The 57,671-nt window shown below is 42.3% G+C and carries 47 protein-coding genes and 1 pseudogene (1 of these 48 only partly in view); 12 read left to right on the top strand and 36 right to left on the bottom strand.

Features of this window, described 5'->3' with window-relative positions; translation table 11 throughout:
* Positions 1–49 precede the first annotated feature (49 nt).
* The 4 genes from MHI27_RS10680 to MHI27_RS10665 form a co-directional block, all read right to left on the bottom strand.
* Positions 50–6,712 carry an S-layer homology domain-containing protein gene (locus MHI27_RS10680; RefSeq protein ID WP_405176215.1) on the bottom strand — a complete coding sequence of 2,221 codons (6,663 nt, stop codon included), beginning with the start codon at positions 6,710–6,712 and terminating at the stop codon, positions 50–52.
* A 157-nt stretch (positions 6,713–6,869) separates the two neighbouring features.
* Complete coding sequence (locus MHI27_RS10675; RefSeq protein WP_405176214.1) at positions 6,870–7,709, bottom strand: carbohydrate ABC transporter permease; 840 nt, start codon at positions 7,707–7,709, stop codon at positions 6,870–6,872.
* Between the two features lie 15 nt (positions 7,710–7,724).
* Entirely contained in the window at positions 7,725–8,663 is a 939-nt protein-coding gene (locus MHI27_RS10670; RefSeq protein ID WP_076283100.1) for a carbohydrate ABC transporter permease, read from the bottom strand.
* A 72-nt stretch (positions 8,664–8,735) separates the two neighbouring features.
* Positions 8,736–10,079 carry an ABC transporter substrate-binding protein gene (locus MHI27_RS10665; RefSeq protein ID WP_405176213.1) on the bottom strand — a complete coding sequence of 448 codons (1,344 nt, stop codon included), beginning with the start codon at positions 10,077–10,079 and terminating at the stop codon, positions 8,736–8,738.
* A 352-nt stretch (positions 10,080–10,431) separates the two neighbouring features.
* On the opposite strand from MHI27_RS10665, the gene MHI27_RS10660 reads away from it, so the two are divergent.
* The gene (locus tag MHI27_RS10660; RefSeq protein WP_405176212.1) at positions 10,432–12,210 is read left to right on the top strand and encodes a sensor histidine kinase; all 1,779 of its coding nucleotides are present in this window, start codon (positions 10,432–10,434) and stop codon (positions 12,208–12,210) included.
* Positions 12,211–12,240: 30 nt separating this feature from the next.
* Positions 12,241–13,851, top strand: coding sequence for a response regulator (locus tag MHI27_RS10655; protein ID WP_405176211.1), 1,611 nt, complete (start codon positions 12,241–12,243; stop codon positions 13,849–13,851).
* A 132-nt stretch (positions 13,852–13,983) separates the two neighbouring features.
* Here MHI27_RS10655 and MHI27_RS10650 read toward each other — a convergent pair whose 3' ends face one another.
* The 5 genes from MHI27_RS10650 to MHI27_RS10630 form a co-directional block, all read right to left on the bottom strand.
* Positions 13,984–14,466, bottom strand: a complete 483-nt coding sequence (locus tag MHI27_RS10650; RefSeq protein WP_042186968.1) for a DinB family protein — start codon at positions 14,464–14,466, stop codon at positions 13,984–13,986.
* A gap of 195 nt (positions 14,467–14,661) precedes the next feature.
* Positions 14,662–15,309, bottom strand: a complete 648-nt coding sequence (locus MHI27_RS10645) for a sugar O-acetyltransferase (RefSeq protein ID WP_405176210.1) — start codon at positions 15,307–15,309, stop codon at positions 14,662–14,664.
* A 12-nt stretch (positions 15,310–15,321) separates the two neighbouring features.
* Positions 15,322–15,705: a VOC family protein gene (locus tag MHI27_RS10640; RefSeq protein WP_405176209.1), complete on the bottom strand. Its 384-nt coding sequence runs from the start codon at positions 15,703–15,705 to the stop codon at positions 15,322–15,324.
* A gap of 28 nt (positions 15,706–15,733) precedes the next feature.
* Positions 15,734–17,086, bottom strand: coding sequence for an MATE family efflux transporter (locus tag MHI27_RS10635; RefSeq protein ID WP_042186961.1), 1,353 nt, complete (start codon positions 17,084–17,086; stop codon positions 15,734–15,736).
* Positions 17,083–17,703 carry a DapH/DapD/GlmU-related protein gene (locus MHI27_RS10630; RefSeq protein ID WP_042186958.1) on the bottom strand — a complete coding sequence of 207 codons (621 nt, stop codon included), beginning with the start codon at positions 17,701–17,703 and terminating at the stop codon, positions 17,083–17,085. The genes MHI27_RS10635 and MHI27_RS10630 overlap by 4 nt, the downstream gene beginning before the upstream one ends.
* Before the next feature lie 141 nt (positions 17,704–17,844).
* Between MHI27_RS10630 and MHI27_RS10625 the strand changes: the two genes are divergently transcribed.
* The gene (locus MHI27_RS10625) at positions 17,845–18,741 is read left to right on the top strand and encodes a helix-turn-helix domain-containing protein (RefSeq protein ID WP_405176208.1); all 897 of its coding nucleotides are present in this window, start codon (positions 17,845–17,847) and stop codon (positions 18,739–18,741) included.
* A 162-nt stretch (positions 18,742–18,903) separates the two neighbouring features.
* Here MHI27_RS10625 and MHI27_RS10620 read toward each other — a convergent pair whose 3' ends face one another.
* Positions 18,904–19,728, bottom strand: coding sequence for an SDR family oxidoreductase (locus tag MHI27_RS10620; RefSeq protein WP_405176207.1), 825 nt, complete (start codon positions 19,726–19,728; stop codon positions 18,904–18,906).
* A 98-nt stretch (positions 19,729–19,826) separates the two neighbouring features.
* Here MHI27_RS10620 and MHI27_RS10615 point away from each other — a divergent pair, with 98 nt between their 5' ends.
* Positions 19,827–20,342, top strand: a complete 516-nt coding sequence (locus tag MHI27_RS10615) for a TetR/AcrR family transcriptional regulator (RefSeq protein WP_405176206.1) — start codon at positions 19,827–19,829, stop codon at positions 20,340–20,342.
* Positions 20,343–20,396: 54 nt separating this feature from the next.
* On the opposite strand, the gene MHI27_RS10610 is transcribed toward MHI27_RS10615, so the two are convergent.
* On the bottom strand, positions 20,397–21,308 hold the full coding sequence (locus MHI27_RS10610; protein ID WP_405176205.1) for a DsbA family protein: 912 nt from the start codon (positions 21,306–21,308) through the stop codon (positions 20,397–20,399).
* A gap of 152 nt (positions 21,309–21,460) precedes the next feature.
* Here MHI27_RS10610 and MHI27_RS10605 point away from each other — a divergent pair, with 152 nt between their 5' ends.
* Positions 21,461–21,799 (top strand): helix-turn-helix domain-containing protein, encoded by a 339-nt coding sequence (locus MHI27_RS10605; RefSeq protein WP_042126439.1) that lies wholly within the window; start codon positions 21,461–21,463, stop codon positions 21,797–21,799.
* A gap of 15 nt (positions 21,800–21,814) precedes the next feature.
* Here the strand turns inward: MHI27_RS10605 and MHI27_RS10600 are convergent, their stop codons facing one another.
* Positions 21,815–23,803, bottom strand: a complete 1,989-nt coding sequence (locus MHI27_RS10600; protein WP_405176204.1) for a GTP-binding protein — start codon at positions 23,801–23,803, stop codon at positions 21,815–21,817.
* 359 nt (positions 23,804–24,162) lie between these two features.
* Positions 24,163–25,122 carry a methylenetetrahydrofolate reductase gene (locus tag MHI27_RS10595; protein ID WP_405176203.1) on the bottom strand — a complete coding sequence of 320 codons (960 nt, stop codon included), beginning with the start codon at positions 25,120–25,122 and terminating at the stop codon, positions 24,163–24,165.
* Between the two features lie 267 nt (positions 25,123–25,389).
* Between MHI27_RS10595 and MHI27_RS10590 the strand changes: the two genes are divergently transcribed.
* Positions 25,390–25,788, top strand: coding sequence for a cytidine deaminase (locus MHI27_RS10590; protein WP_036689594.1), 399 nt, complete (start codon positions 25,390–25,392; stop codon positions 25,786–25,788).
* A gap of 322 nt (positions 25,789–26,110) precedes the next feature.
* Here MHI27_RS10590 and MHI27_RS10585 read toward each other — a convergent pair whose 3' ends face one another.
* A complete protein-coding gene (locus tag MHI27_RS10585; protein ID WP_405176202.1) occupies positions 26,111–26,464 on the bottom strand; it encodes a hypothetical protein in 354 nt (117 codons plus the stop codon).
* A complete protein-coding gene (locus tag MHI27_RS10580; RefSeq protein ID WP_405176201.1) occupies positions 26,461–26,922 on the bottom strand; it encodes a hypothetical protein in 462 nt (153 codons plus the stop codon). Before MHI27_RS10580 ends, MHI27_RS10585 begins: the two co-directional genes overlap by 4 nt.
* A 356-nt stretch (positions 26,923–27,278) precedes the next feature.
* On the opposite strand from MHI27_RS10580, the pseudogene MHI27_RS10575 reads away from it, so the two are divergent.
* Positions 27,279–28,094: pseudogene (locus MHI27_RS10575) on the top strand (YheC/YheD family protein).
* 576 nt (positions 28,095–28,670) lie between these two features.
* Here the strand turns inward: MHI27_RS10575 and MHI27_RS10570 are convergent.
* On the bottom strand, positions 28,671–31,307 hold the full coding sequence (locus MHI27_RS10570) for an adenosylcobalamin-dependent ribonucleoside-diphosphate reductase (protein WP_405176200.1): 2,637 nt from the start codon (positions 31,305–31,307) through the stop codon (positions 28,671–28,673).
* A gap of 415 nt (positions 31,308–31,722) precedes the next feature.
* On the opposite strand from MHI27_RS10570, the gene MHI27_RS10565 reads away from it, so the two are divergent.
* From MHI27_RS10565 to MHI27_RS10555, 3 genes are all read left to right on the top strand, one after another.
* Positions 31,723–33,468 carry a DEAD/DEAH box helicase gene (locus tag MHI27_RS10565; RefSeq protein WP_234541793.1) on the top strand — a complete coding sequence of 582 codons (1,746 nt, stop codon included), beginning with the start codon at positions 31,723–31,725 and terminating at the stop codon, positions 33,466–33,468.
* Positions 33,465–34,529, top strand: a complete 1,065-nt coding sequence (locus MHI27_RS10560; protein WP_339270329.1) for a YqhG family protein — start codon at positions 33,465–33,467, stop codon at positions 34,527–34,529. The genes MHI27_RS10565 and MHI27_RS10560 overlap by 4 nt, the downstream gene beginning before the upstream one ends.
* Before the next feature lie 155 nt (positions 34,530–34,684).
* Positions 34,685–35,716 (top strand): hypothetical protein, encoded by a 1,032-nt coding sequence (locus MHI27_RS10555; RefSeq protein WP_405176199.1) that lies wholly within the window; start codon positions 34,685–34,687, stop codon positions 35,714–35,716.
* Between the two features lie 171 nt (positions 35,717–35,887).
* On the opposite strand, the gene MHI27_RS10550 is transcribed toward MHI27_RS10555, so the two are convergent.
* Entirely contained in the window at positions 35,888–36,076 is a 189-nt protein-coding gene (locus tag MHI27_RS10550; protein ID WP_042186941.1) for a YqzE family protein, read from the bottom strand.
* 182 nt (positions 36,077–36,258) lie between these two features.
* Between MHI27_RS10550 and MHI27_RS10545 the strand changes: the two genes are divergently transcribed.
* Entirely contained in the window at positions 36,259–37,011 is a 753-nt protein-coding gene (locus MHI27_RS10545) for an N-acetylmuramoyl-L-alanine amidase (RefSeq protein WP_231573420.1), read from the top strand.
* On the opposite strand, the gene MHI27_RS10540 is transcribed toward MHI27_RS10545, so the two are convergent.
* The 10 genes from MHI27_RS10540 to MHI27_RS10495 all read right to left on the bottom strand — a co-directional run bounded on the left by MHI27_RS10540 (position 36,998) and on the right by MHI27_RS10495 (position 49,023).
* Positions 36,998–37,858, bottom strand: coding sequence for a divergent polysaccharide deacetylase family protein (locus MHI27_RS10540; protein WP_405176198.1), 861 nt, complete (start codon positions 37,856–37,858; stop codon positions 36,998–37,000). The genes MHI27_RS10545 and MHI27_RS10540 overlap by 14 nt on opposite strands.
* Before the next feature lie 105 nt (positions 37,859–37,963).
* A complete protein-coding gene (locus tag MHI27_RS10535) occupies positions 37,964–39,049 on the bottom strand; it encodes a glycerol dehydrogenase (protein WP_405176197.1) in 1,086 nt (361 codons plus the stop codon).
* A gap of 130 nt (positions 39,050–39,179) precedes the next feature.
* A complete protein-coding gene (locus tag MHI27_RS10530) occupies positions 39,180–40,418 on the bottom strand; it encodes an ABC transporter permease subunit (protein ID WP_149643997.1) in 1,239 nt (412 codons plus the stop codon).
* Positions 40,419–40,430: 12 nt separating this feature from the next.
* Positions 40,431–41,669 (bottom strand): ABC transporter permease, encoded by a 1,239-nt coding sequence (locus MHI27_RS10525; RefSeq protein WP_405176196.1) that lies wholly within the window; start codon positions 41,667–41,669, stop codon positions 40,431–40,433.
* Positions 41,670–41,681: 12 nt separating this feature from the next.
* Complete coding sequence (locus tag MHI27_RS10520) at positions 41,682–42,572, bottom strand: ABC transporter ATP-binding protein (protein ID WP_339247011.1); 891 nt, start codon at positions 42,570–42,572, stop codon at positions 41,682–41,684.
* 51 nt (positions 42,573–42,623) lie between these two features.
* Positions 42,624–43,409, bottom strand: coding sequence for a hypothetical protein (locus MHI27_RS10515; protein ID WP_341127709.1), 786 nt, complete (start codon positions 43,407–43,409; stop codon positions 42,624–42,626).
* Positions 43,345–43,941 (bottom strand): sigma-70 family RNA polymerase sigma factor, encoded by a 597-nt coding sequence (locus tag MHI27_RS10510; RefSeq protein ID WP_341127708.1) that lies wholly within the window; start codon positions 43,939–43,941, stop codon positions 43,345–43,347. The genes MHI27_RS10515 and MHI27_RS10510 overlap by 65 nt, the downstream gene beginning before the upstream one ends.
* A gap of 53 nt (positions 43,942–43,994) precedes the next feature.
* Positions 43,995–45,794, bottom strand: coding sequence for an ABC transporter ATP-binding protein (locus tag MHI27_RS10505; RefSeq protein WP_405176195.1), 1,800 nt, complete (start codon positions 45,792–45,794; stop codon positions 43,995–43,997).
* A gap of 51 nt (positions 45,795–45,845) precedes the next feature.
* Positions 45,846–47,093 carry an insulinase family protein gene (locus MHI27_RS10500; protein WP_405176194.1) on the bottom strand — a complete coding sequence of 416 codons (1,248 nt, stop codon included), beginning with the start codon at positions 47,091–47,093 and terminating at the stop codon, positions 45,846–45,848.
* A gap of 379 nt (positions 47,094–47,472) precedes the next feature.
* Complete coding sequence (locus tag MHI27_RS10495) at positions 47,473–49,023, bottom strand: radical SAM protein (RefSeq protein ID WP_405176193.1); 1,551 nt, start codon at positions 49,021–49,023, stop codon at positions 47,473–47,475.
* A gap of 487 nt (positions 49,024–49,510) precedes the next feature.
* Between MHI27_RS10495 and MHI27_RS10490 the strand changes: the two genes are divergently transcribed.
* On the top strand, positions 49,511–50,248 hold the full coding sequence (locus MHI27_RS10490) for a LytTR family DNA-binding domain-containing protein (protein WP_283911279.1): 738 nt from the start codon (positions 49,511–49,513) through the stop codon (positions 50,246–50,248).
* Between the two features lie 881 nt (positions 50,249–51,129).
* Here MHI27_RS10490 and MHI27_RS10485 read toward each other — a convergent pair.
* The 9 genes from MHI27_RS10485 to MHI27_RS10445 form a co-directional block, all read right to left on the bottom strand.
* A complete protein-coding gene (locus MHI27_RS10485) occupies positions 51,130–51,873 on the bottom strand; it encodes an SDR family oxidoreductase (RefSeq protein WP_405176717.1) in 744 nt (247 codons plus the stop codon).
* 189 nt (positions 51,874–52,062) lie between these two features.
* Entirely contained in the window at positions 52,063–52,653 is a 591-nt protein-coding gene (locus tag MHI27_RS10480) for a TetR family transcriptional regulator (protein ID WP_076283119.1), read from the bottom strand.
* Positions 52,654–52,896: 243 nt separating this feature from the next.
* On the bottom strand, positions 52,897–53,808 hold the full coding sequence (locus tag MHI27_RS10475) for an alpha/beta hydrolase (RefSeq protein ID WP_405176192.1): 912 nt from the start codon (positions 53,806–53,808) through the stop codon (positions 52,897–52,899).
* Positions 53,809–53,876: 68 nt separating this feature from the next.
* Positions 53,877–54,284 (bottom strand): MerR family transcriptional regulator, encoded by a 408-nt coding sequence (locus MHI27_RS10470; RefSeq protein ID WP_405176191.1) that lies wholly within the window; start codon positions 54,282–54,284, stop codon positions 53,877–53,879.
* Positions 54,285–54,430: 146 nt separating this feature from the next.
* Positions 54,431–54,871: a DinB family protein gene (locus tag MHI27_RS10465; RefSeq protein ID WP_405176190.1), complete on the bottom strand. Its 441-nt coding sequence runs from the start codon at positions 54,869–54,871 to the stop codon at positions 54,431–54,433.
* Between the two features lie 3 nt (positions 54,872–54,874).
* On the bottom strand, positions 54,875–55,402 hold the full coding sequence (locus tag MHI27_RS10460) for a HugZ family protein (RefSeq protein WP_042186927.1): 528 nt from the start codon (positions 55,400–55,402) through the stop codon (positions 54,875–54,877).
* A gap of 40 nt (positions 55,403–55,442) precedes the next feature.
* Positions 55,443–56,222 carry an ABC transporter ATP-binding protein gene (locus MHI27_RS10455; protein WP_379422107.1) on the bottom strand — a complete coding sequence of 260 codons (780 nt, stop codon included), beginning with the start codon at positions 56,220–56,222 and terminating at the stop codon, positions 55,443–55,445.
* 1 nt (position 56,223) lies between these two features.
* Positions 56,224–57,213, bottom strand: coding sequence for a FecCD family ABC transporter permease (locus MHI27_RS10450; RefSeq protein ID WP_405176189.1), 990 nt, complete (start codon positions 57,211–57,213; stop codon positions 56,224–56,226).
* A 16-nt stretch (positions 57,214–57,229) separates the two neighbouring features.
* A protein-coding gene (locus tag MHI27_RS10445; protein WP_081382743.1) for an ABC transporter substrate-binding protein crosses the window boundary here: on the bottom strand, positions 57,230–57,671 show its 3' portion. The gene runs 596 nt beyond the window's last position; only the last 442 of its 1,038 coding nucleotides appear in the window; the start codon falls outside the window, past its right edge — the gene reads right to left on this strand; it ends in the stop codon at positions 57,230–57,232.

Here is a 57,671-nt window from a genome sequence, read left to right as displayed (position 1 = left end):
AAAACCTGGCACCCGCTAAATGCAGCTGCCAGGTTCATGGAAGTGCGGCTTACAAATATCCCAGCAGATTGGCGATGACTTGCGCACTTTCGGCACGGGTCATCATCTCTTGCGGTGCGAATTGCATATTGCCGCGTCCTTTTATCAGCCCTGCCTGCTCAGCGAAACTTGCTGATTTCTGTGCCCAGTCATGAATCAGGGAATAATCACTGAACGAGCCTGCTGAAACTTCATTTACCTTGCTGCCTTGTAAATATTCATAAGCCCTAACGATCATTACGGCCATTTCCTCGCGGGTAATGCTGCGGTCCGGTGCGAATGAATCCGAACTACGTCCGAGCACTATGCCCGCTTCGCTTACGGCTGCAACGTACTCTGCATACCAAGCTTTGGAGTCCACATCAATAAACGTTGAATGACTTCCTGCCTCTAAGCCTAGCGCTCTTGCAATCATGGTCGCGAATTGTGCTCTTGTCACTTTCCCTTCCGGATTAAACTCAGTATCGGAAATACCTTGGATAATATGTTTAGCCGCCATTGTCTTAATAACATCCCTCGCCCAGCTATCCGTACTGACATCCAAGAATGTCTTGTCATATTCTAGGACTGCAAACTGGCTGAAATGCTGTATTTCCGTACTCCATTTTCCATCAGCTAGCGTTCCGCCCATAAATTCAAGAGCTCCGTTCCCGGCTATATTGTAGATGCCCAGCAAATTAGGATTGGAATCTGAATCTAATATGAAGGTAAGCGTCAGTGGCTTATCAAAACGGGTTACCGGTACGGCAGTGCCATTCGTACTAATAACTTCCAAACTGAAGTTAATTACATCACTTGCAGCAGATAACTGAACCGAGCCGTTGACAGCTGGGTTATTCATAAGCTGTTCCACGGCAACTCTGGATGCCTTCACGGCCGAGAGTTTGATTCGTGCTCCATCCACTTGACCTCCTGCAGCTTTCTCCTGGATACTCTTTAGCGCTTCTGGGGTCAGTTGGATAGCAAATGTATTCCATACGAGACGCAGCGTGTTCACTCCGATAATATTTGACACTCCCACAGGAAGCAGTACGGAATCAGTAGCATCTGTGAGCTGAACTGTTATTCCCCCTCCAACCGGAGCCGTGAAATCGTCACTGTTAAGAATACGCGTGGTCTGCGGTAGCGGTGTTGGTGTTGGCGATACCGTCGGTGTTGTGGTCGACACCGGCCCTGAGGTTACTTCAGGTACAGGTGTTGGTGTAGGATTTGCTGTGGGTTCAACTGTCGGTGTTGGTTCTACCGTTGGTGTTGAAGTCGGCGGTTGCTGTGCTTCTCCCACTGTAACTATTCTTATAACTTCAACAGCCGTATTGCCCGCGGAATCGCTCACATTATAATGATAAATGTAAGTGCCTGCTGATGAGGTATCTAGCGTCTCCGTATGATTTCCATCCTTCGTAATCGTCGCCACAATACGTTCTGTAATATCGCCATCGCGGTTATCCATTGCGGTGGCTCCGGCATCTGTATAGCTTGCACCATTGTCCAGTTGAACAGATGGTTCACCAAGCAGTGTAATGACCGGCTTCAGTACATCTGGATCTTCCGATACGATTACTTTTCGGGTGACTTCCGCAGCCGCGTTGCCTGCGGCATCGCTGACATTGTAATGGAAGGTGTAGATATCCGCTTGCGTTGTATCTAACTCAGTCAGACCATACACTTCACTGCTGACCGTTGTATTGATGCGGTCTGTGATATCACCGTCTTGGTCGTCAAACGCAGTGGCTCCGGCATCCGTATATTCAGAACCGATCTGCAGATTGACTATGGCTTCACCTATCAAGGTAATCTCCGGCTGCTTCATATCTGGCTCCGATAGCTTAATCGTTCCGCTGGCCGCAGCTTCTGCCTTCGCCTCGCCCTTGTTCAGTAATACTGTGAAGCTGAAGCTGCCTGCTGTGTCATCAGTAGCTTCCTGGAACGAAGATAGGGTGATATCACCCATCGTAACCCCCGTATCACTGAACCCGATTAAACCGTTCATCGTTTGGAGCAGCCAGGTCCGGACTCCATCTTCGCTGTTAGCTGTTTCCTTCTGCACGCTATATGCAGCACCTTCTATAATACTTTTAGCCTCGTTTACAGCCTGCTCATTGACAATGCTGACCCTGTCCTTCGCCACTGCTAAGTAACTGATCACAGATGCCTGACTATTCGTATTGTTTATCGAATATTTCACGACGCCGCTCACCGGCAGCGTAAAGTTATGAGTGATCGTGACGCCATTAGGACCTGCGAGTACACCGGTCTTGACCGTTTCGTTCACTGTCTTCCCTTCAGCATCAGTGTAGCTAAGCGTGATATCCATCGTGCGGTTGCTCATATTCCACCAGTCCCGATGGAACGATGTAATCGTGTACTTTCCTGCGCTCAGAGGGAGGGTGTAGATCAGAGGTGTATTCTTTGTATTCGAGCTGTAGACACCTGTCTGAGTTTTATCCGTGATAACCACGGCACCGCCAAGCCCTTTGAGATTATAATTTGCCCCTGTATTGATATGACCCCACACAGCGCCTGTTGATAGTTGATCCGCGGTGCTATTCAGAAGGCTGTCGCCCACGAAATTCTTGATCACCGTATAGGGTGGTGTGACGACATCCGCCGAAACACCGACATCCAAAAAGTACACGAGACCTTCTGGCACTACTTCCACATTAGCAGTGGTTTTTAGATTGCCATAAGTGCCGGTTACAGCTACTCTTTCATAGGGTGTGTTGAAGCTGACCGCGTCTAAATTCCACTTCACAGACACCTGCAATTTGGATCCATCTTCTCGGGTAGCCTCCAACTTATCTGGAAGATTCGGCAGTTTCCCGACATAAGTGGCAATATCCTGAGGAGCAGCAAGCTCCCGTATATCCCCTGTTGTCAATTGGTTCTGGGCAGAGATCAGACGTCCCGCGAGTTGCACAGCTCCTTCCTGATCCAGTCTGAAATCAGCAGCATTGTCTAGTGCTTCTTGGGCGGTGTTCTGTGCAACTGCAAAAAGCTGCCAGTCTCTATCCGAATATTCATCCAGTTTGGTAACTTCTTTCGCCGCTATTACCGCTGATTGAAGAGCAGCTGTGTCCGCTGCACCTTTTACTTCACCGGAAACAACGGCCACCGCGTCCACAACCAAAGTACCGCTTAATACCTTTATCTGAACGTTATGCTGTCCATATTTAAGTCCGCGAAGCGTATACGTTTGGTAGAGTTCTTTAGAGGCCATCGTATCGGCTGACAGTGTGACAATATCATCATCAACAGTCACTTCTAACTTAGCCGATCCATTATTCGGTCCCAGAATATCTAACCCGGTGCCTTCAAAAGAATATTCCATCGTAGCATCTGCACCTTGACTGGTAGATAGGGAACGTTGATAAATATACATACCAGCCCCGTTTTGATGACTCCACAAACCGCCGTATTTTAATTTAGGGTTTGGTGTAGCAGCCAGATCATACATTTCAAGATTATCCAGTAATTCGGAATAGTATGGCGTATAGCCGTCAATCGTCTCGACCTTCAGATTATCGAAACGAACATGATAATATCCACTGGCTAAATCTACCCGACCAGACAATTCAGGGTTCGGATCAGTATAAGAAGCCAGTTTCACATCGTCCAAATAGGCAGTCACTTTATCACCTGCAACCTGAATGGCAATGTTATGCCAGGCATCATGTGCGGTGTTAAATCCATCCAGCTTTACTCCACCGGAACCGCTCACTACATTGCCACTCGCTACTGCGCTATTATTGACCAGCAGCTGCCAACCTCCGTCAAACCAGAACTTCAGTACATAAGGTGTGCCGTTTATAGTGTGAGAGCTGCCGCCTCCTGGATACCGTGCGCCAATCGCAGCATAATTGGCTCCGCCCTGCGTACTGTTCGTCTCGAACGAAACATTTACACTGGCCTTGTAATTTGTCCACCGGTTATCACCTATAGCTGTTACGGGATCTCCACCGTTCCAAGTGCCACCCAGCCCCATAATTTCCGTATCCAGCTGTTGGCGCAGAACATAGTTGTCAGAACCGTCCGGAAGATACGCTTCGAATGCACCGTTGCGGTCATGCGTATAGCGCGGTATCACACTTTTAGAGCCGCCGCGGGATTCTATATAACTTTGGGTGCCAGCATTCTGCCCACCTGCCCCGATCTTCACAACGGATTGATTGGAGTAGTCAAAATCATCGGCATACAGGATATTGTCCGCTGTATTTTGAATCTTACCTGTGGCGTCGGTATCAAGCACAATGCGGTCGCCTTCTACAGGTAACGGTGTTTGATACGCCTCATTGTCCTTGTTCTTCAGAGTGGTCACAGTCAATGTCGAATATGGTTTGACATGAATGGTATAAACCCCACTGCCATCAACAGCGACATCCCCGAGATATTTCATATAATTGCTGTTGAAAGCTTCACCCGCGTCTGCCGCACGAGTCTCCCATACTTCCAATGAGGGATTACCCACAAAGTTCATATTTACCGTCTGAAGCTTATAGGTTTTGGCATATTCGCTATCGTTCACGATAACGGTTGAAAAATCGCTTCTGTCAGGTGAAGCAAGCGTCATATAGCTAGGAGAACCGTTGCGACCGCTAACAGGGTTAGTGCCTGTCGCACCCGTGGAGCTAGCCTTAGGAACTGCTCTCCAAATCCCTGCCGTATTATCCTCGTTCTCCCAGCCCACATTGGCGAACCAGCTGTAATGCTGCAGAGCAACAAGACCTGCATCATAATGAATCCATCCCGACCACGGATCACGTGCGCTAAGTAGTTCCTTAAACGAATATTGTCCACCTTCGTAGAAGGAGCCGATGGCCGGCTGATAAATAAAGTGCGTCCGGCGGGAATTGACGAATCCTTTAATAATCGTATTGCTCATCTCCAGTGGACTGCCAACACCGCCGATGCCGGTTCCTTCCACTGTAGGGTCCTTCACATTATTGTTGGGACGGAAGGCAGAGTTACTGAAGGTGGACTGCGCCTCACTGTTCCATACTTCAATATCATATTGTTCTGCGAGCTTTTTGAAATTGCCTGCGCTGTCGTCGTCAGTGTTATAGTGATATCCGGCGATCGGAGCCGCATCCCTTAGAGAAGCATCGCTTACCATACTGCCGCCAAATGAACCAATCCCTACTTCATCAGAGATCACAACTTTGATCTGGTTATAGAGCGCTTTCTCTACTGGGCTTGCAAAACCTTCGTTATCTGTTTTAACACGCTCAGCGTACTGTTTGGTCCAGGTCAAATCCGGCGTATGCTCGTTGATATGGGGATTGACGTAGTCGACCATATAGCCATACTCACGGTAAGTAGCAAGAATTGTATCTTTATACCAGGTATAGATTTTATCGTTGTTGCTTGCCCAGGCCGGAGCACTCCATCGCAGGATGCTGACCTTGAGATCCGGATTCGTAGCCTTGGCGTCAGCCGCAAGCTGGAATCCGGGATGCCTAGTGACATTGGCTTCTTCATCAGCCGTACGCATAGTAGCCGGGTCCGGGCCGGTAGAGTTGTTACGGTCATTGCCCATCTCGATTTTTACATGCGTCATAATGGGATGCTCTCCACCGAACAGAATCCGCAGCATTTCTACGTAAGCTTCCGGGTGCTCAGCCTTATAATCCATCAAAAGAGCACTGGTGCTGTTGGCACTTAGTACGCCAAATCCCTTGAACGTTAGGCCGTTGACATTGTCCGCTTTAATATCGTTGCCGTCGAATAGAACCTTGACCATGGAAGCTGCGTTCTGCCGAGCATCTTCGATCTCTTTCTGAATCCCGCCCTTGGCAACGGCGAACCAGCTCAAGATAGGTTTCTCACCGGAAACATACGCATAGGTCAATGTCATAGGGCTACTAGCGTCGATATCACCGGGAATAGTGAATTCGCCGGAAATAAGCGGAGTCACATTAGTATTGAATTGTGCAAACGAGATCGTCTTTGTTGCACCATTTGTATCCTTATATTCGATCTGAGGCTGTATTACTCGAGTGCGGCTGCCATACCAATCATGGAAACCACTACTGAGTGTATAGGTTCCAGCTTCTGGAGCCATTAATTTATATACAATATGATTGCTAGTAGGGTCGGCACGAAGTCCTACTGTCCATATGGATGGATCAGTTGCAGGATCGGTAAGTCCTCCGTCTTTGGAGTTCTTCACCTTGTTTATGGAATCATCAAATCCCCAGGCAGTCGTTCCGCTGATATATTTCTGATCTGGTGACTGGTTGAGCAACGCGCTACCGGACAGCGTATTGACTGCTTCGTACAGTGGCGAAGAAGTAGGACCATTACCTACGGAATCGCCCCCCCTGCCGCTATCCACAAAGTAAACCAATGGATTCCTTGAAGGCGGAATAACTTCTACATTGGCAACAACCGGCCCACCATTCGCTGTACCCGTGACTGTCACTGTGTCATAAGGAACGGCAAAGGTATCTTCACCTATATTCCATTTCACAGTCGCAGACTGGCCTCCAATGTCAATGCTAGCAGGCAAAGTAGTGTCAGCAGATGTCTTCGCCCCCATAAAGGCGGCTGCGAAAATAGTATCCACCGTAGCCGCAGATACAGATGGCATATGGAGTGCCGGAAACATTCCAACTACAAGCGCAGTGGTCATCATCATTGAGAATAGCTTTTTTCTAACGGAGTTTTTTCTGCTCATTCTTTAATCCTCCTTTTGCTATAAATGGTCTCTCGGCATGTTTCATGCTTGATTTGACTTTATCGCCAAGCAAACAAAGAAAGCGCATTCATTTCATTGATAAGCTAAAAAAAAACTGGCAGCATGCGAAAACTGCAACTGCCAGGTTCAAACCTGTCTAGCCTTTAATACCAGATGCTGCGACGCCTTGAACGAAGTACTTCTGAAGTGCCAAGAAAACAATCACAACCGGAATAATGGAAACCACACTTGCAGCCATTATCAGACCGTACTCGGCAGAATATTGCGAAATGAACATTCGTAGTCCAATTTGAATGGTCTTGAGTTTCGTATCCGTCAAATAAATCATCGGCCCCAAGAAGTCATTCCAAGTGGCAACAAAGGTAAAAATCGTCAAGGTGGACAAAGCCGGCTTGGATAGTGGCAGCATAATTCTCGCCCAAATCCCATATTCGCTCAAGCCATCGATTCGGGCCGCCTCGCATAATTCATCTGGGACTCCCTGATAGAACTGGCGCATCAGAAATACTCCGAAAGCCGAGAATGCCTGCAATAGAATGATTGCCAGATGGGTATTGTTAAGTCCCATGTAACGCATCAAGATAAATTGCGGCACCATATATGCCTGCCAAGGAATCGCGATCGTAGCAATATATCCAAGGAATAAAACATTTTTCCCTCTGAATTGCAGTTTGGAGAATGCGTACGCAGCAAAACTTGAAGTCAATAGCTGCAAAATCGTTACGATAATTGATAATTTCGCCGTGTTATAAATGAAGTGGTCCAGTGGAATACGGGTCCAGATATCCACGAAATTTCCCCAGCGCGGATTCGCCGGAATCCATTGCATCGGGAACGAAAACACATCCTTGTTCAGCTTGAGCGAAGATGACAACATCCATATATACGGAACAAGCATACAGAGCACCGTAGCAAACAACAAAATATACACTAGCACCATCGTGCCGATTCTAATCCCTTTATTTGTACCCACCATATCTTTTGAATCCTCCTATTGTCCGTATTTCTTCTCGCCGCGGAACTGGACGATGGTGATGCCAAGTACCAGCAGAAACAATACAATGGCCATGGCGCTGGCATATCCGTAATCAAGCGAACGGAACGCCGTATTGTAGATTTGATAAACCATAACCCTTGTAGAATCGTTCAACTGGTTATCAGCGCCGGCAAATAGGTTGATAAAAATATCGTAGACTTTGAACGAATTGATGACTAGAATCATCAGCACAAAGAAGGATGTAGGCGCCAGTTGAGGGACCGTCACATTGCGGAATCTTCTCCAGGCGTTAGCACCATCAAGTTCAGCAGCCTCATACAACTCAGGGTTGATCCCCTGTAGACCTGCCAAGTAAATGACCATGTAATAACCCATGTTTTTCCACACAGTGAACAGTATTACTGTGAACATCGCCCAGTGTTTATCCGCCGCCCAGCGGGGAAGATCCTCCAGTGGGATACCGGTAAGGGTATGCAAAATATTGTTGATCGGCCCCATCGTAGGGCTGAAGATAAAGTTCCATACGGCAGCAACGGCTACCAAGGATGCCACATATGGGAAAAAGAATACGGTTCTCATGAAATTGCGGGCCATGATCTTCTGATTAAGCAAAATCGCCAGCGCCAGTGCAACAATCATGGTGAACGGTACTACGCCAATAGTGTAAACAATGGTATTCCATAATGCTTTATGAAATGTTGTATCTTTAATAAGCCGGGTGAAATTGTCCAATCCGATATATTTCATTGGATTGGCCCCATCCCATTTCACAAAAGCTAGGATAAAGGCGAAAAACATGGGTACTAGTGTAAACACGGCAAATCCGATAAAGTTCGGCGCAATGAAGCTGTACGCTACCAGGTTTTCCCGGACACCTTTTGACAAATGACGTTTAGGAATTTTTTTTGTATCCAATATGGTTTCGTTCTGCATTCTTTCTCCTCCAAACCTTTCTATAAAAGGCGGGCTTTCACCCGCCCTTAGAATTCACCAACTCTCTTCAGGTTAATTGTTCAAGAGCTGCTGTACGCGCGTATTCATATCCTTCAAGCCTTCGTCGATCGAAGCGTTTTTGGTCATAATATTATCGTGGGCTTCGTTTAGAATTACTTCAATGTCCGCACTCTTTTCATGCATTGGCATTTCCAAATAAGTCTGAACCGTAGTCAGTGCCGCTTTGCTGTTATCATCCGTAGGGAAACCGTCAATCGAAGTAATGGAACTGATAACTTCATCGTTCTTAATCGCTGGAATGGTTCCGGTGGAAGCAATGACCGTAGCACCTTCTTCACCAGTCACAAAGTTCATGAAATCAAGTGCCGCTTCTTTATTTTTGGATTTCTGATTTACAGCGAGGGAAGTAATTGTACCCAGTGTTGTACCCGCTTCCACACCATCCGGGTGAGGATATTTCACGATTCCCCAGTTGGTCGATTGGGACTCGCCGCTTTTCACCTTTTCAATTTGAGTCGCGATAAACCAACTGCCCATGTTCATCATCGCAACGGAATTGTTGTAGAACACACCGGAATAATGCGTGCTTGAAGTCTTTAGTGTGGCGTAATCCATAACGATACCATCTTCCTGTTCTTTCAAGATCCGTTCATAGGTTGGCTTCAGGAAATCGTAGTTTCCACCGACAACGTTGTTCTTACCGTCAAGAATACCGAACAATTGAACCGCGCTCCGCCAAGTATGATAATGGGCTCCGTATACTTTTTCAGAACCGCTGCCGGAGGTCATTTTTCTAGCAAGTTCATCATATTGGTCGAATGTCATATCATTACTTGGATACTCCACTCCCGCTTTATCGAACAAGTCCTTATTATAGTAGACAACCCAGAAATCACTCCGGAAAGGAAGCGCATACACTTCATCGTTCACTTCGATCTGTTCTACAGTACCGCCATAGACGGATGGATCAATGTTTTTGTCTCCCATGAATCCGTTTAGCGGCTCCAAGTGATTTTGTTTCACAAGGTTTGAGTATCCAGGAATATCCTTAATCGTAAGAACATCCAGATCTGCACCACCGGACAACTGTGTACTTAGCATTGTCATATAGTCAGTGGAACCAAGATCGACATATTCGATCGTTACATTCGGATGCTCAGCTTTATAGGCATCAATCAACGGCTGATAGTATGCTGTGGCTTCCCAATCCCACAATGCCCATTTCAAGGTCACAGGATCCTGTTTCGGTTCAGCGGAAGCGTTTGCAGTATTTCCCGTTTCTGGAGCAGCTGTTGCAGCACTGCCTTCGTTGTTGTTATTACCGGAACATCCGGCTAGCGCACTTAGGGAGAGTATTGTGGCAAAAGTCATGCCATAGAATCTTTTCAATTTCATATAAAAATCCCCTTTTCCTTCTGATTGTTTACACTGATCGGCTCATCCGATCTATTTCAAAGTTTAAGACTTTCCCATCTAGAATGGCATGTATTTTCAAACTCAGTTCATTCACTTTTCTTTGTTCTTCTCTTCCTCCTTGCTTCAAACCTGTAAAATCCTATTTAAAACATGTAATTTTCTCAGCTCCTCTGCCGTCCACTGTATGGAATCACAGGAATATGCTATGGTGTTAATATGGATATCGGTAAACTAGTTAAGCATATTATAAATAGAAGATTAACTTTGAACATGCATTAATTGAAAGATATTTTTGAAACCGCTTTATATTTTTTCTGCATTTTGTAGAGGAGTGTTCAATACGGTAAGAAAATCAACCATTAAGAGCCGCATTATTCTGATCATGACCATCTTTGCGCTACTAATCGCCGCTCTGTTATCCTTTTTCAGCTATGAATTGATTACCTATTATCAGCGTAAAACAACCATCCAGGCGACTGAGTTCAACCTGCAGCTAGTTTCCCATATTATTGAACAAGATTTGATTAATCTCTCCTCATTAGCGATGACCAATAGCACCAACTCGTCCACCAATACATTACTCACTGATTATTTTGTATCTCCAAAGGCAAGCGCCAAGGATGCTGTTAATGTATTTAACTCCATGCAGGAGGACTTTCGGATCAATCGCTCCAACGGCTATGTCCGCCGCTTGATTGTTACGGGTAACAACGGAAAGTTCCTGCAGGTGGATAATTCCGTCAGCACTTCAATTCCACTTACTGTACACAATATAGGTCAAATTCCCGGACTAAATAAAGATGCTGTGGAGCAGTGGGAACAAGTAATTAAGGACCCGCTCTCCACCACGAACGGAATTCCTTTTGTTCTACCTATTTACGGAGATGGGGCTGCCCGGATTGGAACGGTCTACTTACTCGCCAATACCTCCTTAATTACCGACAAGTTGAAGGGGTATTCCCTGCCTAAGAATTCCCGAATGCTGTTGACGCTCGGCAATCATCATTATCAGCTCATTGGCGATAAAGTGACTGCAATGACTACGCCGTATGAACCTGTGGCCTATACCGATGATAAGCCTGTCGGTCCACAAACCGAGCTGTCCATGATCAAGCTGGAGGATGAAGAAAGCCAAATTGTGGTCTCTTATCCCGTGCGGAGTGGAGTGATTCTGTCGCAGACCTTATCCAATGATCAATTCGCTCCCAAAGCAAATATATGGATTCTGGTAATGCTTGGCGTTTGTTTACTTGTCATCGTCTTAAGCGGCATTATTACTTTGTACTTAACCCGTAACATCAGTCTCCCGGTAGAGAAATTAAAGAAGCGAATTGATAAGATTGCCCAGGGCAACTTCTTGCTGGACCGCAATATCGAATGGAACAGTGAACTAGGTGATGTTGGTCGAGGTATCAACCGCCTATCACAGGACATTGTTGCGCTCATGGATAGCCGGCTCGCTGACGAGAAGCAGAAACAGGAGCTAGAGTACAGGATGCTGCAAAGTCAGATCAATCCCCACTTCTTGTACAACACACTGAATTCGATCAAATGGATGGCTACGATTCAGAATGCTACCGGCATTGCAGAAATGACTACTTCACTCTCCAGACTGCTGCGGAGCATCGCCAAAGACAACCGGAGACTAATGCCACTGAAAGATGAGTTAAGCCTGCTCGATGACTATTTTCTGATTCAGAAATACCGGTATGGCAGTACAGTCTCGATGGTGAAGGAAATTGAAGATGAGGAACTGCTCTCCGGCCTGATTCCCCGTTTCACGTTACAACCTCTGGTTGAGAATGCTATCTTCCATGGCATCGAGCCCAAAGGTAGAGGAGATATTCTCATCACGGTGAAAAAAAGCGGCTTTGCCGATATCCTGGTCACGATTGAAGACAACGGTGTAGGCATGAAGGAAGAACAAATCTCCACCATTCTGTGTGAATCGGAGGATGGAACTAGGGGAGTTTTCGAGAATGTTGGACTCCATAGTGTAAATGAGCGTTTACGGCTAGCCTTTGGGGAGAATTACGGTCTTTCGATTGAGAGTGAAATGGGCCAGTATACTCTAATGAAAATCCTTCTACCATTTATACAAAAAGAGTAGAATGGCAAATCTAGCAAGGATGTGGTCAAATTGATTAAATTATTAATTGCCGACGACGAAGCTCTTGTCTGTATCGGCTTGCAATCTATGCTGAAATGGGAGCAATATAATATAGAGATTGTCGGTATCGCGCACAACGGTGCCCAAGAAGAAGAGATGATTGACACTCTCCGCCCGGACATCGTAATCAGCGATATCAAAATGCCAATTAAGAGCGGTTTAGAGGTTGCCGCTTCGATACGCCAAAAATATGGTCGACTTCCGCTATTCATTATGTTGACTAGTTATGAAGAATTTCAATATGCACGCGCAGCTATAGAGGTGCAGGCCACGGATTATCTAGTAAAGCTGGAACTTACTCCGGAAGCACTGGCCGAATCCATCCGAAAGGCCATTTCCTTTCTAGAGAGTTACCAGACGATGGAAAGCTACCCAAAGCTTGTTCACCGCGGCAACCTTCAGGCGCAGCGTGATAAATTCTTCATCCGTCTGTTTAATAACCTGTTCGAGAATAAGAACCAGTATCTCCTGCAGAAAGAGGATTTGGCGTTAGAGTTTTCCGAGCCCGCCTACCTGGTCTGTACTTGCCGCATTCTAGGCCCAGACACTGTCCCTCCCCGTGGAGATAAGCTGGTTGCCTTATGCTCAAGCACTGTACAAATGGCAAAGGACACGCTTACTTCTATACAACCCTGCTATGTCACCAGTCTTGACTTACGTAATTTCGCCGTTGCTCTACCTGTCCCCGAAGTCAATCCCCGTCACTGGATGTCTGACATTGAGAAGCAACTTACCGACATGGCATCCGTATTACATAACTATTTCAATGTAACGATTATTGGTGCCATAGGGTTTGCCGTCGAGGACCCTTATTTAATGCGGGAGAGCTACCTAGCAGCTCGAAAGGCATTGCCAGTTGCCGTGCAAGAACGGTCTTTTGTTTTCTTCGATGAGAATGAACCTCTAGAGCAGGAACATCCGTTGTTTGATTTCTCTGAATCTCGTTCGGAAATCCGCCGTGCTTTTGAAGAACTAGATACCCTTGCTTTATACACCATCATCTCCAAGATGATTGAAATCTTCGAAGACCGATCTGACTTACTGGTGCCCGCCACTGATGCTGCCTGCAATATTCTGTATATGGCCACTTCGCTTCTTGCGGATGGAGAAAACATTGTAGAGCATATCTTTGAAAATGAACCGGAAGGCTACCGGGCCATCTATCAGATGCATACAATTGAAGAGATCGCCGGCTGGTTGATTCAGTTCCGTGATGGCTGCTCGGAAATTCTCTCTACTCGAAGACAAAGCTATAAAGAACAAATCGTCAAAAATGTCCAGGAATACATCAAAAGAAATCTCGGCACTAAGCTTTCACTGAATCAAGTAGCAGATGTCTTCAATTTCAGTCCAAACTATTTGAGCCATCTGTTCTCCAAAGTCGCTAAGGTCAATTATGTAGAATATATCACGGAGACTAAAATCACTGTGGCCAAGGAAATGATGATGCGCGGTGAAGGTCGTATTTACGAAATTTCCCAAAAACTCGGTTATGAAAGTGCCTTCTATTTCAGTAAGGTCTTCAAGAAAGTGACGGGGATCTCACCCAGAGAATATATGCAACAAATTGAAGCAGGCTGATAGTGATCGCCGGCCCCTCCAAAAAGCAACAGCATTCTTTAGCAATAATAGTGACACTCCTTCCGACAACAAAAAATCTCGTTTCCAAGACAAATATCTAGGAAACGAGATTTTTATCGTAAACACAAGTAACTATTTCATTTGAGCTTGTTCTTCTCGAGTAGGACCAATTACGCCAGGTACACGAAGACCTGCTTGACGTAAGAGAACAGTCATTTGACCACGATGATGTGTCTGGTGATCTATAAGCGATCTAAGCATTGCACCACGAGGCATTAATCCAGCAAAAGTCTGTACACTCTCAACCATTTGCTCGTCCGTTAATTTCTCAACCTCAGAAGCAATATTAGCCGCGATATTCTTATACGCTTCAACAATCACAGCCGCATGAGCCGGAACTTCCTTCGGATTGCCTACTGGAGTAAGTGTTAACCCTACCTGACCACCAAAAAACATCGGACAGGTTGCCAAGTGCCAACCTAACCATCCCAATGAGTTGTGACCTTCAACAATTACCTGATCTAATTTGTCATCGGTAAGTGATTCAAGAACGCGAATTGTCCCTGCAGAAGCGCTTGCCCATTCTCCTAGAAAATCTTGAACTGTTCTGTACATTTGAAATCCCCTTTATTGGTCGTTAAATAACGATTACTTAGTCATACCAATTAAATTATAACCTGTCACAGGTCCTGTTACAAATAATATAAAGGACCCACGTATTTTTCACTTAACTTGAGAAAAAGGGGACTTTCAGAGTATTCATGATTTTCGCATAATAAAATCTGGTCTATGGTTTGGGATGTTACATTTCTACTCGATTAAATCGCAATCTGAAAGTATTTCCGGTTTATGGCGCATGCTATCCAAATTGGTTATTTTACGGATTACTTTACACGGTACACCTGCAGCAAAAGAATTTTCTGGGATATCCTGAGTCACGACACTACCTGCACCTATTACGCATCGATCACCAATCGTAACACCTCCACATACAGTTACATTTGCTGAGAGCCAAACATCGTTACCAATGCTAACAGGCTTAGCATAGCATAAAGACGCAGCATCACCATTTTGATCAAGCATTTGTCTACGCTCGGAGGCAACGAATGGGTGAATAGGCGTAACGATGGTTACATTAGGTCCAAAACTCACATGATCACCTATCGTAACCTGTGCATCATCCTGGACTGTAAGGTTATAGTTTCCAAAAAAATGATCACCAATTTTTGTATGAACACCATAATGAAAAAAAATGGGACCCTGGATAAAACAATGCTCCCCTATGCTATCAAGTAACTGTGACAATATCGCTTCCCGCTCCTCTGTCTGATCCTCAAATGTTCGGCTATATTGACTACTCAAATTGTGGGCGAGAAGCTTTTTACGCTTTAGTTCTATGTTACCTGGATTGTATAATATCCCTTTGAATATTCGTTCTTCTTCTGTCAAATTGTTCACCTCTTTTAGTTTTTAGACAGTAAGTTCAATTTGAATATTTTCTGGCCCTAAAATACTGCTTTCATAATATCCGTCACCTGTGGTCCGTGGTCCACTTAACGTTCTAAATCCCGCTTCTGCCAATTGCTTGGTTAGCAGATCGACTTGTTCCTTACTGCCTAAGCTGAAAGCAAAATGAGTTAAGCCCGTCCGCAAGAGATCATGAACTCCTTCTACCATATCCGGTCTGCTCATAATCTCCAATCTCGCGCCGCCCTCAAATGTGAGAAAATAGGTTCTTAATCCCGTTTTGGGATTATGGTATTGTCGATTTGACTTCGCATTAAAGAATTGACTATAAAATTGTCTGCAGCTTTCTAAATCTTGTACATACATAGCAATATGTTCAATTTTCATAAAAATCTCCTTTCCGTCCCTACATGTATTAGTTTTGAACATAATTCCTCGTAATATCGTTAAGCCATTTAAATTTAAAATAACGCATTAAGGCAATCGGGGCTTTAATAACCTCGTCTAAATTGATGATAATAAATATCGTTAGAGGGGAGAGATGCCACACAAACGCACTCATGTATCCTAATGGTAATATGATGCCCCACATTACAATCGTGTCACACCAAAAGCCAAATCTAGAATCTCCTCCAGCAACAAATATTCCTCCAATCGTCGTGGAGTTTATCGATTTCGGAATACAACAATAAGCACAGACAAGAAGCATTCCACTCAAATATATTTGTGCTTGATCATCCAAATTAACAAGTAGAAACACTATAGGCTTCAGTAATAGCAAAGTAATACCTGCAACGATGCCAAACAAGATAGCATATACATTTAATATTTTCCCAGCTCTTTTAGCCATTTCAATTTCGCCATTGCCTAGATATTTACCAACAAGTACGGAGCCACCACTTGCAATACCTCCACATAATACAATGACCAGATTCTTAACGACCGAGGCAACTGAATTTGCAGCGACCATATCTGCATTGATATGTCCAATAATTGCAGATGTCACAGTTAATGCGCATCCCCAAACAATATAATTTCCTTGGACGGGTAGTGTATACCTCAAAAAATCCTTAATCAAATTACGCTGAACCATGTCACGTAAAGGTAACCTAAACTTTATATTTGATTTGATCGAGTGGATGATACAGCAACCAAATTCAACGATACGTGCCAAAACTGTAGAGAAAGCAACTGCCACTATAGCCTTTTCTGAATTACCCGGATAAAGTATGAAAATACTTATTACATTCAAGAGAATGTTCAATATAAGACACATAGAACTGATCCAGGCACTCACACGGGCATTTTCCATGCTTCTAATGACACTAAAGTACATTTGAGATATTCCGCTTATCAGATAGGAGAACGAGATCACTCGCAAGAAACTCGATCCATATTGAATTAACTCGACGTCATTTGTGAAAAATCGCATTAATTGATCCGGCATCAACAGCGATATCCCAAAAAAGATAGCGGATATAATAATAGACATCGTACATCCAATACTAAAGACTCGTTCAATTGTCATTAAATCTTTCTTTCCCCAATACTGTGCAGTCAAAATCCCTACACCTGCTGCCAATCCCATGTAAAACAGTGTTAAAACAAATGTAATTTGCCCAGCCAACGATACAGCAGACATTGTAGACTGGTTTATAAAACCTAACATGAATATATCTATTGTCACGGCTAACGATGAAATGAGGTTTTGTAAAGCAATCGGAATGACCAAATTAAGCAATTGACGATTGAAATGCTTATCTCTCATCTCAAACGTGCTTCTTCATCCAGATCTTCCTTAGTGATCTCTTTGTCTTTGTAATAGTATTTTTGGTCGTGTTCATTAATGGTGCGCATCACCCTGCATGGATTACCAACAGCAATAGAGTTAGCCGGAATATCTTTTGTTACAACACTGCCGGCACCAATAACGGTATTTTCTCCAATTGTGACCCCTGGACAAATTGTAACATTCGCCCCGATCCAACAATTGTTCTCAATTTTCACCGGATCAGCATACATATATCCTCTGTAATCTGGATGGATTGGATGTCCCACTGTAGCAATCGTTACAGATGGACCGAACATAACATTTTTTCCGATAATAATTTTAGTGTCGTCAACAAAATTACAATTAAAATTAATGTACGTTCCATCTCCAATCTCAATGTTCGTACCATAGCAAAAGTAAAAGGGCGGCTCGATCCACACCTTTGTTTCTTTACCAAATATCTCTTGCATGAGTTGTGTACGTTTTTCTAGATTATCTGGCGCTGTTATATTAAAGGCATGCATTCTTCTTTTTGCCTGTAGTCTGTCTTCAGGCAGTCCTTCACAGTAATCAGTAAATAGTTTACCGGAGGCAATACGTTCTCTCATCGTCATATTTCTGGCTCCTTATAATATCTTTTGGATTTTGTATTATTGTCGAGCAATATCAAAATTGTATAATTTCTTAGTAGTCCTATCCACCGAAATCAAATATAATTCTATTAAAATCGTATTTTGTTTGAGGGAGATGTGATTGTGAGTGCAGAGCTGGAAGTATTCTCTGATTTATCGGAAGAACTAAATTATAATCTTCCTGATTTTCCACTATACGTACGAAAAGGAGCACTTAATCATTTCGATAAATATGCAGCAGCATGCCATTGGCATCCGGACTTGGAATTTATTTTAGTGCTAGATGGGGAGATGGAGTATTTTGTAAACGGAGAAATTGTACTGATTGAACGAGGTAACGGAATATTCGTTAATAGCAAGCGTATGCATTATGGTTTCTCCTCCAATAAATTGGATTGTACATTCATTGTCGTTGCTGTTCATCCTTCACTACTCGGAATAAACACACATGTAGGCAAAGTATATTGGGATGAGAAATTCGGTTCTAATACTGAAGACTATATTATGATTACTTCGCAAAGCACGTGGGGAAAGGACATCCTGCATTCCTTACATCGGATTTATGAAGAAATGAACAGCACTCCCTGCAACCCACTACGCCTTCTTTCACTGGCTACATCACTTTGTGCAGACGTCGGAGATCATATACAGAGGGTTCCTGGGCAGATAAATGATGACCAGTCATGGATTGCCGTTTGGAAAATGACGGGATTTATTCATCATCATTTTGACCTTAGAGTAACCCTGAATGACATCGCTACCGCTGGGTCTGTTTGCAGGAGCAGATGTTGCGAGTTGTTTGGCACATACATTGGCCAAACGCCTAATACTTACCTAGTGCGATATCGTATTCAAAAGAGCTCCGAGATGCTGGTAGGAACTAATCGATCGATTAGTGAAATTGCGATGAACTGCGGATTTCAAAGTGCGAGCTATTTTTCATCAGTTTTTCGTAATGAGACTGGATTGACGCCTCAGAATTACCGAAAGAAATCTCGAACACCTTCCCATTCAAATTAACTTATTGACGGGCGCTTCCCAAGAATAGCTTATTTTTCGGTTTGGCATTCGCGATCTCAAATCCACCCTCGCGAATGCCAAAGAAGCCAGTAATTCCAAAGATATCTTGGGTTATTGGCTTCTTTCAATTCGGAAATCTACTTCACTAATATTCTGCCAAATCTAATTTTCCACACCTATTTTTGCTTTTTCAATGTTCGCAACGGTTCCACCATCTACTCGTAAGTCAATGCCAGTAATATAAGAAGCATCATCACTCAGTAAAAATGCAATAGCTGTTGCAATCTCAGAAGCTTCGCCTTCGCGGCGTAACGGTGTAATATCAAGCATTAATTTCATCTCTTTTTGTTTATCTGCTTCTTGGCGACCCATTGCTGTATTGATTGTTCCAGGTGATAGTGACGTAATGCGGGCTCCTCTTTCTCCCCATACCCATGCCTGATCTTCAACAATTAATTGCACACCCAATTTAGATAGCGTATAAGCTGCTCCTGAGTTCCCTTGTGCAAATTGCTCCATGGTTTCCACGACATTTTCTGCTAATGGTTGTTTTAATACTTCCACATAAGGGCCTTGACGAGGTGCCATATAACCACTCATGGAAGAGATACAAACAACTGCAGTTCCTTCTGTAGCGAGTGGTAGAAACGCTTCTAACACAATACCTGTACCGACTAGGTTAACTGCTGTAATCCGCTTTGAATCCGCCATTGTAGGGGAAAGACCCGCTGTATGTACTAGCCCTTTTAACGTACCTAATTCAGACGCTCTTTTCGCTAAAGCAGCAACGTTTTCTTTTGAAGTAATATCAACGGTTTGGTAGTATACTTCTGTAATACCTTTTGCATTAAGTTCTTCTTTCGTTTGAATCAAGCGTTCTTCCGATATATCTGCTAATAGAACAGTCCCTTTTTTCCCAACGATTTCAGCAGTTGCTTTCCCCATTCCACCCAATCCACCTGTGATTACATACACATATTTTGTCATTTCGCAACCTCCAAAATCATATTTGATTGTATTATAATCGCTTTCATTAAAGCCATAACGAGACAATTTCGATATAAATGTCTAGAGGAGTGTCACAATTGAGAACAGCAAAAGAAGCAATATGTGAAGCATTTTTAGAGTTGTTAAGTGAGCAAAGTTTTCAAGATCTTTCTGTAAAAGAAATTGTTCAAAGAGCACAGATTTCTCGTTCTACCTTTTATTTGCATTTCACTGATAAGTTTGAACTAATGGAGTATGTGAGAAAAACTCTTAATGACCTATTTTTATCTTTTTACAAACAAGACTCTTTATTAAAAGACACACCAAGTACCCCTTATTTCTTATGTAGACATATTTTAAAATATCGCTCATTTTATGTGATTGAATTTGGTAATGCAGATGAAATCAGAAAATTGTCTGATCAGCTGGCGGCGCATTTATTGAGTGCCTTTGGAGATCAGGATTATGCAATCTTCGCTAGTTATGGCACCATAGGATACCTAAGTTTTTGGGTGAGGAATGATTTCGTAATTAGTCCGGGGGAAGCAGCGGAAAAGCTATTGAAAATCGGGTTCACCGATTGGACCTATAATTTAAAAATGAAATTAACTTGAAAGAAGCCAGTAATTCCAAAGTAACCTTTGGCTTACTGGCTTCGTTCATTATAATCAAGATACGACGTATGATTCACCTAAAATACGCTTAATACTGTATGACCCCTCTATCATTTCCGTGGCTATAAATGACTCCATATCACTAGATTCAATATCATACAACACTTCAATTTCCTTGGAGAACAAAATGTTTCCTTCCTTGATAAGTTCAGAGAGAGGTGGAACATTTCCAGCTTTTACATCACCATTGTAAACTTGTTGAAGTCCGTCGACATAGGCTTCTAATGATCGTGCCCCCACAATTTTAACACCTTTATTTTCTTCATTCACCAAGATAATGGTTGGAAATCCACTTACACCAAGTCTGCCTGCTAACTCAAAATCCTGCTCTAACAAATCTTGTGCCGACCCAAGAGCAGCATTCGCCACTATTTCTTCGCCATTTAGCCCAATGTTGTTGACTATATCAACTAATGTTTTCTCCTCTCCAATATTCTGATTGAAGGCAAATACAGCTTCTCTTGCCTGACGCAAAAACTCATTTTCTTTACCCGGATATATATTTTGTATAACCTTGTATACTCTAGATGGCGGGTACGAAGAAAGAATCGGATTATTTTTCCACAAAGAACCATCGATAGGCATACGTGAATGTAAACCGACTTCTCTCCAATGCTCCGCAACATCTGAAGGCTGTTGAATGCCATTGGAGACATCTGCAAAACCATGCCAGCTAGAAAGCAAACCACCCATAATCGTCTTCACGTTAAAATATTGACCATACTGCAGAATAAAACGATTGAGTACCGGCTCAAGCGCCCAACAGTGGGAACAGATCGGATCTGTTGCATAGTAAAGTGTGATTTTGGGGGACTGTAGATTAAAGTCGATCATTTTCATTTGCTCTTCATCCCCTGGCCCACAGACACCGGTTTTAACGTCACACATCATATTTGAATTATTCATATATAAATCACCTTTCGCTGGAGAATCAAAGAAAGTGCCCTCTTGTAGAAGTTCTTTGTATGGGAGTATTATAATACCAATACAAATTCAAACAAGTACGTTTATTTTTAATACTAAGTATCTTTAATAATACTATTGGACAGGAGTTATGTATGAAATACGAATTTAGACTTGATCAATTATGTCCTGCAACCTTTGCATTCCATGTAATCAGCGGAAAGTGGAACCTCCCGATCCTAGCCATTCTAAGTGAGAACGACAACATACGCTATAACGAGTTAAAAAGAAGACTGCATGGAATAACAGGGACTACCTTAACCAACTCACTGAGGGATCTTATAGAATATGGAATCATTCATCGGGAGCAGTATAACGAAGTGCCACCAAGAGTTGAGTATTCTCTGACTTCATCTGGAAAAGAATTAGTGCCTTTAATTGAATCCGTTGTTGAATGGGGACAAAGAAATATTGGGGTGAAGGATAATTCCTAGAATGCTTTCTCACTCCTATTCCTGAATCTCCAAATGCATATACGAAGGCGCTTCATCCCAAGGAACGCTATATCCCGCTCCCTTTGCACAGAACATAGAACTGGAGGTGTACTCAGGATCAGCGCTGCGGTCGTATCCAATCCTTGCGATGACCTGTTCTGGGTTATGACATGGCTGATAACCGCCTAACTTCATCGAGATTGCTCCCTTTCCCTTCGTGAATGAAGCAAGCTCTACTGCATAATGCATGAACGTCGCGACAGGCGCACGTCCCTGAATAAACATCGATTCACCTAGCATTTCTGGCGGATCAAATTCACCATGGGCCAGCTGTATATCAGACATTACGCGTCCGATGAGCTCTGCATCGACTTTGATTTTGAATTGATAATAGGGTTCCAGTAGAATTTTGTTCGCTTGCTCCAATCCCTGCCGCAGTGCCCGCAGTGTCGCCTCCCGAAAGTCACCGCCATGAGTGTGCTTCTGATGCGCTGCCCCGGTTAAAAGCGTTATATACAGATCGGTGACGGGAGAGCCGGTAAGAACTCCACGATGGTCCTTTTCAAGTAAATGCTGACCGACGAGATGCTGGTACCCTGTGCTGAGCTGCTCCACATGGCATGTACTGCGATATGTAATTCCCTCACCACGTTTCGAGGGCACAAGCCGGAGATGCACCTCTGCATAATGCTTAAGAGGTTCGAAATGCCCACAACCAATCACAATGTCTGCGATCGTCTCTTTGTATAATATCTCTGGCTTGGAGAACGATACCTTGAGCTGGAAACGGTCTAACACCACCTGCTGAAGTACCTCTAGCTGGATCATTCCCATCACATGAACATGAATCTCCTCCAGCTTGTCCTCCCATGTCACTTGCAGCGTAGGGTCTTCGGCTTGCAGGATCATGAAATAGCGTAGCACTTCTCTGGATGATATCCCCAAATTGAATACAACTTTGGATTTCAACGCTGACACAAGACGGGATTCTACTTGATCTGAATGATTACCTATACCCAGTCCAATGGCTGCATCAGTTAGGCCCGTAACGGCAACAAGCTGTCCCGCGGAGGCCTCATCGCATGAAGTATATTTCCCCCCATGATAGATACGAATAGAAGTGATTTTCTGGCTTAACTCCTCATGTTCTGAAGTGCTATAGCAGAGATCCTCCCGTACCCGTAACTTTCCAGCTAATATCTTCATAAAAGTCAGTCGCGTGCCTTGCAGCTCATGACGCACCTTATATACTCGTGCCCCGAACACTGCGTTTACTTCATAAGTCGATTCCATTAGTAGTTGCATCGTCTGCATCCATTCCGCAATCCCCTGATCCAATAGAGCTGCTCCACTCATAACGGGAAAAACCACCCGTTCTTTAACCATTTGTTTCAGCGTAGCCAACACCTGCCCAGGATAAATGTTGTCTTCGAGATATGCCTCCATCAAGGTTTCATCTCGCTCAGCAACGGCGGTAATGACCTCTTCAGGCAGCACGCTCTGATCTAGACCTTTTGCCAAATACAACATATCCGGCGAAAATTGCTGCCTTAACGCTTTTAGCACACGCTGGACGTCAGCACCGGTACGATCTATTTTGTTAATAAATATAAAAGTGGGTATGCCATATTCCTGTAGCAATTGCCAGACCGTCTCAGTATGCCCTTCAATGCCCTCCACAGCACTTAAGATGACTACCGCATAATCCATGACCTGTAAAGCGCGCTCCATCTCAGCTGAAAAATCGACATGCCCCGGTGTGTCAATGAGCTGATACGATTGTTCGTTATATTTCATCACCGCCTGGTCAGCAAAAATCGTTATCCCCCGTGCCCGCTCCATCTCATGACTATCCAAAAAGGCATCCTGATGATCGACTCTCCCCCGAGTCTTAATTCCGGAAGCATGGTATAGGAGCTGCTCTGCGAAGGTGGTTTTGCCGGCATCAACATGTGCTAGCAGTCCGATGGTGATTGGTGATGCTTCTGACAGTTTACAATACATATTCTACCATCCATTCAGTCAATCTGTTATATAAGAATCGTAGCCGAAATCTAGTAGCTTGTACAGAATCTCTCACCACCTACAGCATGCGATAACGCCCGAAGATCCATAATATCCAATGACATAACCATCCTCGATGAAGGATTTAGCTAGAATAATATGCAAGAAAGACACTAGACAAGCTATTGAGATGATGATCATGTCCCTATTAACTTATAAAAAACCGGTAACCCTTAACAGAAAGGATTACCGGCTCAATGAATAGTAAGTTTTTGTGGTTTTTCATTTTAAACGAGAATTCACTGTTAGAAAATTCAATGCGATAACGTTAATATTTCTAATCTCCTTAAAACAATTAATCATCTACTCTCTAGACTCAACAGCTTTTTATCTAGAAATGCCTTTACATCTTTAGCGAGCTGAATGGATGCTTCAATTTCCAACTTAGTTGTTGAAACACTTTCAATGCTGCATCCAATTGGAATTCCCTTCTCCAGCCCGAACTCAAATAGTTCTTCAAATATTTTTTGAGATAGCTGAATTGATTTATCCAAAATGTCGTTCGAGTATTTCAACTCGTTTTCTAACCATCCCGGGATACTGATCCCCAACCATTTCATAAATTGTAATGTTTTCGCTGTGCCACATGGTGCAAGATTAAATAAAATAGGAACCATTTCAAAACCCTTATTTGTATAGTAATAATATAAATCAGACAATAAATTCTTTGACGCCTCTACATTATAAGTTGCCTGAGTGATAAAAAAGTTGCATCCATTGTTAATCTTTTCGACAACCCGTATATGCTCATCATTCTTTTTTATATGTCTTTCAGGAATGACAACTCCTCCAAAATTCAAATTGCTATTTAACTGTTTGCTTAGCTTATAAGCATCTGGTAAATTCAATTTCACCTCTTGCTTACTTGATGAAGCGCCCACATACACTGAAAATCTGTCTTCACTTTCGTCAGTCTTAATCCAATCCGCGAACGAAGCTCTTGTATCATTACCGACGCACCGATAAATTATTTTCGGGACCTCCACTTGTCTTAGATATTTATCACCATAGACAGCCGGATCAATCGTTGGTAAATATGGGTAAGGTCTTTCATGATCAACTCTTTCTGCTTCCTCCTGGACGTCGTAAAGAATTAAAGCATCTAAATCAACGTTTTTAAGTCTTTCAACCTGTTTCTGTGCAATTTCTGATATCTTTTCTTGTGAATGGCTTGCCTTCGGTGGTGTCATCCCATATGTTAAAATACCAGGTTTCTTGCTCAATATTTTTTGTTTAAATGTACTCTCTGCCGCTCCCAAAATAAAAAACTCCTCTACACGTCTCTTTTAAGTTAAGGCTACCATGGCAGGCTTAATATGTATAACTTATATTTACTATATCTAGTTATATTTTAAAGCTATGATTCCCTATTGGTACTTATCGAGTAGTACATCATGGAGGCGGAGCTTCTAGATTTTAATGTTGACAACCATTTGGTCTGACTATAATATTAGAAGTCCTGCCAACCTTAAAGTTGGCGATAAGGGGACCGAAAGGTTCATTCTTATTTAAAAAGGGTGAGTATTATGAATAAAGAAGAATTAATGGAAAGCGCACGTAACACAAAGAAAGCTGCTTATGCCCCTTATTCTAAATTTCCAGTTGGAGCAGCCTTATTACTTAAAGATGGAAATGTTATTAATGGAGTAAATGTAGAAAATGTATCTTTTGGTGCTACTAACTGTGCAGAGAGAACAGCAATCTTCACAGCTATTACAAAGGGCTATACTAAAGGTGATTTTCAGGCTATAGCTGTAGCAGGTGACACAATGGATTTTCTGCCGCCATGCAGTATCTGCAGACAAGTATTATCGGAATTCTGTTTGCCCGACATGCCTGTCTATTTAACCAATGAGAAAAAAGAAATCTTAGAGCTGAGTTTAAGGGATTTATTGCCTTACGCATTCAAAAATTTAGATATGTAAAAATAATACCTACCATAGTGGAATATCAAAAACACGCGTACCTGTGTTAGACAAGTACGCGTGTTTTTGTGTTTAAAAGCTTTGTCAGAACACAGAGTTCACAGACCAAACACACCGCGTAAATACGTTGTGACTTACCAAATCGCAATTCCAACCTTATCTTTTTCTTTAAGTACTACCTTTATCATTTCCAAAGCATTTCTTACGCTAAATTCAATAAATTCTTTATCATAGTCTGTATGAAGTTCTATAGTATCTAAATTATACTTCCCTTTTGAATTACACTAATTATCAAACTCATATAGTTAAAACCTCTCAATGATTATCTATCATTTTTGATTCTTTTTCCCCATACCTGCTCATCGCCCAGAAACAACTCACTTCCCATTATTCCAGGTAAAAATATTATTCCATCTTTATAAATATTAATGAGTACCGGGTGAGCCTTATCATTGAAACTATAATTGATGTATATCTTTTCTCCATATTTCACGACAGCATTATCTGGGTATACTGATGTACTCAATATTCCGATCGAAGATTGTTGGACTGGATTATTGCTGTATACAGATTCATGAACTGAATTAGCATATGTATAGTTTTGGAGCTTTCCAGTTGGACTAAATAAAGAAGCAAAAACTGTAATAATTATACTTAATGAAAATATTCTTTTCATATTACATTCCCCCTTTGATTATTTCTAACGATTAGATTTTTTCTTATTTTGATTAGATAATATAGAGTTAAGATAAATTGTATAATAGAAATACTCCAAGGAAGTAGAATGAGCATTTCCACTTGATATTTTGGAAAAAATTCAATAGAAACGACAACTCCATACTCACTATCACTGTCACCTTGTATTGCATTGAAAAATAAAAGAAGTAAGAGGCTGGATAGCATAGTTACCAAAAACCAAAAAGCATTGTATTTTATCCTCTGAGTCCTTATAAACAAAAAAGAATTTATAAAACATAATAAAAGTGGTATAAAGTACACCTTAAATGAGAATTTTAATAACTCCGTTCCCCATCCCTCTATTCTTATCTTTAAAAAATAGATTAAGATCAGATGCAGTCCAACCACCAGTAGTACATAAAGTATGGCTTGTAGTCCTGTCTTGAATGACTTCATCTTTCGTCCCCCCTTTCCATTCGTTCACTTAATACTCTAACGATATCATCACCCCTCATCGAGAATTTCTTCTTACTTCAAACACCTATATACCACCCCTGAAATTATATGGATTAATTTTAACTAAACCACTAAATATCCTTATAATGGAATCATCGGGAATTTCAAGGCAGAAAATAATAGTAAACCCCTCTTCCGAGTCAAGATTAGATAATTTATTTGAACTAATTTAAAGTTTATGAACAAAGAACAAAGTAGAAGTTAAGTACAACCCTTTTCATTAGACCTGTTGAGTTCAAATTACTTAGAAAAGCTGTATAGATCGTAAAGCTGGTTACAAATACATAATCTTTTGAATATTTTTCCACATCTATATAGAACCGCTTAAACAGACACCAGTAGTCTATATCAAACCGCCTAACGGTACGGGTGGACGTGGTTTTCTTAGAATCGAGAAAATGAAGAATAAACAAGGCGTCTTTGATATCCAAGGCCGTCGGCAGGATCGCCGTATCATAGCCCCTCGAAAGGTCTCAGCCTCACGACTGGAATCGATTGTTCGTCAATGGTGTATCGGAGGAAGCTTCCTCATTCCACAGGGCATTCCACTACAATTACCTGGCGGACGTTTTCATGATTACCGTATACTTGTTCAGAAGAATGGGCAAGGGGTCTGGGAGCTAACTGGAATGGCCGCAAGAGTTGGTGCTGCACGAAGCATAACCTCTAATCTTCATGGTGGTGGTCACGCGGTTCGTGCAGAGACCTTATTGAAAGAGTGGCTAGGTAGCACAGAGAAAACCGAGAAGGTTATGAAAACTGCCGAAAAGCTAGGTCTTTAGGCCGCTGTCTTTCTAGAGGAAAGCTTTGGTGTATTATGTGAATTAGCTCTTGATCTAGCCATCGATCGTGAAGGAAGGATCTATGTCCTAGAGGTCAACCTGAAGCCTGCCCGAGAAGTATTCGCCCGATCCGGGGACAGCAGCACCTATCGTAAAGCTTTAGTACGCCCTATGGAATATGTATTATGGCTATATAATAATAAAAGGGGCCCCTCGGATGTCGTATACAAAAATTCGGTTGCCTTTACCGAATCTGCTGGTACCAAGGTAGGCATGCAAGGACGGGCAGCGGGCAGCGATATTTGGTTTATGAATATTGACGTGATCTAGGGCTATCGGGGCGTCAGCGTGGATCATGACAAGGGAATGGCGTATGGGATGATATTCATTTTATTGACATTCGTACGGAAAAAATCTTTAATAATGGTACCTCCGGCCAATTTAGGACGGCTCCGATCCTCATCTGGACGGCTAAATATGGCAGTGACGAGGTTGGCCCGCTCAGCAATATAGAAATGTTCGATAGATGGATAGAAAATGGGCTGCAGGATGTATTGAGGGAGGAAGGAATAGTATCCATAGCCTTTTCACCATTGGCCATTAGAAAGTATTTCAAAAGCAATTCTCCAAATATTATTCTAGATGTATTAATTCTTGCAACTAAGGGCAGGTTATCCGCTTCGTACTTTATATTCAATGACAAAACAACTACAACTCATGTTTCTGTTAGACTTAATATAAAAAGCCGATAAACCTTAACAGAAAGGCTTACCGGCTTTAAAAACTTTGTTCTAATGCATAAGCATGCACACACTTGAATATCAATGATTTTTCTCGTTTAAAACGAATTTTTCTCATTTAAAATGAAACATCACACTAAGTTATTCAATTTTTTGTGTCAAATACTTACCCGCAACGACTATACCCACAATTTCCGCAAGTCTTACAACCCTCAATATTAATCAGCGAAGCACCGCCGCAAGAAGGACAAAGGTCACGCGAAGCAGAAGTGTGGCTATGCGCGCCATGTCCGCCCTGACCATCTTCAATAGAAGCTGCCGCAGGAACGCTCGCTTTCAACTCCGCATTTAAAGCTTCATTGAAATCTTCTAGCTCCAAAGTTGCTGCAATCGGTGCAGGCAAATGATCATCATGAGCGTTATTCAGTACATGAGTCTCCAATGCCTTAGCTACAGCATCTGCAATGGATTCTACTCGATTCGCACCGAAGCCGATTGCACCTGATCCGCCGATACCTTTCAGATGTTTGATCAACAATTCTACCTTCTCACCATGATCTCCATAACGGAGGAACAAGGAGCAGACACGACCGAGTGCTTCTGCCATCGCAAAGACATCAGAACCTGCTTTACCTACATTCAGGAAGATTTCTGCCGGTGTGCCATCTAGATCATTGATCGTAATATACGCCATACCAAAAGGTGTGTTGATCTTATAGGTTGCGCCGCGCAGAACCTGCGGACGTTTTTTGTATTGTTTATCCAGCTCTTTAGTAGGAGCTTGAGGTGCTGGGCTTGCCGTTACAACATTTGCTTCAGGAGTCGTTGCAACTTCAACTGCTGGAGCTACCTCTTCTACTGCATCTTCCTTCTTCGAGGTTTGCAGCACTTGCACGTCACGGCTACCGTCACGATAGATTGTAACGCCTTTGCATCCCAGATCGAAGGCCATTTCATACAGCTCAGCCGTCTCTTCTACTGTGAAGTCAGACGGGCAGTTGGCTGTCTTGGAAATCGAGCTATCTACCCAGCGTTGAATCGCTGCTTGCGCACGAATATGATCCTTAGCTGATAAATCCATCGAAGTCACGAAATAATCTGGCAGCTCTTCACCTGGATGAGCTTCAAGCCATTCTTGGGCGATTGGAACGAACTGCTCATCGTAGCCAAGGCGACTTTGACGGAAATATTTAAAGGCGAAATAAGGCTCAATACCTGTCGAGGTGCCTACCATTGTACCTGTGCTACCTGTAGGTGCTTGTGTTATCACTGTAACGTTACGCATGCCATGTTTACGAATCGCTTCACCAACCTCTGGATACGTTTCGAGCATATTTTTCATAAAACCGCTCATTAAATATTTCTCTGTGTCAAAAGCTAGGAAAGATCCCTTCTCCCCAGCAATCTCTGCAGAAGCAAGGTATGCTTCACGAGCCATAAAGCCGTAAAGCTTGTCCAGAAACGCCAAAGATTCCGGGCTACCGTAACGGATGTTCAATTTGATCATCAGCTCAGCAAGACCCATCGTTCCGAGACCCACACGGCGTTCGTTTTTCTGATTCGCTTCATTTTCCGGGAAATGATAAGGCGTCTTATCAATGACATTGTCCAAGAAACGTACGGAATAACGCGTCGTAGTCGCGAGATCTTCCCAGTCTACATCATGATTCTTCTCATCGTAGAATTTGGACAGGTTCACAGCAGACAAATTGCAGACTCCCCAGCCTGGCAGTCCTTGCTCCCCACATGGGTTCGTACAAATGATCGGATTAAAATACCAGCTGTTGGACATCTGATTGTAGTATTCCATGAACACAACGCCTGGCTCAGCGGATTTCCAAGCGGATTCAATAATGGTGCGCCACACATCACGCGCTTTAACGGTGCGATAATGAATAACGTTTTTGCCCGCAGCCTTCCACTTGTCTAGATCGCCATCCCACACATCGTTGTAATCTGGATCTGTAGTATCCGGAAATACGAGATCCCAATCCAGATTTTCTTTTACAGCCTTCATAAAGCTATTGCTCACACATACCGAAAGGTTCGCATTCGTAACTTGACCCATCGTTTGCTTTACGGTAATGAAGTCCTCCACATCTGGATGCCAGTCATTAATCATGAGCATAAGTGCACCACGGCGGCTACCGCCTTGTTCAATTAGTCCAGTGGTATAGCTAAACAGACCGCCCCAAGATACAGAACCACTGGAAGAACCATTAACACCTCTCACAATTGCCCGGCGTGGACGTAGAGAGGATAGGTTAATCCCTACACCGCCACCACGAGCCATAATTTCTGTCATTTCAGACAATGTCTGCATGATGCCGCCACGGCTGTCTTTTGGAGAAGGGATCACATAACAGTTGAATAATGTTAGTTCTTCACTAGCGCCTGCACCCGCTGCAATACGTCCGCCCGGTACGAGCTTCCAATCATCCAGAATCGAACGGAATTTGCCTGCCCATTCTTCTTGAAGCTCGGGCGTCTTCTCCACAGAAGCCATAGCTGTAGACAGACGATCCCACATTTCCTCTGGTGTTTTTTCTATATTAAGCGTCAGCTTTTCAACATCTGATTTCACAAGTTCGCCGCTGCGCGTCTTCACGGTTACGATTCTGCCGTTACGTTCTACGATCTCTCCGACTTCCTTCGTGGGAAACTTCGGATCATCCTTTGTTAGAACGAGTACAACATCGCCCACTTTAGCATTATTGCTGTCGGCATCCTTCCAAGCATAACGATCCAAAAATATTTTTTCACTTAGCCCTTCAAGGCGTTGCTTCCGTTCCACTTTACCCAATAGAAAAACCTCCCGCAATGTAGTAAATATTAGTTCCAATTCAGGTGTGGGCGTACATTTTGTGACCCACAACAAAAACTTCCTTACACTTATCTTCCGTCTTACGGGTGTATGTAGGAAGTTCATCTTGTCAATAACAAATAGCAGCTACGCACTTTAAAAAAATCACATTTTCATGCTTTTGTCACAATATATTGTGTGCGTCAGCTTTTAAACTATACCACATATTGTATCGAAGGTCTTTTTCGAAAATAGAGTTAAGCAGCCGAAATATCGCAAACCTTGCCGCGTTTTCTCGCTTTTACTCTCTTTTTTAAAGGCTATCAAGAAAAATAGAAGGTTATGAATTCTCTTGTTTAAGAGCATACTACTCCTACGAATGATGATATGAAATAGCACCTGAGGAGGCTGTACCATGACGCAATTATTCCGTAATTCTCTACCTCACAAAGGTGGAAAGTCAGCGCCTATACTGCCTGTTCCTCTTTCTTTTGACCGGAATTGGCTGCAGGATCTAGAACTCAAACTAGATAAAGGTGGTCCATGGGGAGACTACCGTCTGTCCAAGCTTGCTGTGCAAGGTGAACAAACGGGTCTAGTAACCAGCTTCGATGAGCTGCAATGCATGAAACATTTATCCGGATTATCCCCGCTTCCTCATCAGCTCGATACCGCGCATAAGGTTTTGTTTGAGATGTCGGGCCGCGCGATTCTTGCAGATGAGGTTGGACTAGGAAAGACGATTGAAGCAGGACTTGTACTCAAGGAATATCTTGTCCGCGGTCTAGTCTCTAAAGTGCTTATTCTGGTACCCGCTTCCCTCGTATTGCAGTGGGTCCGCGAGCTGAATGCCAAGTTTGGCATCTCTGCTGTTGCACAGAAAAAAGCATATTCCTGGGGGAATGCGATTGTCGTCGCATCTATGGATACCGCGAAGCGCGATCCTCATAAAGAGATGCTGCTGGAAAATGAATATGACATGTTGATTATTGATGAAGCGCATAAGCTAAAGAACAAGAAATCGACCAATTATCTATTTGTACAGCAATTACGCAAAAAATATTGCCTGCTCCTAACCGCTACTCCCGTTCAGAATGATCTGGGCGAGCTATTTAATTTGATCACTTTACTGAAACCGGGGCAACTAGGAAATCAGGGTGATTTTGCTTCGAATTTCGTCGTTGATAAACGCCAACCTAAGAATGAAGGTCAGCTAAGGGACGAGCTATCGAAGGTGATGATCCGCAATCGGCGTGGCGAAGGTCCAGTTAATTTTACGAAACGAAAAGTCCGTAATATTCCGCTAGTTCTTTCACAGGAAGAGAGAGTATTATATGACGCTGTCACTTCTTTTGTTAAAGATCAGTATCAGGAATCAGGCGGCAATCTTAGCAGCATGCTTTCCTTGGTAACGCTTCAGCGTGAGGTGTGCAGCAGTAGGGATGCCGTCTTCATCACTTTAGTTAATCTGATCAAGAAGCTGCCTGCTGATTCGCCGAAACGCGATCGGATGATGGAGCTATTGCAGACACTTCGTACGGTTAAGACCAATACCAAAGCCGAAACAACACTATCTCTCATTCAAGAAATGAATGAAAAGGTCATCGTTTTTACGGAGTATCGCGCGACTCAAGAATATTTGCTTCAGTATTTCCGCGAACATGGGCTAATGTGTGTTTCTTATTCCGGCGGGATGAATCGTGGTAAAAAGGACTGGATGATGGACCTCTTCCGCGGTCGTGCTCAAGTCATGATCGCTACTGAGGCGGGTGGTGAGGGCATTAACCTGCAGTTCTGTCACCACATGATCAACTTCGATCTGCCTTGGAATCCCATGAGAGTAGAACAACGGATCGGGCGGGTGCACCGGTTAGGTCAGGAAAATGACGTGGTTATCTATAATTTGTCCACACAAGGTACGATTGAAGAACATATCCTTCATCTGCTACACGAGAAGATCAATATGTTCGAAATGGTCATTGGCGGGCTGGATGTGATTCTGGAGCGTTTTGAGAAGAAAGAATCACTGGAGAAAAGTTTATACAAAATCATGCTCGAATCCCGCTCCGATGAAGAGCTGCGACATGAGTTAGATCATATCGGTGAATCCCTAAGTGAGTTGACTCAGGGTATTAAAAAGGAAAGTGAGACTGCGACATGACCCTCAACTCACAGGAAGTACGCAAACATGTAATGGATTATCTGGAGGCGACAGAATGCTCCATTATTGAAGTATCGCCCATTCACGTAACTGTAAAGCTATCGCCAAGAGCTGACAGAATGCTAACAGATCGACCTTATTACTGGGGGTTCGTGGAACGTACTGGTGTTGATCCGGAGACACTCTCTTTCACTTTTGTATTTGATCCGGAAAAATACGATAGCCAGGCAGCTATAGAAGTTCCGCCAACGGTAAATCACAGCATCGGAGCATTGAATCCGCCAATTACCGGAAACCCAGCGATGGGCGCCACAACAGATGCTGAGGCTAGCGCAGATCTATTGAATCCAACATCACCTGAATCTAATGTGGTTCATGTCCCCTCCTCAAATCCAGAAGATAGCATCCTAGCCCGCTACTTCGGTATTGTACCTGCATTGCCCCGAATTGGGCCCGGTATGATAAGACGTGAAGATATCATCTATGGTAGCAAGCGCCTGCAGCAAATTTGGAGTGCGGCGCAAGATGAAGGGAAATGCCTTTACTTATTTGAAGATCCCGGTAGCAGGCAGCGGAATACACTCTTCTCTGCAGCTTATGAACCGTGGCTCGGCGTCTGCTATAAAGTGGAGATGAGCTGCGATTTGAAACGGGAAGAACTGCATTATCTTGGAATATCGCTGACAAAAGGGACCATCATTGATGACTTTAACACTAAGATAGCCTCGCGGGAGATGATCCCCCGTTTACCAGAAAACGTCCATATTCAGCCTTATGAATTAACAGTGACAGCCGCTACAGATTTATTAGAGGCTCATCTTACCTCTCATCTTGCCGAACTCGATTACACTTGGGCAGAACAGGCACGTGAGCGTCTTAGAATCGAGCTGGCTATCATTGATATTTATTACGGAGAGCTGCTGAAAGAGCCTGATGAAGAAAAACGTTTAGGCACTCAAGAGCAGTATAACCGTCGTCGACAGGAGACCATTTGGCAATATGAGCCGCAAATTGCAGTTTCTGCGATAACCTACGGACTGTTTCATCTGCGAAGCCTATAGAATGCGACCCTACTCGCTAAAAGCAGGCAAAAAAACAAGAGAACTTCCGCCTTCAAGCGCGACAGCAAGCAACAGCCTTTTTATTGCCTGTCCACTACAATAGAGTAAAGCTTAACTTTCCTGACATTTCTTAACAAAGAAAGGTGATCGACGCCATGAAAATAAGTTTGCAACGGAGGCTGAAACTTGCGGGTCAAGGATGCCTCCTCCTGCTTCTAAGCTTTGGACTGTTTGTATCCAGTTCTGGTTCCCCTTCAGCGCTCGCGCTGGCCAGAGTAAGTGTGATCCAGTCAGTCACGCAGGATGCAATTCCTGTATTGAAGATGAGTACCTTACCTTCACCCAGTACGGTCCAAGAATTCGCTAAGGCTACATTGAACAAGCTCGCTGCAGAAGCTCCATTTACAGCCTGGAAGGATGCAAGGATAGAATATTATCCCCTTGGTCCAGGTACTCATGGCTGGCTTGTAAATGTAATGAAGGGTGAAGAGCGGATCGGATACATGATCATTTCTGCCACAGATACAGGCGGATATATGCTAAGTGAATATGGAGCCGGCACTTACGGACTCCCATACAGTTTAAATGATCTGCGCCAGTTTTTGGTGCAGAAAGGTCTCATTACATCATCTTTTTCAGGAACAATAAACCTTACTGCTTTATATGCACCACTTCTACCGGTCTGGAAAATAACTATTGACGAAAAGACGGTTTACATCAATGCTTCCGTACCGCAAATTTTACCTTGGACACTGAGCAAGGCAGAAGAAGTCCTTAAAGAGCAGCCTCCAGTAACAGATGTAATTACTAATCTTAATCCTGACGTATCACCGCTATCGGCCTTCAATAGTGGAGGGTCAGATGATCCTTACGAAGATATCCTTTGGCTGACCGCTCCTAAACTAACTACAGTGAGCGGTGACAATATCGCACTTCTGATCAGACCTAAAGAAAGCATCGCTTATCAAGCTGCTGGACGAAACGACCTTGTCGGGGCACCATTTATGATTACAGGCTATCAGAGCTGGCAGCCTTCTCAAGGTCAAGCTGAGAACAATAAAATTACCGTATACGCGGCCTCAGGCCCTGAAGGAAAACGATACTTACCACTCACTGCACTACAAAATAATGGAACACTGCATAAGCTGCCCGACAGAACGACCAAAGCACTCGGATATAATCGTTAACACAAGCATAAACGCCTTCGGCGTCCTTATGAGGACGGTAAGTGTTTATGCGAGAAATAGAAGGATAATTTATAACGTAAGCATATAAATTCTTATATTTAAACAAATGCAAATAACCTTCCACTGCCACCCATGAATAATGGCACTGGAAGGTTATTTGCTATTTAACCTTTAGTCTTTTTTATCATGACTCCACTTGCTTCGCCAGATAGACCACCCAAGCGGGAGCATGCCAAACCATTTCTGTGACCACGGCTGCTTCGTAGCCGCTCTACGAGCATGAATGGCACGCGGATCCTCGATATATACGACTACCTTCTCCGTTATATACTTTACAAGCTCATCGCCACCGGAAGCCATTTTAACACCTCCTAAAATGTAAGTGAATTCAGATTATCAGCATCCGTTCCATGGTCTTAGTGTGCACCACTCCACTTGGATCTAAACTACAGACTTCTGATTTGTCGAATAGGTTTACCTATTAAAGCACAATCTAACAAAGAATCCAGAAGACGTTATTCACTTGCAAGGAGGCGTTTCACTTGAACAACTGGAGAAAACAATCCTTTTCCAGAACAGCAGCTGCTCTATGTGGCTTTCGAATCACTCTAACTACCCTAGGACTACTAATGTTGTTTATGGGCAGCTCCTTAGCCTCTGCGACACCAGAGAAACCTGTGATGAAGGATGACCGTCAGCATTTATTAGGTCACGGACATCGTATGATCCTAATTGATGCGGGACACGGAGGCATCGACGGTGGAACTTCCTACGGTAATATTCTTGAAAAAGATATCACCTTAGATATCTCACGTCGATTATTTCTACTTCTGGGTAGCGATGGCTTTGACGTTGCTTTAAATCGCAATGGAGATTATGCCCCAAGTGATGAGAACCGCTGGCTGCGTAGTAAATCTCGACATCTTCGGGATCTTGCACAGCGTAAAGAGCTCGCTGAGACATTACCTGCTACTGTAGTGGTAAGCATCCATATTAACTGGGCGCCTTCCCCTTCCAAACATGGTCCACTTGTATTGTACCGTCAAGAGGGCCGTAGCTTCATGCTTGCTAAGTCCATTCAGCATCAGCTAAACAATCTTTACGATGTCGAGGCTCATCCAAGACCAGGCAAGCCCTTTTATTTACTCAACAAAATAACCGCCACAACTGTTATCGTTGAGGCGGGTTTTGTAAGCAGTCCGACTGACCGCGCAAAGTTATGCACCCCTAAAGGGCAGCAACAAATCGCTGAAGCCATCGCTGATGGTATTGTAGCTTATCTTATGGAAGTTTAAGTTGGGAGCTCCATTTCATCTCGTTTTTAACCAGATCAGAAATCCCTATAAACTCAACATTGTCTTTCATCTGTTCAATACCGCTGCGGATTCCTGCGGCGGTCTCTTTCCCAAATACACCAACATGACCAATCGTTACACAAAATCGTTGATCCTTCGCCATGTCTTTGACGAGACCCATTTGTTTCAGAACATGACTTGCTGTATGTGTGTCATCTAAAAAGATATGGTTCTCTACGCGTGGCAACCCCATACGATAAGCCATATTGCCAGCAACGGAACGGTAGTTGGTCTTGCTGTCTACAAAAAATAATCCTCGTTCTTTGCATACAGATAAGATTACTGCCATAATCCGCTCATCTCCGGTAATTTTCGAACCCATATGGTTATTTATCCCGATCGCATAAGGAACATTATCGAGTGCTGCCTCAACCTTTTGTCGCACTTCCTCATCGGACATTTTGGCCAATATGGCTCCTGGTCCAAGCCAATTAGGATTACCTTGGCGCGGCTCCATCGGCAAATGAACCAGAACATCATCTCCGCGTTCATGTGCGCGGGTGGCATCCTTTACGGATGTAGGTAAAAAAGGCATGACGGCTACAGTAAGCTTTATCGGTAACGAGAACATTTCATCTGTCCCCTTCATGCCATTGCCGAAATCGTCAATAATGATAGCAACCTTATCACGTTTAGGTGCACTCTCTTCAAGCTGCGTATTTGTAGCGTTGTCTTTAGACGTGGCAGCAGAGACAGCCGGCGTAGCCGGAACAATTGTGGTAATCAATACTGCAGCAACAGCAAGCCAATTCAGTAAGTAACGTTTAACCTTTCGACTGTCCTTCATCAAGAGGAACGCCTCCTTCGTCTTAAACAATTGTTCTCATTGTTTGGTTCAAGAAGGTTAAATATGTACGAGGAGGGTTCGCAATAATTTACAATCGAGCTGTTGCTAATGCCCGCGCTTGTCTGTGGCAAGGATTGCTTCCAGCACATCCACAGATTGAACTTCAAATGGCATATTCTTCATTGGGCTATCCTGGGAGCAGCTAGCTTCTGCCACCACCATTAATTTATCCATATCGATACTGGTAATCCCAAGCTCCTTAAGTGTAACGGGAAGGCCGACTTTTTTGCAGAAAGCACTGACCTGAGCGATCTCATCTTCTGAAGCCTTCTCCAAGACCAACTGCACGATCGTAGCAAAGGCAACCTTCTCACCATGCAGCACATTCCTGCATTCCTCATGCAGGGTCAGTCCGTTATGAATAGCATGGGCTGCAGCAAGCCCACCGCTCTCAAATCCAACGCCGCTCAAGTAAATATTAGCTTCAACAATATGTTCCACTGCAGAAGAGGTGATCCCCTGTTTAACATCCAGGAGTGCGGATTCACCTTCAGCAAGAAGTGTGTCCAGACAAGCACGTGCTAAAGAGAACGCTGCGATTGTGCAAGTCCCGCCTGCATGAGTAACCGCTCCTGATTGACGGCAAGCTCTTGCTTCGTAATAGGTGGACAAAGCATCACCCATTCCAGCCACCAGCAATCTTGCAGGGGCTTTAGCAATGATATCGATATCTGCGATCACCATATCAGGATTTCTTTTTAATGGAAGGTAACAGTCGAAGTCACCTTCGTCCGAATACAACACTGATAAAGCGCTGCAAGGTGCATCCGTCGAGGCCACTGTGGGTACAATAACTACCGGGAGATCCGCCATGTGGCTTACTGCTTTTGCCGTATCTAGGGTCTTGCCGCCACCGATTCCTAAGATAACTTCAGCGTCCTTCAGGCCAAGTTCTAGCACTATCTCATCCACCTGATTACGGCTGCACTCACCCTTGAATTCGCACATCATAAGGGGAATATCGTTCACTTCAAAGCTGTGTAAGATATCCTCCTTGTACATGGAAAAAATATAAGGATCTACAATCGCAAATGCTCTTTTTGCGCTCAGCTGCAAACAATAATCTCCCAGCTTACGAATCTCGCCATACCCCTGAATATATTTAGTCGGTGAACATATGATCTGCGTCATGGTTTCACTCCTCTTTTTGTATATTCTTTTATTCTAAGGAGTGTTGCTTCAGACTGGCTATAAAAAAAGATCTATCGCGAAAAATCATCTATGAGTATAAATAGTAAACCATTTCAAAATATTCTCAAATTCAGGCCACTTGATGTTTCTTAAATGCCCTATAAGTAAGAGGCAGTAGTAGCACTATAACAACAAGAGCGAAGCCTGCCATGACCTTATATTCTGGAATTAATACACCAAACAGATTAAACAATTCATATGAGGTTATTTTTTTAAAACCGTCAAACATATTACCTGGCAGCAAATCTATCAGATGATTAAACAGTCGGCTGCTCTTGCTGGCAGGAATGAACAGTGGACCAATAACCAATATTCCTATGACAATGATAACAGAAAAGGGACTACTCATAAGGCTGGACAGCCACAGAGTCAATGCTCCCACCATCAGGCAGGCTAGACTACCGATGAGGATCGCCCACAGATACGCTTGGAAGACTGTGAAGGAAACGGGAGCCAAAAGGTCAATCATCTGCACATTTGCTTTCGCACCCTCAAATCCAAATATTCCGAGCAGCAAAAGCGTGTATGCCACGAGCGCTAACAATAGTAGTGCTATAGATAGAATAAAGCCAGCCTTTAATTTGGCGGTGATGACCTTATTGCGACCATAACGAGAAGACAAAATGATCGCATCCGTACCCCGCTGATATTCGTCGGCGAACATGGGAGCGAGGCATATTCCAATGGCCAAAGATATAATTAAAAAGAGGTTTTGAAGATTTTGGAATACTTTTTCCCATCCAGTAACATAGTCCATCTGAAATGGAACACGAAGCTGCTCGTTCATTGTATTAAAGAATGCTTTCTCCTTGACTGAATAATTACCATAAGAATAATCGTAATTTAAATAACCGTTAACTTTTTCAATCCGTTTCTCATAAAACATTTTAGCATCATCTGGTTGCAATCTATCCATTACAGAATAATCATAATTGCTCAAAGGAGAAAATGCGTAACGAATTAAAGTATTGATCTGTTCATCCGGGACTTCATATTTAGCATAAGCTTCATTCTTTAAATTCCCTTTATCATCAATATTGTTCGGATCGAGATGAGCCTTTTTGTGTCGTTCAATCGAATTTTCCAATTTTTCCGTCGTTAAGGGACCGGCAAGCTGACGTCCGTATTCTCTTTGGAGGGAAATTGCAGCCAATCCTTTTAATTCCTCACCATCCTTACCCGTTATGTATGCCCCTGTGACCCTCATGTTAGCTAAAAGTAGGACTACTGCTATTACAATCGCAATTACGACGTAAAACAACTTGCTCCTTATTATTTTCCGCAGTTCAAACCGCGTCAGCGTGTCCATGATTTATGCCTCCTATATAACCTGATGCTTTTTGAATGCCCGATAACTTAAAGGCAGCAATAGTGTTATAGTTATTACCGAGAATCCAACCATTATCTTATACTCAGGAATCAACTGCCACCCAAGTTGGAATACTTCATAACCTGTTATTTTACTAAAGCTGTCAAACATACTTCCTGGCAGCAATTCTATAAGATGATTAAATAGACGACTATTTTTATTTTCAGGAATAAACTGGGTACCTACAAGAAGAATTCCAACAGCTATAATAACGGAAAATGAGTTGCCCATCAGACTGGAGAGCCAAAGTGTCAGCGCTCCCACCAATAGACAAGCAAGGCTACCGATAAGTACCGCCCACATATAGGTTTGCATCACCGTGTAGGGAACAGGAGCCAAAAATTTAATCATCTGCACGCTGGCATTCGCTCCATCGAATCCAAATACCCCTAGAATTAAGAATGTATAAACCCCAATTGCTAACACAATAAGTCCTACAGATATGATAAAGCTTGCTTTCAATTTGGCAGCGATGGCTTTGCTGCGACCATAACGAGTAGATAACACAATGGAGTCTGTTCCTTTCTGATATTCCCCTGCAAATACGGGAGCGAGACAGACCGCAATGACAAATGCAATAATTAGTAAGAGACTCGGCAAATTCTCAAATACATTTTTCCAACCAGTAACATAGTTCATTTGAAAAGGTACCGGAATTTCCTCATTCATTTTGGTGAAAAAAGCTTTCTCTTTGACTGTGTAATTGCTACCTGAGTCATTACTTTTTAAAAATCCTTGGACTTTTTCCATCCGTTTCTGGTAAAATTCCTTAACGTCTTCAGGATTTATTTTGTTTATAAGGTAAAAATCATATCCGCTTGCAGGAGAAAATGCATCTGTAATCAAAAATTGAATTTGATTATCCTTAACGTCATATTTGGCATTTGCTTCGACGGTCATCTCACCTTTTTCATCAAGGTTCTCAGGGTCACGAAGTAATTTTTGATGTCTTTTAACCGCTGCTTCCATCTTTTCTATGGTCAACGGACCGGCAAGCTGCCGATTGTACTCTCTTTCTAATTGGATAGCTGCCACTCCATTCAAGAACTTACCATCTTTTCCTGTGGTTTGTATATTTGCGACTAATATAATGGATAAGAATAACGCCGCCACTATCAAGATTACAATTCCTGCATAAAATGATTTTCGGCGCATGATCTTTCGCAGCTCGAAACGGGTCAATATATCCATAAGTCATGCCCCCTATTTTTCAATAGCCGTAATATCTTCTTCCTCCTGAAAATGGTATAAATAGAAGTCCTCCAGCGTTGGCACGACCGATGTCGCCTGCTCAATAGGTTTCTCTGCGGACACAATTCTCAGTTCCACCTGATCCCCTTCATGCCGCAAATTGCTTACACAATAACGGGCATTCCATTCCTCAGCCTCCCGGACTGGGATACGACATGACCATACGAAGCTCTTCATCGTTGCCGTCAGCTGATCCACCGTGCCGGCTGTCAGCAAACTACCTTTCTTCATTACAAGAATCTGATCAGCAATATATTCCACATCGGATACAATATGTGTCGAAAGAATAACAATCTTGTCCCTACCCAAATCGGCGATAAGGTTGCGGAAGCGGACCCGTTCTTTAGGATCAAGTCCTGCAGTCGGCTCGTCCAGTACCAACAAGCGGGGATCATTAAGTAGTGCCTGTGCGATACCCAGCCGCTGTTTCATCCCTCCGGAAAAAGTGCGGATTTTTTTCCGAGCCACATCATCCAGAGCCACAGTGCCGAGTAGTTCTCGAGCTTTCCCTTTTGATGCCGCCAGCGTCAATCCTTTTAGCGAACCTATGTACCACAGAAATTCCTCTGCACTGAAATCAGGATAATATCCGAAGTCCTGAGGTAGATAACCAAGCAAATCGCGATAGCGTTCCCCCATACGACCAATTTCCTCATTGTTCATCTGTATCGTTCCCGAAGTAGGGTTTAGGATACCGCAGATCATCCGAAGCAATGTTGTTTTTCCAGCGCCGTTTGCCCCCAGTAAACCGTAGACACCATTGGTAAGTCGGATTGAGATTCCGTTTACCGCCTTTTTGGCGGAAAAATGCTTACTCACCTGATTTAAAGTCAGTTCGAGCATTCCAGACTTCCTCCTTTTATTCTCTATTGTTTTGACTTGTCTCACACAATCTTAAAATTGTATTCTTGAGGCCGTTTCCAGGCTTCTGCATGTCCTGCATACCCCTCGAGTCTCGTAAACAATTCCAACCGTAGAAAGCACCAGTAATACCTGCCATAATCCAGTTACTGATGATAAAAACAGTGAGAAGGAATAATTAAATGTAAATATAATCTGCACAATTACCAACAGAGCACAGTAAAGGAGACAATAATATCCACAATTTGATGTACGAATCCGGTTCAATAACCAAAGGGAACCAAGACAAGCAATATTGAAGGGCACCAGCAGATACAGTAGGAGGCTCAAAATCCCCGTCTGTATCCAAACATTCAATAGAACGGCCAGCAAGGTCAAGCCGATAAGATCCGCTATTCCAAGCAAACTCATACGCACCAGCGTCAGTTTCTCTAGTACATGCCGAGTACTTAATTCAATCTCCAGCATATGAAAGGTTAAAGATCGAGTCAGTGTCTGTAGCCCCGTGATCACCAGTAATGGAGCTGAAATAGATGCTAGCATGACAATTTGGATATTTCCGTGAGGATGATTAATGAAGTTATGCAGAAGTAACCCCATTCCAGCAACAATTAACAGCTGTAATGCCCATACCTTCCAACTGATGAAGCGAAGTTGAGCCTTATAGAACTCTGTAAATGAGGTTCTCTGTGTAGCCTGTGCTTGGCGCAGTTCTATAGCTGCCTCATGAATGGTCTCCTCTAACCGCCCCCGATCAACGGGAAACGAAGGGTAGTTTCTTAGTGTAGTTACTATGGAATGTCGCTGCTTCTTCTTCAACGAATTCACTCCTCTCCAAATAGCTTCTTAAAACAATTAGCCCACGCTTCACTCGATATTGAACCATGCATACATTTACTCCCGTAACACGAGCTATGTCGCGGAAGGTCATATCCAGACAAAACCGCATAAAAACCATTTCCCGCTGCTCTTCAGGCAGAAGTAGAAGCAGCTCATGAACCAGATGCTCTCCTTCTACTTGTTCTTCAATGGAGCCGTTTGGCTGTGAAAACGGTTTTTCTGCTTCCTCCACATGCACACAGCACAACGGATACCGTTTTTGCAGATAATCATTGCACAGGTGACGAGCGATTGTGTATAAGTATGCGAGGCATTTTCCTGCATTCTTATATCTGTCAATATATCTGCAAAATCGATAGAAAGTTTCTTGGGTCAGATCCTTCGATTCTTCCTCACTTCGAACCCTGTAGTAGCAATACTTCTGGATTCCGGGGTAATACCTTTCGATCAGCGGTGTTAAGTACTGCGTCTCCCCCTCATGTATTCGCCGGATCCACTCCACTTCATCCACTACGTCCCTCCTCTCTATTATGTTTAACTGATTTATACAGAAAAAAAATGAAGTTACATTGTGACTTTTTCGTGAAATTCTTCAGAAGCTTCCTTTTCGTACGAATCTGCTTGCATCCTGTACAGACTCGCATACACTCCTTTTTTCTGGATCAGTTCGGCGTGCGTGCCTAATTCTCTTATCTCTCCCGACTGAAGAACAATGATGTTATTCACATCTCTGGTATTAACAAATCGATGAGTTACCATTATGCATAATCTACTGAATTTCATTTCCTGAAAACGCATGAAAATTTCATGTTCTGAGATCACATCCAATGATGCAGTTGGCTCATCCAGAATTAGTATAGCGGAGGGCTTCATTAACGCCCGCGTAATGGCCAGCTTCTGCCATTGACCCAGCGATAAATCGACACTGCCGGACCATTCCTTTTTTAGTCTGGTCTCATATTTCTCAGGAAGTTGGGCAATAAATTCATCTGCTCCCGAGTTTTTTGCCGCGTCAATTATTTTGTCCAGATTGTTTACCTCTTCCAAATTCCCCAAACCGATATTAGTTTTTATATCAAAAGGATACTGTATAAAGTCCTGAAATACCGCGGCGACATTCAGAAACAAGCTCGAACGATTATATTCACTAATATTTATACCATCTACAAATATTTCTCCTTCAGTTGGCTGGTATAAGTTCAACATCAACTTAATGAAGGTTGTTTTTCCGGAGCCATTCAAACCCACAAGTGCGTAGGCATGGTCTGCTTCCAGCACCACATTGATATTCTTAAGTACATAATGATTCGTACCTGGATACTTAAAGGAAACTTGCCTAAATTCTATCCGCTCAAATGGAACGGGAAAGTCCCTTTTACCGTCCTGATTCTCTTCGGGAGTCTCTAGCAAATGAAATATACTCTGCATATATAGACAATTCTCATAAGCCATCGATAATAACGAAAGAATATTAGACACAGTATTCTTTAAGTTATCTATTGCGGTTACATACATCGTTAATGATCCAATTGTTAACCTGCTGTTCACACAAATAATAACAACCAACACCTTAATGAAATACATCATCGCATTATCTATGATATCAACCAAAGAAGTTTCTATTAAAAAACGCTTTCTAATTTTTTTATCCTCACGTATGTATTTCTCCAATATTTCAAGAATAGTTTTGGTGAGATATTGATCTGCACGAGAGATTTTTAGTTCCTTGACATAATTATTTGTGATTAATATTGTTTTCAAATGTCTGACAAATCGATTTTGTTCAAACCGTTCATTGAAAACATCAAACCACTTATTAAGAATTCTAATGCTGATATAAAACATGGGAACCGCAGAAACAAGACATAGTAACACGATGGAAGTTTTCAGGAACACAAGAATACCTATAACGCCAAATAGAGTCGTAATATTGTTTATTAAATTCACCGTTGTCTGCAGAATACTTATACTTCGATTCAACGACTGGTCACTAGACTTCTGAATTTGATTGTAAGTGTCGGAGTCATCAAAATCTTTCATTTCCAAAGTCATTGTTTTTTGCAAAATTTTATCGGTTATAACTTTATTCAAATGAGCTGAAAACAAGTTCTGCACATAATTTGATACCTTTCCCAAAACGGAGGCAAGCAGTACAATAAGAAAATTCACAGTCAACCACAATAACATTTTTTTATAAGAGGTTAAAGGAACAGAAAGAATTTCTGTCGCCGCATCCATGAACTCTTTCCATACCCATAATTTCCCTGGAACCGTTAATCCGATAAGTGTATCGACAAAAAAAATGAAAAGAAAAGTACCTGGACTAGTCTTCCAAAGAAGAACAAGGGTTTTAAAAAAAATCAATGAATTTCCCTTCAGTATTTTCGCTTTTTTAATCAAGTTCATTATCACCCTTTAGGTAGAGGTAACTATTTTGCACGGAGCATTTAATATCCAGTTTTTGTAAATGACGATATCACTTATCTCTATTTGATCAAGCGTTTCCTTTAACTGCTTGTAATGTTTGCAAGTTATATGGATGGGTTCACCGTAAAAAATATGAGAGGATACATTCTGGAATAATTGTATTCTGCTCGCCTGGTTTGGTTCACTCAAATATGGAGAAATGCTTTCTTTTAATACTCTCAGTCTCTCTTCTGTAATCGTTAGTTGCTTTAAACGCTCTACAATATCTTCTGCAAATGAAGAGATTGTATCATCTGCGGAAATAAAAGTTAGCGTAAATACAGCATAATAAAAATAAGCTGACACATGCTTATCCGATACTGAGACGCCCGAGCACTTATGATCATAGGGAGATAAAATCGCATATTCTTCAATACTTGTCTGCACGATGATTTCAAATAACATCCTGGTCAATTTTGTTTTCAAATCCACTAACCGGTAGGGTTGTTGATAATAGATTTCTAATATTTTTTGATCGAAAGGATGCTCCAATCTGCAAACTGACAAGTTGAACTTATGATGTTCGGCGTAACCGCCACCTACATCAGGATTTAAAGGGATAGGAAATACTGTCTCCATGCTTGGTATTGATCGATATAGATCAGATATAATTTCAGGCACCTGAAGTCCTGTAAAATAAATGAGTGCCAACTTATCCGGTGTATAGTTGTTCTGGATAAATGAGACCGCATCCTTCATTTGTAGTTGCACAATCTCATCAAACTTTCCTACCGGAAGTTCATTGATTTGGCTATGCGTTATAAACGAAATGAGGTCCTGCTGCCAGTACCACTGCGGTCCTTTCTGTTTACATTCAGCCAATATCTCTGTTTTTGATATATTAAAAGTTTCCTTGGTTATAATAGCAGTACTTAGAACCAGTTTTAAAATCTGATGGAATTTATGGATGTTATCCATATGTGACGGAAAAGAAAACATCAGGACCGTTTGACCATAGTTGGTGAATCCTGATGAGCGAAATCGAATCTCATTAAATTTCAGGAAACTGTTAGACGATGTCGGGATATAATGCCGATATGCAAGACAAATATGCTCAACCAGATGTGCTATACCATTTTTACCCGGTGGTTCCTGGCCACATCCGGCTTTAATACATACCATCACCAGCGTCTCTTCACATTCATCGTTAATAATATATATATTGTTTTCTTGATAAAAAGATAATTTTGGTTTCATTCCTAAACCTATCTCCTTGATAAGAAAATATAAACCTATTAAATTAAAAGGTGAGCTAACATAAAGTTAGATCACCTTTTTTTAAAGTTCAAATCAGTTACGATCCATCACTTGCCAAAGTAGTATTACGTTCTTTATTATCAGTAATATTGCTGTTGCATCCGCAGCCACAATCTGGAACAAACCAATATCATGCTCTGTCCCCAGTTTTATCATGTTGATCAGGAGTGCCCGTATTACAAATACAGTTACACTTATGTGCAGCTGTCACTGCATCATCTTTATTGCGAAACAAAGGATTGATTACTAACATGGTCCATTCACCTCCTCTATTATTAATTAATTTATATTAATCCTCAAAATATGAGGAAAAATATCATCAATAAATTTCAGTATGTTCCAAGAACCCTAACTTCTCAGGCGAATTTTCCCGTACTGTATGATAAAGAACTAAATCTTTGAGATGCACACTTCTGCGCAAGTTGCATTTTCTGTTTTTTTCATATGAATCAAATTCGGTTTCTGTATAGTTATGGGCATAACACACAGAACACAATCTGATCGCCCAACAGTTTTGGCATTGCTCGATAGAACCTTTGGAATAATCTTCAACATAGTATTTTTTCAGACGACTAAAGTCGATGCCATCCACGATATTCCCGATGGAAGGGGAAACACCTACTCGTTCACAAACATATAATTCGCCCGCTGTAGTGATATAAAGTCTACGCGCACCAGGAATACAGCAGCCATTAAACGGATAAAATTCACCGGGGGTATCCGTAAGATAGCGTTTTTCTATGCTGATTAATGAGCTTTCGATTCCCGACGCAGAAATGTTATTGATATCATCCCTTATGACGGGACGATTTAAGGCCCGTTCTTCCAACCAAGTCCACAAAGGATCCATGACCTTCGGATTGACATTATTATTGTCCTTCAGCTTAATTTCCGTATTTGGAAGACTACCTTCCGCGAGATAGCCAATATTGATATCAGTGTTGGGTGGCAAGAAATCCAAGCCGGCGAAAAAGGAGTTGATATCATTCAACTTGTCGTGCGAAAATGGAGGTGCAAATACTGCGTTGATGGAAAGTGCATTTTTACTTTTCGAAAATGAATCACTCATAAGCTTCAGGCCACGAATAGCCCGTGAGTAGCTGCCTTCACCATTAGCATATTTTCTATATGAATTTTGTACGTATTCCGGCCCATCCAGACTACAAACAACACCCATACCTGGGACAAATGCCAAATAATCCGCGATTTCTTTAGTCACCAATGTCAGATTCGTTGTCAATGAAAAGGTTATTTTTTTTCCATTTAGGGTTTTCAACGAATACTCGACTGCCCATTTCAATAAATCAAACTTCAGTAGCGGTTCTCCGCCATAAAAAGTAACGGCTATTTTATCTCCAGAATGTTTTGCCGCATAATCAATACTTGCCTTCGCAATTTCCAGGCTCATATCACTGTTGTTAAAATCTCTGTTCAAGTCACAGTCTTCATTGTAAATGCAATATCCACAGCGCAAATTGCAACGACCGGTTAATTCTAGAATCACTTGAGATAACTCATTGTTAACCTGCTCCTCTAAAAGCTCGTTATGACCAGGAGTATACAAACGGTCGGGCTTAAATGCTCGAAACAGATGTTCATCGACTACCGTTTGACAAAAATCATTGATCGCTGAGATCGATATCCCTTGTACTCTCATCAATTCATTGACATCATTAACATCAGGTAATTCAAAGAGGGACTGCATTATCTTTAAGGCATCATCATCCAACTGCAGCACCTTTCCCGTTCCGGTGTCATAATAGTAGATATTCTGCCCCGTTGAGAAGAGCTTACCAAAACGATGAATCCCACTATAATGTTTTATTCCAAACAAACGCTCGATTTCCTCATGACACTTTAATGTACTCATTTTCCCACCTCTTTCTTAGAATCAATCTATATATTTCTAATCTCTCTACTACCATTTCATTTTCCAAATCATGTCATGTTCAAAATAAATACAGATAGCTGCGAAAAAATTATTCCCCTTCAAAGACTTCTAGTTTCTCAGTTACGGCTGTAGTCCATAGTACTAGGAATTTCGTACTCAATACTGGTAATTTACTTTTAAATCAAAGATTCATGGGATTTTTTTCACAAAGTATTCTAGCAATATTGCCTCTTCCAAAATCAATATAACATATAAACTAAGAAAATGGAAGCAATTGGATATAATTCCATTTCAAAGATATGAACAGCGTGTTTTTGATTTAATTTACATTTTTTGGATGAATTATCAGACATGAAACCGTTATCAATCAGTTTTTTGTTTAAACTAGTAAATTGCATTTAAGATAATCATTCTGGTATAATGACCACTAATTGGAATATTTCTCATATTAAAGGAGTTGATTTTGTTGTTGCATATAGCAGTATGCGATGATGACGAAAAAACGCTTCAGCAGTTCAAGAAATTTTTTTCAGAATTTTCAAAAAATTCTTCATCTATCTTTTATGTACAATATTTTCCGTCGGGAGAGGAATTATTATATTATTATAGTCTTCCCGGTCGATATACCTTCCACTTAATCCTTATAGATATCGAAATGTCCGGCATCAGCGGGATAGACACTATACTCAAAATTCGCGCTGAACCAGACTATAACGTCCAGATCATTTTTCTAGCTGATTCTCCGGAATATATGATCGATAGTTTTAATGTACAACCATTTTATTATCAGTTAAAACCCTTGGTTTACGAAACGTTCCAAGTATTATTGCAAAGAGCATTCGTATATATAAATACCGCCATCTACCCTCACATTAAGCTAAAAACAACGGATGGAGAGGTAATTCTACAAACATTTGAAATTATATCATTGGTCAAAGTAGATAAACTACATGTTAAAATAACCACCCTGGATCAGGTATTATATTCTGCGATAACATTGACTCAGCTCTCAGAAAGACTCGATATGAATTTCTATCAGATACATAAATCTGCCATTGTTAACCTGAAGCATATTCAAAAATTCACCTCCAGTAAAGTAGTAATGACAAACAAGGACATACTTCCTTTGGGTCGATTGTATAAGAAGGATGTGATAGAAGTTCATACGAGCACTCTTTGCGAACATACTTTTCAAAGAGTATAGTAATGATGTGAATACAAAGATCGGTCATTAGAATTCTCTTTTTCAAGTTATATTGGATCAGCATTTTTTCAACCACTTTAATTCAGCAAACAATCTTATACTTCCCCCTCAGAGACAGGCACATAATAAGAACGACAGTCTTTATTAAATTTCGGCTATCGAATTCTTATAATAGAAGTTGAAAATTACAAATTAAAAGCCAGAATATCATTAGGTACAATATTAGAAAAGAGACGTTGACTGTTTATATTGTTCATAGTGATGGATTTAAAGCCATCATGAACCATTCGTGATTATGCTTACAGCGATGAGAACCAATGGTCTCGTCGCTTCTCACTCCATTTGATTGATTTTGCACAGCACAAAGAGCCTATTGAGACGCTGCCAGCGACTTTAGACTTTAGTTGTGAGTATTCGAATTTCATCAACTTCAAGCACGTCCTCCTTATGTTATTTTTCAAGAGGGCTGAAGTTTCATTCTTGCTTTATCTTCATGATATATTAATTGGTCTCTAACATGTGTAATCCTGTCCTAAACAAAATTACTTTTACTCTTATATTTACTCAACACAATAACCGCCACAGTACTTAGTGTCGAGGCGGAAGTTCCATTTGATTTTCTTTTGTGCTAGATTGAATATGCCAATGGTATCAACACTATTCTTAGTTTGTTCGACACCGCTGCAGAAAAACACAGCGGTCTCTTTTCCAAATTCGCAGACATGACCGATGATTATACATTGATTATTTGCTACGTCTTTAACGATTCGATTTACAAGACATTACTCTTTGTATGTAAAGGGATGAGATAGGTATGGTTCTCCAAGTGTAAACACCCATCCGATAAGCCATTTTACACATAAATAAAATTTTCTAACCTCTCAAATAAATCCGCCGTTCACACGAATCGTCTGGCCCGTAACCCACTGTGATTCCTTACTGGCTAGAAACAGCACTACACTCGAGATATCCTCAGGCTCACCCAAGCGTCCAAAAGAATTCATATTCCCAACATTCGCAATCTCTTCAGCTGACTTCCCAACTGTGAAAAGCTCCGTATTAACAGGACCTGGCGAAACCGCATTAATGGTGATTCCTTTTCGTCCAAATTCTTTAGCTAACTGACGAGTGAATTGTTCCACTGCTCCCTTTGTTCCCGCATAAACGCTGTAGGTTGGGAACATCTGACCTGTAACCGATGTCGAGAAATTAATGATCCGTCCGTTCTCACTCATATGTTTAGCCGCTTGCTGGCAAGAAAAAAAGGTTCCCTTCACATTGATGGCGAACTGTTTGTCGAAGTCTTCTTCCGTCATACTCGCAATCGGCTTTGTGATCATAATGCCTGCGTTGTTAACGAGAATATCGATTTGTCCATAAGCTTCCAATGTGGCTTGAAATAATTGTTCTAGCTCTGCAACTTGGCTGATATCCGCTCGGATAGCGATAGCTTCTCCACCCTTTTGCTTAATTTCGTTCACAACTTCCTCTGCATTGCTTGGACTACTTGCATAATTAACAACAACCTTCGCACCATGTAACGCCAAGTTCTCCGCAATTTCCCGTCCCATACCTCTTGAAGCTCCAGTCACTAATGCAACTTTTCCAACCAAATTCTGATCCATCATTTATTCCTCCTATTCGTTTACCTTTCTTGTTGGTCTGATTATAAATCGAACACTCGCAAATAACAAGTGACAATTATTTTTTTTTGTCATTCAATATAATTGTTCTCCAGACGCAAAAAAAACCTTCCGATCTTTATCAAAAGGTTTAGTCCATCATTTTTCTATTATGAAATATGCTATAACAATTTATGACGAAATTCCGGAAAGCATCAAATCCCAAACAGAGGCAAACTCCTGATCAATCGAACCCGACTGCCACTCTTTCGCGTGAGCAGGATGATGAAATCGTGATGTTGCATTAAAAATAGCTCTTGCCGTAACCTCTGATTCCAACGCTTTAAACTCCCCGGTTTGTATACCTTTTTCAAGAATGCGTGCGAGTTGCCCAATTAATTGATCTACGTGTTGGGTAATCATATCTACGGCTTCTAAAGTTACAGAGGCGTACATAGCAAACATTTCGGAATCATCTACAGCATAGCTCCGTTTACTGTGAATTAGAGTATCTAACCACAGACGTAGCTGCTCTTTGGCATTCCCATCAAATTGCTCAGTAACGTCCTTTAATGGGGCTAAAATATTTTGATGCAACCATCTTTCGGTTACCGATTCGCGCAAAGCTGCTTTACTGGAAAAATGTCTATATAGCGTACCATGACTAACCTTCAGTACCCTCGCTACATCAACAACTGAAGTCTTATCCGGGCCAAAACGCCGGAGTACTTGTTCAGCCGCATCCAAAATGTTTTCTTTAGATAATGGAAGATCATTCGACATTGGTATTTCCCCTCGCTCTATTTCTGATGGTACTTATCATAGCATATAATATTCAAAAACGAACTGACAATAATCTTACTTTGTCATTTGTAGAATCCATATCAGTATATACGTGCACTAATTTATTAAACTTAGGTCCACGTTTGGTATCCAATTCTCATCAGCCGCTGAGTACCTACCATACCCCAACAACAGAAAACCTCCTTGATTTCTCAAGAAGGTTCCTTACTTTCATCTACTTACTCACTCGTCCAGCTTCGCCCTAGCAAACTTACCAATCTTCGAAATCGCCTGCTCTGCTTCTGGGAGCATATACGCTAAGAAATGAAAAACACTCCACATATTATCCCATATTTCCAGTTCCACATGAACACCCGCTCCACTCGCCCGTTCAGCCAACCTCGTTGAATCGCTTAATAGCACCTCATGGTTGCCTACTTGAACAAGTAAATCAGGCAATCCCTGCAAATTCATTCTTAACGGCGATAATATTGAAGCCCACTCGGTTCGAGTACCTACATATGCTTCAAGTATCCGTTTATTCCCTTCCAAGCTACCTGTCGGATCAAGCTCCGCACGACTCTGATACGATTCACCATCCAAATGAACAAGATCTGTATGCGGCGAGATTAAAAAAGCACCTGCTGGTAACTCGCTCCCCTCATCTCTCAAAGTAATCAGTGTCATCAGCGCAAGGCTGGCTCCAACAGAGTCTCCTCCAAACACGATATCACTGGCAGAATATCCATTCGCAAGCAACCACCGGTAAGCCCCTATACAATCTTCATTAGCGGCGGGATAGATATACTCGGGTGCAAGGCGATACTCAATAATTAGTACTTTCATGCCACTCGCCTTTGCAATTCGTGCTGCTAGATCCCGATAAAATTCACAGGTTCCTGAAACAAAACCACCACCATGAAAATAAAGAATCACTTTATCATCAGGTGGAGCTGCTTTCACAGGAATGATCCACTCTCCGCTTAATGGTCCAATCCTGACCCGCTCGACTGTAACATCCGTATGACTAGGCATATTCGCAGCCGCCTCAACCATTTCTTGCCGGATATGCTCTACAGACCTACTTTCAAACCGATTGGTTTGTTTCAGGTAATCTTTGATCGCTGCAAGCTGTTCTATACTCGTCTTTTCCATATCGATAATCCCTCCTACAGGTCTTTTCAACTCAAAGTGTAAAGCCTGTAGGTGACTACAAGGTCAAGTTAAGATTCCATTTTCAGGATTTCTAGCGTTGACTGTACTCCAGGATGTTTATCCTTGGCTAATAAATTTTTTCTCAAGTCTGCGAGAGAAGCAAGCTTTATCTCCTGCTTTGCAATTTCATTGCGGACTCGATCCATTTTTTTATCTACAACTTTCACAAAATCATCTATGCTAATGCCACTGCTTTCCGATTTTAACAATGCCTTTTTAATTTCCTTTAGGGTGAATCCACATTGCTTAGCATTATGTATAAACGTAAGTCGACTTAGCGCTTCTTCAGAATAAAGACGGTAGCCGGCTTCCGAACGTAAAGGTGTACTAATTAGACCCAGTTCCTCATAATACCTCAGTGTTTCCATATTCACATTTGCCATCTTGGCCATTTGACCTCGCAAGTACTCCGTCATGATCTACGCCCCCTTGGAATTCCCTATATTATACCAAAATCCAGATAATACAGAGGGTATCAAAATAGAGCCAATAATTAATCGGGATCAATTTAAAACTCCTTATTTACACACAAAAAAACGGCATTTCTGCCGTTTCCCTATGTCTACTCTTCTACCGACAACACTTCACTTCGAATCGCATTTTTCTGTATTAGAGAAATCTGTCCGGCATGAATACCTGTGTGATACATAAGTCTTCCTACCGCTTCAAGCGGAGTAGATGTGCCAAAAGACGACTCTACGCTTACATGCCAAGCATCTTCCGGAAGCTCCCGCATCGCTGCAACCAGATTCTCGTTGGAAGCAGACAGCAGATTCACCAGTTCACTTAATGTAGTATATGCTGCATCATCGGCTTGAGGTTTAGGTCTACCAAAGAACCACTCTGCAAACATAAACTCTACCTCGGCATTATGAGAAATCAATCCTCCGATGGATGAATTTCCTAATTTAAGATTTAAATCTTCTTCCGGCAATGCCTTCACCATTTTATGAAATCGCTCTTGAACCGCTTGCCAGATGGGCAGTACTGAAGTAATAGTCATCGGCTATTTGCTCCCTTGTACAGCTGCTTCTTCGTCTTTCTTCTTATCAATAACAACGTGATTAAATACATTCGCATCTACATCAATATCGAACGCCAACCCAAAACCTACAACATAACGCCCCTTCAACGGAGTTAGTTCGAACAGTGAAAAATCCAGTCCGCGTAGCAATTTCAGCATGGCCTCACCATGGTCAGCATTGAACAATTCAAAGATATCCTCATATCCATCATTTCCGATATTGCTTGAAGTACAACTCCAGCGCACACGCTCAGTTGCAAATTTATTGTTTGTTTCAGACTCATCCGCAATTAGAAAGGCGTCCACATAATCATTATTTTCCATATAGCCATAGTGCTCTGCGATTTTACTAATATAGATATACAGCTTGCCGTCTTTCTTTACGAAAGGCGCATAACTAATAAAGGGCTTACCTTCATCATCAATCAAACTCAAAATCAGGTTCTTACGTTTATTAATAAATTGCAAGTAGTTTTCTTTATTTTTCTCCACATCTACAGGCTTCTTCATTTAAAATCCCTCCATGAATAGGTTGTGTCACACTATGAATCTATCGAACAGTACTCAACAAATGAATACGAGGTTTCTTCTCTGTAGGCACATACTGGACTTCCGCGTCCATCCGGTATATATCCCTTATCATATCGGTTGTCATGACTTCATTCGGTGTGCCATACATCGCCTTCTCACCCGCCTGCACTACAACGATACTATCGCTATAAGTAGAAGCTTGATTGAGATCATGCAGCACCATCACTACGGTCATGCCCATGTCTTGATTTAACTCACGAACAAGCTCAAGCACTTCATGCTGATGCGAAATATCCAAGTACGTGGTTGGTTCGTCAAGCAACATGATGAGTGGACGCTGCGCCAATGCCATTGCAATCCAGGCACGCTGTGATTCACCACCTGACAATGAAGCTACGGCTCGGTCCTTATACTCCATCAAATGTGTCTTTTCAAGGGCCCAATGAACAATGTCCATATCCTCTTGGTTCAATCTTTCAAACCACTTTTTATGTGGATATCTGCCATACGAGACCAGATCGATCACAGTCATATCACTCGGTGCTTGATTCTTCTGGCTCAGCATGCACATTTTTCGTGCGACTTGTTTGGCGCTCATGGTCTTCAGATCCGTACCATCGAGTATGACCGTACCCGTGTGATAAGGAATTAGCCGTGATACCGCTTTGAGCAAAGTGGATTTACCGGAGCCGTTCGGTCCTATGATGGAGACGATCTCACCCTTTTTTACGGAAAAAGAGAAGTTGTTAATCACGCTTTTCTGCTCATACCGAATCGAAATGGAATCGACAGTAAACATGTTAGAACGCCTTCTTTCTCATCAGGTATAGAAAATATGGTCCGCCAATCACAGCCATAAGGATACCCGCAGGGATATCTAGGGGTGCAAACAGGGTACGTCCACCTGTATCCGCAATTAACAGAACCAACGCACCAAGAGCCATACTCATCGGCAAAAGATATTTGTAATCTGAACCCACGAGTAATCTCGCCATATGAGGTACAACTAGACCGACAAATCCGATCATTCCAATGGCTGCTACAGAAATAGCCGCTAGAAATACTGCCAGTAAGGAGAGCAGGATACGAATTCGGTTCACATTTTCACCCAGATTCGAAGCCACCTGATCACCCAGACGAATGATATTTGCCTTACGAATGGCAAAGAACGATAAGATCCAACCTGCAATCGCATATGGGAATACCATCATTAACGCATTATTCCCTTTTGCCGCAAGACTGCCGTTAAGCCATTGAACCGCTGCAGGGAGTCTATCGCTGTACATGATTGTTAATAGTCCAATGAGTCCTCCGCAAAGCGCATTCACAGCAACACCAGATAAAATAATAGTAATCGGTGAAATACCGGTTCGTCTCCAAGCTAATGCATATACAATACCAGCAGCAATTAGCCCTCCAACAAAAGCGGCAATCGGAATGAACTCAGTATACTGTGGTGCAGCAAGCATTATAACAAGAACACATGCAGCCGCGCCGCTAGTTACACCCGTCAATCCAGGATCAGCAAGTGGGTTACCCATCACAGCTTGCAGCAGTGCGCCCGAGATCGCTATATTCGCTCCGATGATCATCGCCAGTAACACACGTGGCAATCGAATATCCCATATGATTGTGGTATTCACCGCCTTAGACGATGAACCAAAGATCGTGCTTAGTATGTCTGATACCGGAATGAAAACAGAGCCTAATCCGATGGCAATAATCGCGGCAACGAGCGCTAATAGAACCGTTACAATAACAACTATTCTGCTACGAGATGTATTTATCACTTGCTGTCTCCTTTAATTATTCATAAAAGTATTTTGCGATTTCAGTTAGAGCTGTCTCTGCGTTAATGATCGAGGTTACGCCGAACACACTGTAATCTAAAATCTGGATTTTGTCGTTTTTATAAGCGGAGAGCTTCGTCCAAGTTTCATTTTTCTCTATTTCTTTTTTAAATTTGTCCTTTGTCGCTCCGTGGTCACCTGAAGCCAATACGAGAATGACGTCAGGATCAGCGGCTACGACGTTCTCCATATTAATAGGAGAGTAAGTATCGGTAACTTTAAGTACAGAAGTAGCAATGTTATCAGCGCCAAGCTTTTTCACCAAACTACCTAGATAAGATTTCTCACTCATAACCATGAAGGAATCAGAGGTTCCAATAACGAGCATCACGCTCGGCAGTTCTTTTCCTTCGGCTAATTTACTTAGCTCATTTTCTTTATCCAATATCTTACTCAAA

This window comes from Paenibacillus sp. FSL H8-0261 (assembly GCF_045040645.1).
Lineage (GTDB): Bacteria > Bacillota > Bacilli > Paenibacillales > Paenibacillaceae > Paenibacillus_AQ.
The sequence above is the reverse complement of the archived record's forward strand: the minus strand, read 5'-3'. Positions and strand labels throughout refer to the sequence as shown.

Coding starts and splice junctions, on each gene's coding strand:
- MHI27_RS10680 (WP_405176215.1), bottom strand. CDS start 6,712: ATGAGCAGAAAAAACTCCGTTAGAAAAAAGCTATTCTCAATGATGATG.
- MHI27_RS10675 (WP_405176214.1), bottom strand. CDS start 7,709: ATGGTGGGTACAAATAAAGGGATTAGAATCGGCACGATGGTGCTAGTG.
- MHI27_RS10670 (WP_076283100.1), bottom strand. CDS start 8,663: ATGCAGAACGAAACCATATTGGATACAAAAAAAATTCCTAAACGTCAT.
- MHI27_RS10665 (WP_405176213.1), bottom strand. CDS start 10,079: ATGAAATTGAAAAGATTCTATGGCATGACTTTTGCCACAATACTCTCC.
- MHI27_RS10650 (WP_042186968.1), bottom strand. CDS start 14,466: ATGTACAGAACAGTTCAAGATTTTCTAGGAGAATGGGCAAGCGCTTCT.
- MHI27_RS10640 (WP_405176209.1), bottom strand. CDS start 15,705: ATGAAAATTGAACATATTGCTATGTATGTACAAGATTTAGAAAGCTGC.
- MHI27_RS10635 (WP_042186961.1), bottom strand. CDS start 17,086: ATGAGAGATAAGCATTTCAATCGTCAATTGCTTAATTTGGTCATTCCG.
- MHI27_RS10630 (WP_042186958.1), bottom strand. CDS start 17,703: ATGACGATGAGAGAACGTATTGCCTCCGGTAAACTATTTACTGATTAC.
- MHI27_RS10620 (WP_405176207.1), bottom strand. CDS start 19,728: ATGACAAAATATGTGTATGTAATCACAGGTGGATTGGGTGGAATGGGG.
- MHI27_RS10610 (WP_405176205.1), bottom strand. CDS start 21,308: ATGAATAATTCAAATATGATGTGTGACGTTAAAACCGGTGTCTGTGGG.
- MHI27_RS10605 (WP_042126439.1), top strand. CDS start 21,461: ATGAAATACGAATTTAGACTTGATCAATTATGTCCTGCAACCTTTGCA.
- MHI27_RS10600 (WP_405176204.1), bottom strand. CDS start 23,803: ATGTATTGTAAACTGTCAGAAGCATCACCAATCACCATCGGACTGCTA.
- MHI27_RS10590 (WP_036689594.1), top strand. CDS start 25,390: ATGAATAAAGAAGAATTAATGGAAAGCGCACGTAACACAAAGAAAGCT.
- MHI27_RS10585 (WP_405176202.1), bottom strand. CDS start 26,464: ATGAAAAGAATATTTTCATTAAGTATAATTATTACAGTTTTTGCTTCT.
- MHI27_RS10580 (WP_405176201.1), bottom strand. CDS start 26,922: ATGAAGTCATTCAAGACAGGACTACAAGCCATACTTTATGTACTACTG.
- MHI27_RS10565 (WP_234541793.1), top strand. CDS start 31,723: ATGACGCAATTATTCCGTAATTCTCTACCTCACAAAGGTGGAAAGTCA.
- MHI27_RS10560 (WP_339270329.1), top strand. CDS start 33,465: ATGACCCTCAACTCACAGGAAGTACGCAAACATGTAATGGATTATCTG.
- MHI27_RS10555 (WP_405176199.1), top strand. CDS start 34,685: ATGAAAATAAGTTTGCAACGGAGGCTGAAACTTGCGGGTCAAGGATGC.
- MHI27_RS10550 (WP_042186941.1), bottom strand. CDS start 36,076: ATGGCTTCCGGTGGCGATGAGCTTGTAAAGTATATAACGGAGAAGGTA.
- MHI27_RS10540 (WP_405176198.1), bottom strand. CDS start 37,858: ATGAAGGACAGTCGAAAGGTTAAACGTTACTTACTGAATTGGCTTGCT.
- MHI27_RS10535 (WP_405176197.1), bottom strand. CDS start 39,049: ATGACGCAGATCATATGTTCACCGACTAAATATATTCAGGGGTATGGC.
- MHI27_RS10530 (WP_149643997.1), bottom strand. CDS start 40,418: ATGGACACGCTGACGCGGTTTGAACTGCGGAAAATAATAAGGAGCAAG.
- MHI27_RS10525 (WP_405176196.1), bottom strand. CDS start 41,669: ATGGATATATTGACCCGTTTCGAGCTGCGAAAGATCATGCGCCGAAAA.
- MHI27_RS10520 (WP_339247011.1), bottom strand. CDS start 42,572: ATGCTCGAACTGACTTTAAATCAGGTGAGTAAGCATTTTTCCGCCAAA.
- MHI27_RS10500 (WP_405176194.1), bottom strand. CDS start 47,093: ATGAAACCAAAATTATCTTTTTATCAAGAAAACAATATATATATTATT.
- MHI27_RS10495 (WP_405176193.1), bottom strand. CDS start 49,023: ATGAGTACATTAAAGTGTCATGAGGAAATCGAGCGTTTGTTTGGAATA.
- MHI27_RS10485 (WP_405176717.1), bottom strand. CDS start 51,873: ATGGATCAGAATTTGGTTGGAAAAGTTGCATTAGTGACTGGAGCTTCA.
- MHI27_RS10480 (WP_076283119.1), bottom strand. CDS start 52,653: ATGTCGAATGATCTTCCATTATCTAAAGAAAACATTTTGGATGCGGCT.
- MHI27_RS10475 (WP_405176192.1), bottom strand. CDS start 53,808: ATGGAAAAGACGAGTATAGAACAGCTTGCAGCGATCAAAGATTACCTG.
- MHI27_RS10470 (WP_405176191.1), bottom strand. CDS start 54,284: ATGACGGAGTACTTGCGAGGTCAAATGGCCAAGATGGCAAATGTGAAT.
- MHI27_RS10465 (WP_405176190.1), bottom strand. CDS start 54,871: ATGACTATTACTTCAGTACTGCCCATCTGGCAAGCGGTTCAAGAGCGA.
- MHI27_RS10460 (WP_042186927.1), bottom strand. CDS start 55,402: ATGAAGAAGCCTGTAGATGTGGAGAAAAATAAAGAAAACTACTTGCAA.
- MHI27_RS10455 (WP_379422107.1), bottom strand. CDS start 56,222: ATGTTTACTGTCGATTCCATTTCGATTCGGTATGAGCAGAAAAGCGTG.